The following is a 57,671-nucleotide window of genomic DNA, read 5'->3' as shown; positions in this document are numbered from 1 at the left end:
TTTTCTTGTGTCTGTTCAAGCTTACCTTGTATGACCCCATCTGATAAAAAATCAACGTCTTCTTCATCAGGAAAATCGATGGCTGCTTCAACATGCAGACGCAGATTAATTAACTGCTCAAGTAGCTGATTAATCTTTTGTGAAAACTCGCCGCTGAGTGACCGAATAGCACTGCTAGCAGCGGCGGCGCTGGTAGCATCAATCGCATCTGCAATGGCTTCTGCCTGTACCAAATCCAACTTATCATTATCAAAGGCACGATAAGAGAACTCTCCAGCGCTGGCTTGTTTCGCCCCTAACTCAAACACACGTGCCAACAACTGATTTTGCAAAATCATGCCGCCATGACCTTGCAGTTCAATCACATCTTCACCAGTAAACGAGTGCGGACCCTTAAAATACAGCACCAACCCTTCATCGATGACCGTACCATCTGCTTGATAAAATCGGCAGAAGCTCGCCATGCGCGGTTTAAATGCTGACTTACCTGTCAGTGTACAAGCAATGCTATACGCATGTGTGCCAGACAGACGAATAACCCCGACCCCACCCCGTCCAAGCGGTGTAGCAATAGCGGCAATGGTGGGTAGACTTGAAAAACCGAGATTTTTTGATGACTTAGGGGCGGCTAACGCCAACTCTTGGGAATCCACAAGCACTCTCAATAACTAAAAACTCCATTATAGACGGCTTAACGCACACTGACAAAACAATCTTTAAAGAGCGTAATATCCTCATTGTAAGTCTTTTCCAATATCATCTAGCTTGGCTGTAGCGACTATGGCGTAGTCTTAAGTAGGTATTCATACCAGATATGACATTAAGAGCATAAAAAAACCACCGCCGTAGCGATGGTTTTTTAAAACTATAAACTATTAAATGATTAATCCAGTACCTTAACCGTACGAAGCTTTTGCTCTTCTTCTACTTTTTTATTGACGATATATTGATGCGTCATACTAAATAAGTTATTAACAGTCCAATATAGTACCAGACCTGCTGGGAAGAACAGCATGAACGCGGTGAAAATAATCGGCAAGAATTTCATGACTTTCGCTTGCATCGGATCAGCTGGCTGTGGATTAAGCTGCTGCTGAATAAACATCGATGCACCCATTAATAGTGGCAAAATAAACCACGGATCCATCGCTGATAGATCTTGAATCCACAAAATCCACGGTGCATGACGTAGCTCAACACTCTCAACCAGTACCCAATACAAGGCTAAGAAAATCGGCATCTGCATTAGAATCGGCAAACAACCCGCCATTGGATTGACTTTTTCTTCTTTGTACATTGCCATCATTTCTTGCGACATTTTCATGCGATCGTCGCCATGCTCTTCTTTTAATGCAGCAAGGCGCGGTGCAATCGCACGCATCTTCGCCATTGAATAGTAGCTCTTATTTGAGAACCACATCAATGCCAGCTTCACTAAGATAGTCAATAGAATAATTGACCAGCCCCAGTTACCGATGACTTTATGAATGCCATCCAAAATACCAAACAATATCTTTGATATTGGCCATAACAGACCATAATCGACCGTCTGATTTAACCCTACTGCTACATCCTTAAGCTCAGATTGTACCTTTGGACCTGCGTATAGCGTGGCATTTAAGGTTACTTGCTTGTTTGGTGCAACATTGACAGGCTGACTATTAAAACCAATAAAATAATCATCACCGGTTTCGCGGCTAAAGAATTTACCAGTAAAGTTTTCAGGCGTCCATGCTGACACAAAGTAATGCTGTACGATGCCAACCCAACCTTTATCACTGGTCGTGGTCAATTCACCATCATTAAACTTACCAAACTTCAGCTTATTATAGGGATCATCAGGTGTACCCCAAGCGCCGCCCAAATAGGTTGCCATACTAAGCGCACCTTTATCAGACATCCCGGGATCTTTACTATCATCACGCTTTAGCTGCGCAAACATCTGACCTTGCCACGCCGCGGCAGAGGCATTTTGAATCTTATAGCTGATATCGATAGGATATTTATCGTGTGTAAAGGTAAAAGTCTTAGTGACTGTCACGCCATCTTTTTTATACGTAAGCGGCACTGATAACGTTTGCTGGCCTTTTTCCATCACGTAATTGTTAGCGGTATGGCTGTATTTGGCACGACCTTCTGCAGTATCGATACCATTTTGACCAATCAGACCAGACTGAGCCACGTAAACGCGATTACTATTGTTTTCTAGCAATACAAAAGGCTTATCGCTATCAAGGGTCGCATCATACTGCTTTAGCGCAGCATAAACGATGTCACCGCCTTCTGGATTGATTTTGATGTCATAACGATCAGTAGTGACTGTGATTAGTCCTGCATCAGTAGCAGGTGTAGCAGTCACAGCGCCATCAACTGTACCGTTGTCGACAGGTAGCGTCTGTACTGGAATATCACCTGCTGCACCGCTAGTAGAAGGAATATCGGCTCCTACTGAAGCTGCAGTTTCTGGCACCGTGTCTACAGCTGGGGCATCTGCATAATCATCACGCCATGCCAAAATCAGCAGATAAGCGGTGATTAACATCGCAATGATGATCATCACCCGAAATATCTTTTGCATAAACCTTTCCTAGATTAAAAAATTAGGGAATAAAAAAACTAGGGCATGTGTTATGACCACCACACAGCATTGGCCCAGATAGTGAACGGTAATGTCAGCAGTCAATCACATAAAATGTTCATCATTTTACTAAAAAACGATTCTAAATGATACCAACAGTGTGGATAACTTGTGGGTAACTAGGTAGATATGCTGAAACGCCTAGTAAAGCTTACGTCTTAGGTCAATTTCATCATATGATTTAGGCGAGTAACATAGCCATGATTATCTCGATAAACATAAAAACCGTGAAACTGTCCATGAGCTACTGGATTACAGGACAAGTATTGATAACGATAAGAAGCCAAAGGTAGAGGCACAAAATCAACTCCATGTCCGCCTAATGGATGACAGCGACTAATGCGTTTTAATAGCAGTAAACTCCCATTCCAAACACCATACCAAGCTAGAGCTTGCTTACCATAGTTTGAACAGGTTGGATAATATCGACACCGAGCAGGTAATATGGGACTTATTATTTTTTGATAAAAAGCTATAAAATTATATAATAAATTATATAAGTATTTATTTATTATTTTTATGAATAAATTCATATTATTTTTTTTCTATTTTTTTAAAAATATTCATTACTTCCATTTTTATTTCTTTATTACTTAAGCCTTTAACAGAATTTTTAACGATAAAAACAATGTCTTTATTTTCTAAACTAGAAGCTTTTATTCGAAACTGCTCACGTATTTGACGTTTGATTAGATTTCGCGAAACTGCCGTAGGGACTTTGCGCTTGGTGATCGCCATACCGACTCGTGGCTGCTCATGAGTGTTAGTACGCACAAACGCCATCAGATGGCTCTGATGTAGCTTACGCTCAGGCGCGTCAAAGACCTCACGAAAGGCTGCAGGTGTGAGTAAACGCTGCTCTTTAGTAAAGCGGGCATTTAGTGTCGTTGGAGGAGTATTAGACATAGTACAACCTAGTATAAGAGATGATAACGATGGTAGAAATAATAACAAAATATAGAGACAAAAAAAGCGCCGATGTGGGCGCTTTTAATATATGGCTAAGTGTCAGTTGTGATGATTGACTATCGCAATCTATAAATAATAGAAACACAACAAGCACTATGAGCCATGCTTATCGCAATCTACTGATTATACAGTAAGGCGATGACGTCCTTTAGCGCGGCGACGAGCTAAGACCTGACGGCCTTTTTTAGTTGCCATACGAGCACGGAAACCGTGAGTACGTTTACGCTTGATCACGCTTGGTTGGAATGTACGTTTCATAACTCACCTATCAAAATAATGGACTAAATTCGTAATAACGGAGGATTATATCATTGCATAGGATGTGGGTCAATAAACTATTCACTACGTTTTAAAGCAGCGTTATATTGCTCTTCGATTTTTTACTTTTTGTAGAAAGCTGATGGATTTTAAAAACTCATCTAAGAAGTTAGTCATCCTTTGCGTACTTGATGAATTTACTACTGTAAATCTTATTATCTAGTTTGAAAACAATTTGTATTATTGGCGATGATTTTTAAAGTTATCCACAATTTTGGTTGATTCTTATAATAATTAATTGATTAATATATATAGATATTGTTGTTATTGGGGTACTGTTTTTCTGTGGCTAAGTGTTGATTTTCCTTTATAATCAAAAATTTAAGCTATGGGTAACCCTGTGTATAACCTGTGGGTGAAATATGGATAACTTAATATGATTACTTATACACAAAAATATCCACAGGCTTATCCCCAGAAAACAAGGTTTTATCCACAGGTTATTTGTGGTAGATTACTCCCCTATAAGATATAAGGTGTTAGTGTACTTTGTAATAGGTTGTTTAACGTAAACCTCAACGCCTTTTTAAACCTAATTCGATCCATTCTTACAATAAAAAATGCTAATACTTTGAACTATAGGGCTACTGATATTCATGATAGATACAGCAAATATTTGGGATAAATGCCTAAACGACTTACGTTATCATGTCAAAGATAACGTGTTTACCATGTGGTTAAGACCATTGTCAGCTCATCAAGAAAACAACACTTTAATCATTCTTGCACCTAATGATTACTTTGTAACTTACATCAAAAAGAATCACTTAGAGGATATTCAGCAGCTGGTTGCTAAGCATAGTCAGGGAAGTATTGAAGAAGTTATTGTACGTGTTGATAACGCTGGTCGCGATATCGATGATAGTAGCTCGCTGCAATCGGGATCATTATTCTCAGAAGATAACCTCTCCCCTACCCCTTCAAATCATGATTTTGAAACGATTCATCATAATAATGCTAAAGCAGATATCGATGCCAATATGCGTCATGCGGAAGCTATTGACTCTGCTGATGCGAAATCCTTAAATTATTTAAATCCTGATTTTACCTTTGAAACCTTTGTCACAGGTAAGTCTAACAATCTTGCTTATAAGGCGTGCTACGAGCTTGGTAAACGTCAATCAAAAAATCGTCACAATCCTTTGTTTATATATGGACCTTCTGGTTTGGGGAAAACCCATTTAATGCATTCAGTAGCACATCGCTATTTAAAAAATAATCAAACTTTTTATTATTTCACTTCTGAAAAATTTATTAATCAATTGGTTTATTCATTAAGAAATAATAAAATAGAAGACTTTAAAAAGAAAATAAAAAAAGTAGATTTATTAATAGTAGATGATATTCATGTATTAGCTGGAAAGACTAAAAGTAGTAATGAGTTTTTAACATTGTTTGCAGATTTTACTAGTGGTGATAAACAGCTGATTTTGGCATCTGATCGGCATCCATCACAAATGACTGAATTTGACGAGCGCTTTAGATCTCGTTTTTCTTGGGGCTTAACGGTCGCAGTTGATCCGCCTGAAATTGATACGCGCGTACAAATCTTACAAAGGAAAGCCGCCTCTTATGGAATGAGCCTTCCTAAAGAATGTGCGTTATTCATCGCTCAAAATGTTGTTTCTAATGTGAGACGTTTAGAAGGTGCTTTAAACCAGGTATTTGCCAATGCTAACTTAACCGGCGCCCCTATTACTCTTGAAATGGTGCAATATGCCTTAAAAGATATTGTTGCCATGCGCGTACAAGCCGTCAATATGGATAATATTCGTAAAGTGGTCGCTGAATATTATGATGTGACGATTAAGGATATGCTCGGTCGCAAGCGTACGCGTAGTATTGCTAGACCTCGCCAAATAGCGATGGCACTATCACGAGAGTTGACCAGCGAGAGTTTTCCTGAGATTGGGCAGTCTTTTGGAGGACGCGACCACACAACAGTGATGCATGCTTGTGATAAAGTGAATGAATTACGTGCCGCCGATCCAGCGTTTGACAAGGATTACAAGACCCTAGCTTTGATGCTGCAAGCTGGTTAGAAGGCTCTACTATCACTATATTTTAGTAGATAGATATGGTTTATAATGTTGAAAACGGGCGTATACAGACCCCTAATAGATTATCGTAAGTAGACAGGGTATATTAAGTCAATATTCTTTATTTTTACAAAAAGAATCAATCAAATAAGAGTAACTAAGCATGCAATTATCGATTAATCGAGAGTCGTTACTAAAAGCCATTAACTTGATCGCCAAGGCTGCTGATAAACGCCATAATATGGTTATTTTGGGTAATATCAAGCTACAGCTATTTGAATCAGAGCTTGTTTTGACCGCTTCTGATTTAGAAGTAGAGCTGACATCGACGTTAAAATTGCCTGCTGGAGCTTGTGTTGAAGCAGGTACGACGACATTGCCTGCCACTAAATTAAGAGATATCTGTAAATCTTTGCCTGCTCAAGCACAAGTCAGTCTGATAACTCAAGAAAACCAACGCTGCTTATTGACCAGTGGCAAAAGTCGTTTTACCTTAGGTACATTGCCTAGCGAAGACTATCCAAGTTTGGGTAACCCTGAAAATATCACGCCATTGACGATTAGCCGTAGTCGTCTTATTGATTTGATTCATAAGACCCAATTTGCGATGGCGATTCAAGATGTCCGTTATTATCTAACGGGTATGCTATTTGATGTATCACAGCAGCAGTTAACGACGGTTGCAACCGATGGTCATAGACTGGCATTAGCACGTAGTGTTATTGAAGTCAGTGCTGATTTAAGTATGCAGGCTATCTTGCCACGTAAGGCTGTAATTGAGCTTGAGCGTTTGGCTACCGAGCTGGGCAAAATGCTTGGTGATAAAGACAATGCCGTCACGTTGAGTTTCGGTCGTGAATTTTTGCAAGTGAGCTTACCATTTGGTGACGTTGATAGTGCAGGGCAGGTTAGTCAGGATTTGATGGTGACTTTTACCGCGCGTCTGATTGATGGTAAATTTCCTGATTATCGCCGTGTGATGCCTAGCAATACAGACAAACTTGCTCTATTTAATCAAGAGAAAATGATGGATGTGCTGCGCCGTGTCGCGATTTTGAGTAATGAGAAGTCTCGTGGCGTAGTATTTAACTTTGCCAGTGATGGTATGGTAGAAGTACGTGCCAATAACGCTGAGCAAGATGAAGCGGTTGAGATGATTCAAGCTAAGTATCAAGGCGAGCCAATGGAGTTGTCTTTTAATGCTGCTTATTTACAAGACGTGCTAGGTGTCATCCAAGGCGACTTGCAAATGCATATGAGCCAGTCAAATGCGTCAGTATTGGTTAATCAGTTAAATGATGAGTTTCATCAGTACGTTATTATGCCAATGCGCATATAATCTATTCTTTAAATGATAGATGATTAGGGTTGAAAATTATAATTGTTATGGATTTTAACCCTAATCATATCGATAATTTTAAGCTTCCAAAGCTTAAAATCTTATATTTTAATTAAACTTTTGCCTGCTAAAATACAAGCAGGATTTATAGGCGGCTGTCGGTATTATGATTGAACGTCTACAAATCTCTCACTTGCGCAATTTAACGCACATCAATTTATCGCCTGCAGCTTGTAATGTTATTATCGGCGCTAATGGCAGTGGTAAAACCTCGTTACTTGAAGCTATATTCTTGTTATCAAGAGGCAAAAGTTTCCGTCATCATCAGCCTAAACGCTATATCCAACATTATCAAGAGTCTGCCACTATACATGCTAATCTCAATGACAGCCGTACCTTAGCTATCCAAAAGAAAGCAGATGCAACGACTATTCTGCGTTTAAATCAAACCACCGTTTACAACCAAAGCATCTTGACCGAGCAGCTACCAACATTGCTTATAGATCCATCAACGATGGACATGCTAGAGCAGGGTAGTGCCAGTCGTCGCCAGTTATTGGATTGGTTAGTGTTTCACATGAAACAAGGCTTCCATTCCCAGTGGGTTGCTTATCAACGTCTTCTAAAACAGCGCAATAGTTTGTTAAAGCAACGGCGTCATTTGACTCAGGTTCAGCTTGCTGAGCTTAAGGCTTGGGATAAAGGGCTTTCCAGTCATGCAGCGCTGATTCATCACTACCGTCAAGCTATATTTGAAGCTTGGCAGCCTTATTTTTCTAAGAGCATTGCACAGTTATTGCCTGCTTATGCTGAGCAGTTAAGCTTAAGTTACAATGCGGGCTACGATACTGGTATAGCGCTCGACATACAGCTTAATGAACGCCTAGAGCAGGATTTGCAGTTGGGTTATACCCGTATTGGTAACCATCGTGCTGATATTCACGTGCATTGGCGCTCGATAGGCTCAAGACAGATAGCTGATGAGAATCTAAACTCACCTTTATCAGCGGATTCGACTGTTAAACTGCCTATTTTAAAAGAGCAAGCAGCTAATATTTTATCTCGTGGAGAGAAAAAACTATTGATTACGGCATTGCGTTTATCACAATTACCATTGTTGCTTAATGCTAAAACTAATAGCGAGCTATATAACAGTGACGCTAAATTAAGTGCTACACCAGTGGTATTACTAGATGATATTACCGCAGAGCTAGATAATAAGGCGATAGAGATTTTATTATCAATATTAGCACAGCTACCATGTCAGGTATTTGTGACCAGTTTGACAGACAGTATTTTACCTTTAGTACATGAATATTGGGAAAAATCTCAAGTGTTTCACATGAAACAAGGAGGTATTTTACCAGCTCAGTAGCTTTTATTAGGGTATTGATATCTGCGTTATTAAGCCTTATTTTATGTCCTTAAGCGCCCGTCCTCTTGCATATTTCACCCTCATCTTATACCGCATTCTGCTACTTAGAAATCGTTCCCTAAACAGTGACTTACAGGCAAAAAAATGCTAAAATAGAGCTTTATTTTTGTCCTATTCTTAGCAAGTTATCTTACCGTTTTATATGGATTTTTATTATTGGTTGTAAGGACTTAAGTTGTTGATAACAATGAATTTGATTCAATATTTTTAAACTTCATAGTTTTAAGAATAATCGCAGTATGGATCAAATAGAGTATGCAGACCTGACATATTTTTCAATCTGGTTTTTTGCCTCTATATTATTTTCTAAAAAGCTTGGGCCAACCTTAATAAAGACAGAATATGACTACAAAACGATATTATAGATAGCATCATTAAGTATCACCACTGTGGTGAGCTGATGATAAACAGCTGATAATGGCTAGATCAAGGAATGCACATGAGTGACTCATTACCTACCAACCACCAGCAATTAACGTCAGACAGCGCAGTTGAGACTATTGCCGCCGCTGTCGCTCCTGAGGTATTACCCTCTGATTACAGCTCGAAAGACATCCGAGTACTGCGCGGACTAGAAGCGGTGCGCGTGCGTCCTGGTATGTATATTGGTGATACCGATGATGGTACTGGCTTGCATCATATGGTCTTTGAGGTGGTGGATAACTCTATCGATGAAGCGCTTGCTGGTCATTGTGATCAAATTGATATCATTATCCACGAAGATGAATCTGTCAGCGTGATGGATAATGGTCGCGGTGTCCCTGTTGACATTCATCCAGAAGAAGGTGTGTCTGCCGCACAGGTTATTATGACGGTACTGCATGCTGGTGGTAAGTTTGATGATAATAGCTATAAAGTCTCTGGCGGTCTACATGGCGTTGGCGTTTCAGTCGTTAATGCATTATCCAAAAAGCTTGAGATGAATATCTGGCGTGAAGGTTATCATTATCATCAGACTTATACTGATGGTGTGCCTGATGGCGATATTCAGCAAATGGAAGCGACAGATCAAACTGGCACACAAATCCGTTTTTACCCTAGCAATGACGTATTTACCGGTACTATTTTTGAATATGATATTTTAGCCAAGCGTTTACGTGAGCTGTCATTTTTGAACTCAGGCGTACGTATTGTTTTGACTGATGAACGTATTGATAAGCGTCATGAGTTTGAACACAAAGGTGGATTGTCAGAGTTTGTCAGCTATATTAATGCTGGTAAAGATGGCATCAATGATGTGTTCCATTTTATCAGTAATCAAGATGATGGTATCAGTGTCGAAGTGGCGTTGCAGTGGACAGATACTTATAACGAAAAGGTGTTTTGTTTTACCAATAACATTCCACAACGTGATGGCGGCACGCATTTATCTGGCTTCCGCTCAGCACTCACGCGTTGTTTGAATACCTATATGGACCGTGAAAATCTTTTCAAAAAAGAGAAAGTGGCTGCGACTGGTGATGATGCCCGTGAAGGTCTAACGGCTATCGTATCTGTTAAAGTTCCAGATCCTAAGTTTTCAAGTCAAACCAAAGATAAGTTGGTATCAAGTGAAGTAAAATCTGCCGTCGAATCAGCAATGCACGATAAGTTTAATGATTATCTGCAAGAAAATCCAAGCGCTGGTAAATTAATTGCCGGTAAAATCATTGATGCTGCTCGTGCTCGTGATGCCGCTCGTAAAGCGCGTGAGATGACTCGTCGTAAGACCACATTAGATATCGCAGGTCTGCCGGGTAAATTGGCAGATTGCCAAGAAAAAGATCCTGCATTATCAGAGCTATACATTGTAGAAGGGGACTCTGCTGGCGGTTCAGCCAAGCAAGGTCGTAGCCGTAAAACGCAAGCAATTTTGCCTTTAAAAGGTAAAATCCTAAACGTTGAGCGCGCGCGTTTTGACAAGATGTTATCGTCACAAGAAGTCGGTAATCTAATTACTGCGCTTGGTTGTGGTATTGGTCCTGATGAATATAATCCTGATAAAGTTCGCTATCATAAAATCATCATCATGACCGATGCGGACGTTGATGGTTCACATATTCGTACCCTTTTATTAACCTTTTTCTTCCGTCAAACGCCTGAATTGATTGAACGTGGTTATATTTATATTGCTCAGCCACCGCTTTATAAAGTCAAAAAAGGTCGTCAAGAGCTGTATCTAAAAGACGATGAGGCACTTAAAGCGTATTTATTATCTTCAACGATTGATAATACTAGGCTGCATATCAGTGCTGATGCTCCTGCGATTACTGGTCAAGCGTTAGAGACACTACTAAATGATTATAACCAAACACAGTTGATTAAAGCCCGTTTGCAGATTCGTTATCCAGCCGTTTTGTTAGATGCCCTAACGCATACGCCAAAACTTAGTACTGATATGACGTATGATAAAGATGCAATGCAAGCATGGAAAGACACGCTACAGACCCAGCTTGAGCACTTTGGTAGTGACTTAAGTCCTGAGATTGAGCTGGTGAATATCCATGCACCGCAGCCTAAAAATATGGATGCAGCCGCCGCTGATTTACTGGGTATGAAACCTGTCGTTGCCGTTGAAGAAAGTGATAGCTCTGAGGTCGAAGCAGTAGCTCCCAAAGCACAATGGCTGCCACGTATTACGGTCTATGTGCATCAGTTGGCCCATCATTATTTGCTCGATGCCAGCTTTATCAATTCGGGTGAGTATACTAAGCTGCTGCGTTTATCAGCTGAATGGAATACCTTGCTTGATGAAGATGCCTTTATCCGCCGTGACGCAACAGCGGGTACAACCAAAGACATTCTCATACGTGACTTCGATTACTTATGGCAGCAAATGATGCTTGACGCGCGTCGTGGTCTAGCGATCCAGCGCTATAAAGGATTGGGCGAGATGAATGCCGATCAGCTGTGGGATACTACCATGGATCCTGAAAACCGCCGTATGCTGCGCGTCAATATTGAAGATGCTATCGCAGCGGATCATATGTTCACCTGCTTGATGGGTGATCATGTAGAGCCGCGTCGTATTTTCATTGAAGAAAATGCGTTAACGGTTTCTAATTTAGATATCTAAATGGCATAATATTGTGAATCAATAAAAAACCACCGCTTTGGCAACCAATGCGGTGGTTTTTTAATATTAAGCTTGTTTCACGTGAAACTTAATTGAATAAATGCTTTAAATAATGGATATAGAAATGATCGAAGTTATTTTACTTGCTATAGCATTGGCAATGGATGCGTTTGCGGTATCAATCGGATTAGGTGCTAAGTCCCAAAAACAATCGTCCGCTTATGTTTTACGTTTAGCGGTTTATGCAGCACTGTATTTTGGTATCGCACAAGGCGTTATGCCGCTGATAGGTTATTTATTGGGCGCAGTATTGCTAGGCTGGTTAGCGACTGCTGCACCATGGATTGGCGGTGGTATCCTTATTCTGCTTGGCGCTAAGATGTTATATGAAGCTTTTAATGGTGAGATTGAAGCGGTATTAGAAGACAGTTTTGATAGAAACATGCAAGAAAAAATCAATCATCGCATGATGTTTACACTGGCTATTGCCACCAGTATTGATGCCATGGCAGCAGGATTTACTTTAAATTTACTGGCACTTAATGCGTGGTTAGCGTGCTTCATTATCGCTATTGTCACCGCTGGATTTGGCTTTTTTGGTATCTATTTAGGTAAGTCTTCTGGAACGTGGCTTGAGGATAAAGCTGAGATACTTGGTGGATTGGTATTGATAGCCATTGGTATAAAGGTTATGTTTATCCGTTAATAAGCACCATTATTTGGATTAATTCTCTACAATAAAAAGCACCCCTTTGATGATCAAAGGGGTGCTTTTTTGTTTCACGTGAAACTATTATTATAATCTTAACTAGTATTTACTCTTCATCAGTGTTAAAACGCCATGCAAGTATACGAGTACTTTTTTGACCTTGACTCATCTCGATGATACGCATTTGAGCGACACCAAGTTGTTTTAACAGCAATTGCAGAGGTTTTACGTTTTCTGACTTAGATACCAGTGTCGTAAACCAGCCAACATGCTCAGCGAAATCTTGACTCTCTTTTGCCATTTTGGTTAAAAAGGCAATCTCACCGCCCTCAGACCACAGCTCTTTATGCTGACCACCAAAGTTTAGGTTTTGCGCGGCATTGCCAGACTTTGTTGAGCTACGGCTGATTTGTTCATTTTCATTCTTACCGCGATGTCGTTGTAAATTATGCTGCTTACGACTATTGGCTTCCATCGCTTCTTCCAACGAGGCATGAAACGGCGGATTACAGACCACCACATCAAAATAATCTTGGCGACCGATGATATTTTTAAAAATAAATTTAGGTTCGGTCTGTAGTTTGACTTTAACAGCACTTTTTAGCTTTGGATTGGTTTCACAGATCAGCGCGGCGGTATTGACCGAAATAGGGTCGATATCAGAGGCGGTAAAGCGCCAGCCGTAGCTTTGACTACCAATAATGGGATAAATCGCACTGGCACCCGTGCCAATATCTAGGGCGTGGATTTCTTTGCCAGTTGGCGGTGTATTGTCTTTATTCACATGCGTGGTTTGCGCGAGCAGGTCAGCGATATAATGGATATAGTCGGCACGACCAGGGATTGGTGGGCAGAGATAGCCTTCAGGAATATCCCAAAATTTCACGCCATAATAATTTGCTAGTAGTGCCTGATTAAGGACTCGCACGGCGGCGCTGTCCGAGAAGTTAATCGTCGACTCACCTTTAGGATTGGTAATGGTGTGCTTGGCAAGCTCTGGTAAGGCACGAGTCAATGCCACAAAGTCATAGCGACCTTGGTGCGGATTGCGCGGATGCAGCTGCCCTAATTTTTTGGCAGTCTCAGGCGAGCGGTTTCTGTGATTATTGGCGGTCGGGCGACGGTTTATAGGCTTACTGGTCATAGTATCGGGCTTTGATGTTTGAATATAATGCACCATTTTAGCAGATTTCACGAGTCACTAGCGTCTTATCGACTACGTAAAATAAGATTTAATCCCAATATTATCATCGCTGTACCCAATACGCGGTCGATCCAATGTTCAAAACGCTGAAAGCGACGATGAACGGCAGGAATAGACAGTAACATCACCACGGTACTAAACCATGCCATCTGCAAGACCATCATCCATAGGCCATAAATAGCCAGTTGCCACAGCGGTATATCGGGTGAGAGTACGAGGGTGAATATCGCCACGAAATATACTGGCGCTTTTGGATTAAATACATTACAAAAAAATCCACGGCGCAGAATGGAAGCGGTCGATTCAGTATCAGTAGGCGGTTTTTTATTAGAAATAGTTTTATCAGAAAGCGCTGTGTGAGTAATAAGCGTCGTTTGCTTAGAAAGTATATCGTGCGAAACGTGAGCGCCTGAAGTTGTTGGCTCTGCTGAATTTTCTAAATCTGATGCTTTTTTCGGTTTGGCTTGAATGCCTTGCCAACCTAAATAAATAAGATAACTGCCACCTAACCATTTAATAGCAGTAAGTAATGGCTGCGAATGGGCAATTACCGTCGCCAGTCCTAGCACCGAATAAGTGATGTGTATCGCAAGACCTAAAGTAATACCAAGGCTACAAATCAAACCCGTGCGTCTACCTTTTGCCAAGGTTTGCTGCGAGACCAATACAAAATCAGGACCCGGAGAGGCGGCAGCGAGTAAATGGACGCTGGTGATAAGCAAAAAACCGTGCCAAAATTCCATAAAATGCTCTGAGTCATGTCTTGAGTTGGATAATAGTTGCACATTAGCGTAAATGAGGTCAACTGATATTGATACCAGCTATTGATGCTCATGCTAAAACGTTGCTTGCGTTGCACGTAGCGTATGTCTATATTGAAAGTAAGTTACATGATTTTTAGCAGTGTTAATTCGCCATGTGACAAACCATAAAACGATCGCTCTAATAAGGATAAAAATATGACTACGGAAAGTAATAATAGTAATTCTACTAGCAATGACACTCGCATTACTTATGAAACTCAAGATTACATCTGCTTGATCGGGCTCAATCGCGCTGATAAACGTAATGCCTTTGACAGTCATATGATTAAGCAATTATCTGAGGCACTCACTCAATACGAAAATGATGCCAATCTTCGCTGTGCGCTGATATTCGCTCACGGTGAGCACTTCACTGCAGGGCTTGATTTGATGGAGCTACAAGATAAATGGGATAAAGGCGCGTTTGAGTTTACTGCTGACGAAATCGATCCTTGGGGTATCGGTGGAAAATTGCGCAGTAAGCCCGTTGTCGTCGCAGTACAAGGCACGTGCTTTACCGCTGGGATTGAGCTGATGCTCAATAGTGATGTCGTCATCGCAAGTGATAACTGCAACTTTGCACAAATGGAAGTCCAGCGCGGCATCATGCCCTTTGGCGGCGCAACCGTACGCTTTGTCGCTGCTGCTGGTTGGCAAAAAGCTATGCCTTATTTACTCACTGGTAAAGCGTTTGATGCGCAAACGGCTGATAGACTGAATTTGGTCAGCGAAGTGGTGGCAAATGGAGAAGAATACGAGCGCGCGCTAACTATCGCCCAAGAAATTTGCAACGCTGCACCGCTTGGGGTGCAAGGGTTATTGTCATCAGCGCAAGATGCCAGTCGTAATGGGGCTGCGACTGCATTAGCCAATATCCATAGTTATCTGCCACCGCTCTTTCATTCAGAAGATGCCAAAGAGGGTGCGATGGCGATGGTTGAGAGACGTGAGGCTGAGTTTAAGGGGCGTTAGTTTTAAACATAGTTATAAAGCTTATTTTAAACTTTAAAATAAGCTTTTCCGTTATTTAGTTCTAACCATGTGTCAACTATGGAATATCCGACTTCTTTTTTCTCTATTAATATATCTGGATCTACGTTATCCCAATCAAAGTAGTGTGCGATAGTACCTACTAGCTTTTCTTGTTCCAAAAAGCTTATTACTTCTTCTGGTTTGAATAACCCGGGCAATTCGTTTGAAATTTTATTTTCTAAAATGTACCAATCACTATTTTCCCAGATAATATCTAATTTGTTCTGAAAACGTTTGGGTAAAAATGTTGGTTTACATATTTCTTCATAATCGTCAATACGTATAAATAGCCTTGAACCAGACAAGAATTTTAAAAGGAAGTTTCCATATAAGGCTCTATAGTGATTTGTACTTGAAAACTCAAAGTAGTTTCTAACCCAATCTAGCCTACCAGTTTTAGTATCGCCAGAAACTTTAACAAATGAGAAGTCAGTGTAAAAACCGTTTAAAAGCTTTTTTTCTATAGTAGGAGTATCATGAAATGGAATGATTTGATTTGAATTGAAGTTGGCTTGGATTTCACTATAGTTTGCTTATCTACTAGAGATATACCTTGTCTTGAAAACAAAAAAGCACTAATGTAGCTATCTTTATGTCTACCAATTTCCCAGTTCAACTTTCTCAAAATTAAAGTTTTCTTGATAGTATTTTCGATGCTAATAAAGTCTGTTTTACTAAAGCTTTCAAAGAAATTCTCTATGAGTTTCTTTGTTACATCTTTACTTACTTTGCTTATAAAACTTGCGTTAGAGTAAGTAAGGCTATTTCTTTGTATATCAAGCGGTACTTGCCCGTCTTGGTCATAAACTACTACAGTTGGATCTTCTGGAGTAAGTATTTGATTTCCTCTATCCCAGAGGAATTTTATGTTGCTATTGTATTTAACTGAATTGATAAATATACCATTGCACACTAATACTGAGAAATATTTGTTTGAATGATATTCACTATCTTTAGTTTCAAAACCTTCGTATGACCAAACTACATCGTCAAGTCCTTCAGTTTCAACTCTAAACCAGTTAGTACCTTGTAAATTACTTCTAGATTGTGGAACAACTATATTTTGTTCCAAGAACTTTGTATGTTTCTCATTAGAATCATTAACCTTAATTAAACTTCTCTTTACTTTAGGCACTGATAAACAGTACCAATCCCAAGATTTTGGATTTTTGCTTAAATTACAAACAATATTTTTACTTGTCTTAATAGATACCTTAGTACCTACGTGACAATCAGTATGAGATATAGTGACAGACTTACTTCCTCGACTGCATCGAAACTTCAAACCTTTATTTTCTGGACAGCTTATGTGTCTGGTTTCAACCTCTAATTCATCACCCAATAGGTAGGCTGCTAACAATCCGATACCAAATCTTCCTGTACGGTGAATATCAGAGCTACCTTCAGTTTCATGAGTTTTTTTCCATCTATCACTATTTCTAAAGGAAGCACCGATATTTAAGAAATAGTTTTCGATAATATCAAGTGTCATGCCTACACCGTAATCCTCTACAATTACTTCACCATAATCTCCATGCTCAATTACTGAAACGCATACATCAAAGTCTTCAGGTTTTTCGATGACAATTTTTTGCTGTTTTTTGCTTATATCTTCAAGCTCTAAACAGGCATCTACTGAATTTTGTACTAATTCTCTAATACCAATTTCTGGTTTGTTCCCATATAAAGGTGCAATAAGTAGTTCCATCATTTCAGAATCAGCAGTTCGAAATTTGAGAACCTTAGGGATAAATTCAGGTTTTTTATTTCTAGTATATTCATTGATATCATCTAATGAAGAGCGTAGGCGACGAATATTGATACCTAGATTAGCCATCTTATCGTACCTTCCATAAACCTCGCCCAGCACAGCCCAAACCTCATCCAGCTCTCTTTGGATGTCAGTGAAAAGCCATCTCAAGTCTTCGAAAAGAATCGCATCTTGAGGTTCAGCATCTATAAATAAAGCTTCTGGATCTTCATCGGCATGATTGATTTCGAGAATAGCATCATGCTTTTTCCACTCACCTTTTGATATAGGGCTAATCAACGATTTAACATTTAATAGTTGAGAAGGCGCTCTAGTTGCTTGTACCTGAATATAGTCCGAGATACGTAATACGGACATCAAGAATGGAACGTGGCAACCAAGATGCTCTCTTTTCTTCTTTGTATTAAGAGCATCTACGGCTTGCCTTAGAGATATATTATGACTTTTAGCAATGAACCCACACAAATCTAAAAAATGTCGTCTTGGTTCTTCCGCTAGCTTGAGAGTTTTTCCATCAGTTCCTGGTACACCATTAAACACGATCTCGTGTGCTATTCGAGCATGATGCCTTCTAATAAACTCACCAATCAATAGTTTATCTCTAGTCGTAAGATCTATTTTATTATCTGGAATATCACTGACAGGTTTAGAGTCATTGAAAATAGACTTGAGCTTATCAGAGTTAAAACGTTTAGCTTCTGCGATATAGTCAGACCACATCTCACTCCATTTAGGATCGGTACTAAAATATTGAGATTTAATTGAAGGATAAGTATCTGTTATCAGAGAATAGAACCCATCTTCTGTAATATGCATTGCGCAATCATGAAGTAAGACGGAAATTATCATTGCTGATACGTCTTCGGGTGTTATGGTATCCCAGCTTTCATCTGTAATAATACTTTCAGCTGTCGCTAAGACTTCATTCAAATGTATGAAACTATGATCAGTGTACTCAGGAAAAAACACTGTTGTATTTGCATCTAGCCAAGGTTTAAGATTGTTTACGCTTGTTAAAGTAAAAGAGTTGATACCAGAATCTTGTTCTAGTCTTTCTTTCATTCTATTCGGGATATTTAATGACACTAAGATTCCTTAATTTTTACTGATTTTAATTATAAAGTCATAAATTTATGTTCTGTTGAGCTGTTATAAGTTTGCAGCTGATTTATTATTCAATCTATTGTAGCAAAGAGAACCAAAGTTGACTTGAATATTAGCTACTAAGGGTTTCAAAAAAACGCGATAGTTAGTCTCAATTTTAGAGCTTGCCACGAAGGCGCGTTTTAGCCCTGATATGAGAGCCGTAAAAAAATTGCACTGCAATTTTAGGCTTGCAAGTGAAACTCTCTTAAATGAGAGTTTCTTAAGGCTATCCTGCTTGAATAGGCGTGTTGCGAAGGCTAGGTTTTGGGGCAGTCTCGTGACCAAACCTAGCCACAGAAAATCATAGATTTTCTCTTGCGTCAGGGCGAAGCAGTACTTCGCTTGATCCATCCTCACACCTAGATAAGCAGATAATAGCGAATGGCAGGATTGGCTCCCCTTATTACTGCAACGGTTTTACCTTCTAATCCGCAAATTCTAAACTATTCCCAAACCATCTAAAGCCCCAAGCCAAACCCCTAAACCTAGTACCGTAATCTCAAATAGCAAAAACCTCGCAATCGCGAGGTCTTATTATCTTATTGAGTATAGCTGGTGATAATTGCACCAGCGTTAGCAGCTTGGCTCTGATTGATTACTATTATTTAGCTGATTTTTTATAGTAATCAACCATCATAGTACCTAAAGTACCATTGTCATCGATAGTGACGATTCTGACCGTACCTGACTGAGACGCAGTACTGGACTGCACTTGTCCAGCATTACCTAAGACGACTTGATTGTTTTTCGTCGCCATTGCTCCGTTACCGATAGCGATGCTATTCATGCCGCCAGCCATAGATTTATTGCCTAACGCTACCGAGTTTGCACCTTGTGCGGCAGCCGCTTCACCAACTGCGGTAGAGCGTACGCCACTAGCATTGGCTATATGACCGAATGCTTGCGCCCGTTCAGCAGTGGCTTTTGACTGCCAACCGATAGAGGTTGAGCCTAAACCTACGGCATTGGCTTCGCCGCCGACAGCGGTTGCGGAGTTTAGACCTGCATTGGCTTTATTACCGACGGCAACGGTATCATTGCTGCCACCAGCCATAGCGGCTTCACCGACTGCGGTAGAGCGAACACCGCCAGCATTGGCGAGATGACCAAAGGCTTGCGCGCGTTCGGCAGTGGCTTTTGATTGCCAACCGATAGAGGTTGAGCCTAGACCTGCGGCATTGGCTTGACCGCCGACAGCCGTAGCAGAATTAAGTCCTGCATTGGCCATATTACCGATTGCAACGGTATCATTGCTGCCGCCAGCAGTGGCTGTATTGCCAAGAGCGAGGGCAGTAGTGTTTGCGGTGGTTTGTGCATTTGACGTTTGATAGTCAGCGCCTGTTGCCATAGTCGTGCATGAAGCGGTGGCAGCGATGGCTAAAGTAAGGGCACACGTTTTGAGTGCTAAGTTTGGTAAAAAGTCCATTCTCATCATGCTAAATCCTTTTAGACAAGCCATCTTGGCTTAGTAGGGGGTTTGGGTAAAAGCTGATAGATCACAATCCTTGCAATATCAGCGTACTTTGGCATAAATAACTTGATCATATGTAGAGTCCGCAACATTAATGTAACACTAATTTTTAGCCATTATTCAAATAATGATGATGTTATTTTTTTAAATATCATTTAAGCCGACGGATGAACAGTTATAATATAAAGCAATCGTAAAGGGGAATGCTGGTGCTGTACAACTTTGATCAAATAATAGACAGACGTGATACGGGGTCGTTTAAATGGCATTATACCGATGACACGATTCCGCTATGGGTCGCGGATATGGACTTTAAGACCGTCCAGCCTATTTTAAAGGCGATTGAACAAGTAACGCAGCATGGCATATTGGGTTACACCGTGCCGACCGAGCCATTGTATCAAGCGATTATCGACTGGCATGGCAGTCGTTATGACTTGTGGCTGGATAAGCAGGATATCCTGTTTTCTCCGGGTGTCGTGCCAAGTTTGGTGCTGATGATACAAGTATTTACTGAGGCAGGGGATGCGGTACTCATCAATAACCCTATCTATACGCCTTTTATGACCAAGGTTTTAGACAATGATCGTAAGCTGGTGACTTCTGCATTACAGGAGGTTGAGGGACGATATCATCTGGATTTAGTCGATATCGAAGCCAAAATTGTCGAGCATAAAGTTAAGCTGTATTTGTTCTGCAATCCGCATAATCCGGGCGGGCGGGTATGGACAGCGGATGAGCTTGAAGCGCTGCTTTTCATCTGCAAAAAGCACGATGTGGCGATTGTGAGTGATGAGATTCATCAAGATTTAACTTTGAGTGGGCATACATTCACGCCTTTTTTAACCCTAGCAACAGGCTACGAGCACAAAGTAGTCAGCCTAACTTCGATGACCAAAACCTTTAATATTGCCGGTATCAAAGGCTCGATGATATTTGCTAAAGACAGCGCATTACTGAGTAAAATTAACCAGCAGCAGCGTTTAAGTGACGAGCATGAGCTAAACTTATTTGCTTATACAGCGATGCGTAGTGCTTATGAGCAAGGTGACGAGTGGTTGGCGCAGGCGCTGACTTATATCGAAGCCAATATTGACTTAACCCTGCAATTTTTAGAAGAGCATTTACCTAAGATTAAGGTGATGCGTCCAGAAGCTTCGTATTTGATTTGGCTAGATTGTTCGGCATATGCGCAAGACGATCAAATGCTTTATGACAAATTGAGAGCTGCTAAGGTTGAGCTGAGTGCAGGGATTAAATATGGTGGTGAAGGCCATCTTAAAATGCGCCTTAATGTGGCGTGTCCTAAAGCGCTGCTGATAGAAGGGCTAAGCCGTATGCAAACAGCATTAAATAGCGATGTTTTTAATATAGTCGATTCAATTTAAAAAGAATACGGTGCTGCTGGGATAAATTTTGCGAAGCCTCTGGAGTGCGAAGTGCACAGCAAGCGAGGAAAGTTTATCCCAGCATAACGCTATTTTTAACATGCCTCTTTTATATTGAACTGACTGTATTACTTAGCTGGATAACCTGTAATATCTTGAATGCTTTGATATAAAGGTTTTAAGCGCTCATACATTTTGAGATAAACCTCATTATAAAGGCGTTTGTAGAGCTGGACATTGGCTTCGATAGGTAAGAATCCATCACCCAAATGGGTCATGGCCTGAGTTGCGGTTAAATGGTCGGGATAAACGCCAAGTCCCACCGCACAATTGATAGCAGCGCCTAAGCCTGAGGCTTCATAAGTATGCGGTCGATAAGCGGGCATACCGAAGATATCTGCCGTCAGTTGCATCGCTGAGTCACTTTGGGAACCACCGCCAGACACACGCAGATGTTTAATGGCTTTGCCTGTACGCTTCTCAATGGTATCAAAACCAAGCTTTAGCTCATAAGCCAGCCCTTCTAAAATAGCGCGGTAGACATGCGCTCGCGTATGTACATCACCAAAACCAATAAGCGCACCTTTGCCTTCAAGACCCGGATGACGAACACCGGGCGACCAGTACGGCTGCATCATCAAACCCATACAGCCTGCTGGAATGTCTTTGACTGCCTTGTCGAGTAGTTTTTCAGTATCAACACCCTGCGTTTTTGCCAGTTGCTCTTCATACTGGGCAAATTGCTCTTTAAACCAGCTAACCATCCAAAAGCCGCGATAAATCATATACTCATGATTGTAGTAATTTGGCGCGGCGGCAGTATAAGCGGGCATGTGCTTGAGTATCTCAATATAACGGCTCGACGTGGTATTGATAGTCGCAGTAGTGCCAAAGCTTAAGCAGGCGGTATCGGCGGCAAGTCCGGCGGAACCCAACGCTTCGCAAGCTTTATCACTGGCGGCAGCAATCATTGGCGTGCCTTCAAGAATACCAGTAGCGGCGGCAGCGTGAGCGGTAATATGACCAAGTAGCTGCCCCGGTGCAATGAGTCTAGGCATTTGCTCTAGTCGACAACTGAACAGTCGCCATTTGATGTTGTTTGGCTTAAACCATGCTTGCGCTTTGTAATCGTAAGGCAGGTAGCCTAAGGCATGACCAGTAGAGTCGGCAATCTCGCCTGTGAGCTGATAGGTGAGGTACGCTGATAAATTGACATAATAGGCTGTTTTCTCCCATATTTCCGACTCATGATGCGCAAGCCAATTACAGCGTGCTTTTTGCTGTGCCTCTTGTACCAGATCGCCCATACCGATGACTTTGGTGAGTGGACCTAGAAAGCCTATGTCATTGTTCTCGCCGCGACGCAAATCCATCCATACAATGGCTGGACGTAGCGGTTGTTTATCCTTGTCCAAACATATCATGGTATAGCGCTGGGTGGCGAGACTGACGCCGGCAATTTGCGCTGGCGTGATATCGCAATTTTGCCACAACTGCTGACAGGCCTCGCTTAATTTTTGCCAATAATAGTCGGCATGCTGCTCGGCAAAATTAGGCTGCTTAGAGAAGTACGGCTCGATAGGAACGCGTGCTTTGGCTATCTCGGTGCCGAATTGATCAAAGATAAGCGCTCTTACACTTTGGGTGCCATTATCGATGGCTAAGAAATAAATAGGCGCATCAAAGTTGTCGGTCATAGTCATCCTTAACTATGTGGGAATATAGGTTGAAGCTAACTTAGAGTATCAAGCGGAACGGGTATTAATTTTTCTAGCTTGCTGTGCCTACGCCGACAGAGGCTGAAAAAATTCATCCCAGTTCCGCCATATCTTTTCAACAATGTGTTTAGTATAGATAAATTAGGATATAAAAAAGCGCTAAGCCGCAGGCAGATAATAGTAGCGTTGCCATAAGGCTTGATAACGGTCAGCCTCTTGCTGCCATTTTTGCTCATCCCAGCCTAGCTCCTGCTGACATATTTGCTTGACTCGCTGACTGATTAGCGGGGTCATCGCACCATTGGGCAATATAAGACCCAAGCGCGTGCGTCGTAGTAATAAATCATCTAAATGAATAACCTGCTCATAGCGAGCAGCAAAGCGAATCTCCGCCCAAATAGTGTTGCTATCGGTCACATAAGCCAAGTCATCATCATGAGCCAGCTCTAACAAAGTATCGAGCTGTAGGCCATAAAAACCTTTTAAGCGCTGTTGTAATGGTAGCGGCAGGGCAGTAAATTTAGGATTGATTGAGGTTTGCTTGCTAAAAACTTGGCTACTATATAACACATTATCTTGAGTAGCTGATTCATCGAGTTCGAGTACCTTTTGACAGACTTTTAGCACATCAAGGGCGATTAGGCGAAAGGTGGTTAATTTGCCACCGCTTACAGTGACCAGATTATTATCCAACCAGACGCTATGATCGCGTTTTTCCTTACTAGGACTGACGCGCTTACCATCATTGCCATCAGAAATCAGTGGACGCACGCCTGCCCATGAGCTGATGACATCCTTGCGGCTAATATCTACATCATCAAAAAGATCGTTGGTCGCGGTCAACAGATAGTCCACCTCAGCATTGGTAATGCCGACTTCTGTATCATCTAAGGGTGGATGGTCCAAATCTGTAGTACCAAGAACGGTTCGGTTCTCCCACGGAAAGACAAAGATTGCTCTTTTATCGACAGGATGCAAAAAGGTATACGCTTGATTGAGCGGTAGGCGCTCTTGACTAACCACCAAATGACTGCCACGCGATGGACGAATTTGCTTATGAAAGGTTTGTTCCGTTTGCTGACTGGCTTGCATCCGTAACGTATCTGCCCAAGCACCCGTGGCACTGACCACGACTTTGGCCTGAACGTCGTAAGTATGGGTGCTATGTTGAGGCGAGGTGTCTTTTAGAGTAGCCCCCACCACTAAGCCTTGTTCAGTGGTTATGAGTGATTCTGCTTTAAGATAGTTAATCGCGTGCGCACCATCATGAATAGCTTCGTCCAATACCCGCATCACGAGCCGTGAGTCATCGGTCACAGCATCACTAAATTGACTGGCACCCAAAAACTTATCTTGTTTAATATGAGGGTTAAGGCTAAGAAAGGCGTCTTTTTCAAAGTACTTAAAGTAGTGCTTACCCGCGAGCTTATCATATACCCTAAGCAGATTATTAAATATCCATGGCGGTGGAAACTTGCCTTTGTAATGAGGCATGACATAGTGCATCTCATTAACGAGACCACTCGCTTCATTCAGCATGCGTTCACGCTCGCGTACGCTGTGCAGTGTCGTCTTGAAATCGCCCGAGGCAATGTAACGTAGCCCGCCATGTACCATTTTGCTTGAGCGGCTGGAGGTGCCCCAAGCGAAGTCTTTTTGCTCAATTAATAGGACTGCTAAGCCGCGCCTTGCTGCTTCGCGAGCAATACCAGCACCAGTGATCCCGCCACCGATGATGAGCATATCCCATGGTTCAGAACGAGACAGTGGTGCTAATGCTTGCTGGCGTTGTTGATGTTGATTAGCTCGGTTCATAGACGACTCATTTTAATTGTTATTTAATTTCAACTATGTATGTTATCCAAATAATCTAATTCATAGTCGTTACTAAATAAAATAAATACACTATATTATAATGCGCGACTGGTATTAATTTTCCTTGCGTGCTGTGCCTACGCCGACAGAGGCTGCGAAAAATCAATGCCAGCCGCGCTGTAACGCTCTTAAACCAAACTAACTATAAACAAGGTTTTTGAGTAAAGTTATTATTCAATCAAAACACCCGGATTCATACGCTGCTCAGGGTCCAGACTTTTAAGCATATCACGGGTAACCTGAATACCTAGCTTACCCTTTTCAGCAGTGAGGTAAGGGGCATGGTCACGGCCGACACCATGCTGGTGCGATATTGTCGCTTTGCCATTTGCCAGACTTGAGCTGGCAGCATGCTTGATTTTTTGCCAGCGACTTAAGGTACTGGTGTGATCTCTAGCCGCTCTAAAGAAGTAGGTGGTATAAAGGCTAGCACCTTGCTTATAAACGTGTGAGATATGCGTAAATGCCATCACGGCTTCGCCTTCGTCTGCCAGTGCAGTTTGCACCGCTGCTTGCATCTGCTGCATTTGCTCGTCGATATTATGCCAATTGGTCGCGGTCTCAAAGGTATCCACCATGATGCCTTTCTCCCACAAAGTACCGCGCAAATATGGAAATTTAAAACGCCCATGTGACCATATCTTACCCATCAGATTGGCAAGCTTGCCACTGATACCCCCATGCTGCTTTAATAGATTTTTGAACTGCGTCAGTGCCAGCGCATTCTGTGCTTTATCACCTGATACGCCATAAGTCAGCATGACTTTTTGTGAACCTAATCCGCGAGCTTTTAGATAGGTATTAATGGCTAAAAATTGACTTGGTGACGTGCCCAAATGTAGGTGAGCATCAGTCTCGACCGCATTGCTCAGACGCAGCATGGATAAGCGAATATTACTCTGCACGGCTTGTCTAAGCACTTCTTTACCCGCTTCCCAATTGGGTAAAAACACCACCTTAAAGAGCTCTTCTTCCGGTTGCGACTGCACGCGCATTTTAACTTCGGTAAAAATACCGGCGCGGCCTTCAGTACCCAACATCATTTCACGCAGATCAGGCCCTGCTGCTGACGCTGGAATATCAGCGATATTGAGTACCCCCTGCGGCGTGACCAAAGTACCACCAGCAAACATCTGCTCGATACGTCCGTAACCTAAAGACTGCTGACCGCTAGAGCGTGCTGCAATCCAGCCGCCAAGCGTCGATAATTCCCACGACTGCGGATAATGTCCCAAACGGTAACCGTGAGCATTTAATTGCGCCTCGACTGCTGGACCTTGTGTCCCTGCGCCAAAAGTAGCAATTTGGCTCTCTATATCCAAGTCAATCAGCTGATCCATCCTACTCATAGCGATAGTCAATACAGGGCGTGAACCCTTTTGCGGATTGATATGACCAGCGACTGAGGTACCACCGCCAAAAGGAATGACGATCAGGTCGTACTCGCTGGCTAGTTTTAATAAGGTTTCGACATCAGCGGTTGATTGCGGATGCGCCACGCCATCAGGAAAAACCTCAAAGTCGCCGCCGTGCATGGCTATCCAATCCGGAAAGCTTTGACCACGGGCGTGTCTTAGTCTTACTTCGTTATCGACAGATACAGTATCAAGCTCAATCATAGCAGCAGGTAAGCGTGATTTTGGAACGGTTTTGAGCACCTTTTGTAAGCTGACAGAAGACAGTTTTTTAGTTTTACCGATATGGGATTTGATCAGTTTTGCGCCATGTGGCGAGACTTTTTTATTGATACTGACATTGCCCCAACCATTCCAGCGCGTTTGTTCTATAGGTGTGTTGGCAGGTGTAGTGACGGACGTATCTATTTTGGAGAGCGTATCTAAACTAGTATTATCAATAGGAGAGGTCGTTGAGATAGAGGCAGTTTTAGACGTTTTACGCATAAAGGATTTAATTTTGCTCATAGTAAATTTAACCTATCTATTTATAATCACGGTTTGAGTGTCGCTACTGTGGCTATCTCATTGTCCATAATCAGGCAATGAGGATATTATTCTTTATCGAATTAGCATATCACAAATGATCTGCTTATTTGATATATGCTAAACATTAGTAGAATAATTCAAAAATAGACAATAATAAACGCATATCTAACCGCCACTACATTCGTGAAACTTGTTAAAATAGCGCACCAATTTATTTATTGATGGACACTACGTTATGACAACTGCTGCCAACGTTCCTACTATTAAAGAAGATCGCATCTTAATTCTCGATTTTGGCTCACAGTACAGCCAGCTTATCGCCCGCCGTGTCCGTGATTCAGGCGTATTCTGTGAGATGTTTCCTTATGATATCGACACTCAGCGCATTATCGATTTTGGCGCAAAAGGCGTTATCTTATCTGGCGGTCCTGAGAGCGTCCACGCAGATGACAGCCCACGCATCAATGATGCCGTATTTGATCTAGGCGTACCAGTATTGGGTATCTGCTATGGTATGCAAGCGATGGCAGATCGCTTCGGTGGTAAAGTTCATGCTAGTGATATCCATGAATTTGGCGCAGCAACCATCAATATCGATGGCAAATCAACGCTGACTGATGGTATCGAAGACGCAGCAGCGAAGCTAAATGTGTGGATGAGTCATGGCGATAAAGTGGTGGATGCCCCACAAGGTTTCGATATCGTTGCCAGCACGCCAAGCTGCCCGATTGCGATCATGGCAGATGATTCGCGCCACTATTATGGGCTACAGTTCCATCCTGAAGTGACGCATACTGCACAAGGTCAGGCATTGCTAGGACGTTTTGTCCATCAAATCTGTGACTGCGCGGGTAGCTGGACGCCTGATAACATCATCGATATGCGTATCGAGCAACTGAAAAAGCAAATCGGTGATAAGCAAGTATTGCTCGGTCTTTCAGGTGGTGTAGACAGCTCAGTTGTCGCAGCATTGTTGCATAAAGCGATTGGCGACCAATTAACTTGTGTGTTTGTCGATACTGGTCTCTTGCGTTTGCACGAAGGCGACCAAGTGATGCAAATCTTCGCAGAAAATATGGGCGTAAAAGTCATTCGTGTTGATGCGGAAGAGCTATTCTTAACCGCATTGGCTGGCGAGTCTGATCCTGAAGCCAAGCGCAAAATCATCGGTAAAACCTTTATTGATGTATTCGCTAATAGTGCCCGTGAAGTGAGCGAGCAGAGCGATGGTAAAGTCATCGAATTCTTAGCGCAAGGTACGATTTATCCAGACGTGATTGAATCAGCTAAATCGCATCAAGGTAAAGCGCACGTCATTAAGAGTCATCATAACGTTGGTGGTTTGCCAGATGATTTGGCGTTTGAATTGGTTGAGCCGTTGCGTGATTTGTTTAAAGATGAAGTGCGTAAATTGGGTATTACCCTTGGTTTACCTGCGAAGATGATCAACCGTCATCCGTTCCCAGGACCGGGTTTGGGCGTGCGTATCTTGGGCGAAGTCACCAAAGAGTTTGCCGATATCCTGCGCTCAGCCGATGCTATCTTTATGGAAGAGCTTGAGCGTTCAGGCTGGTATGAGAAGACTGCGCAAGCGTTTGCGGTATTCCAACCGATTAAATCAGTCGGCGTGGTCGGTGATGGTCGCCGCTATGCGTGGGTGATTGCGCTACGTGCGGTTGAGACTGTGGATTTTATGACTGCGCGCTTTGCGCATCTGCCATATGATTTGATTGAGAAGGTATCGAATCGCATTATGAATGAAATCGCTGAAGTTTCACGCGTGACTTATGATGTATCGAGCAAGCCACCTGCGACGATTGAGTGGGAATAATTCTCCGCTTGATATTCAGATGAAATAAAAAAAGCACTCAACTTGGTTGGGTGCTTTTTTATTACTTACCTTCGGTACAGTCCTTTAATTATTTGTACTGACTTTTCAAAGTCACTATTATAAAAATAAGCATTCTTTTTGTTATTATTAATTTTCCATTGATTAAACTCAGCTCTATCATTATCGAAACCGAAGTATGTTACTTTAGCTTTTGAGTTGCCAAGTATGCTCCAAATATGCTTGTCTATTTCATGAACGCGTACACCTACTACAAAAATGTTAGACGATTTATTAACTTGTTCTTTCCACATCTCATATTGGTTTTGAACGTAATCAGGACTAATCCTTACAGCTTTTCCTTCAGCAAACATTGCAATGGCAGGAGCTACACTATCTTCTTGCTTGCACTTATTAATAGTATCGATTTGATTTAATGGCTTAATAGGGGCTTGTATATCAGCTATACCACTATTGTAAAAATTACAGTTTTTTAGCATTCCTTTAGGAATATCTGGCCAAAAGTTACTTGAACCATGAATCTTTAGAAGTCTAACTCCTCCCTGATGGTATTCAGATGAATAAGTCGTAAACAAACCTAGTTTGGCTGCTGATAATTCGAAAAGAAGATCGTAGTTTAAACTGCTATAAACAACTCTCTGGCAACCTAACTCTCTTATAAGTCTCAAATATACGTTAGATTCTGTTGGTTTAAAGTGAGCTAAATAGTAGGCTAACTCTCTTTGAAATGACATTATGTTCTTATTGGAATATTTGAAATACTCTGCCATTCCATCTTCAAAGTTATTCTCAAAAAGATGCTTTATATATTCTGGTAAAGTCGCCGCCACTCCACCCCTTTTTACTAAATCATTAAATAAGCCATTACCGAGAGGTGGTGCATAAGGTTCAACACCAACACTACCAAAACTAGCACCTGCCCCTAATAATACAACTACAGCCATTAAAGCCTCCTTAGAAGATAATCTTTTTTATCAATTTAGGAAATCATTATAGTTGATGTTAAAAAGGCCATGTTATTTTACTGATAAGCCTTGATATAACTTCTTTCAAATGAAAAAACAGCAGCACCCTAAAATATAGAATGCTGCCATTGCTTATAATTCTGAATCTAATAATTAATAAAGCCTTCAAAAGCACCTTACCTTTCTTCTCGACCTGCTTTTTTTCATCAACCGCTTTTAGGTATCTGGTAAATAAAAATTCTTTTAAAGCAACTTGATTAAAGGTTAACCCCGCACATTCACCACATAACGCCCAATCGTCTTACTCGCCATAAAGCGATCTAAGTATTCCGGCGTTTGCTCAAGCGTAATCTCTTCACCATAACTTTCTAAATTAGGCAGTTTCATATCAGTCGCGACGCGCTGCCAAATCGCCTTTTTATCTGCTAGTGGAATATAGACCGAATCGATACCCAATAATGACACCGCACGGGTGATAAAAGGTATCACTGACATCGAAAAATCAGCGCCGCTCGCCAAACCACAACTGGTCACCGCGCCGCCAGCTTTGGTTTGCTTTAGCAGATTGGGTAAGTAGTCGCCACCGATGGTATCAATAGCATTTGCCCATAGCTCACGACCGGCAGGTTTATCTCCGACCTCGTTAATGGTATCGCGATGACGGACTTCACTTGCACCAAGCTCTTTTAGATAGTTACTTTGCTCAGGTTTGCCAGAGAAGGCGATGATGTCATAGCCTAGCTGACTTAAAATTGCGATGCTGATACTACCGACGCCGCCCGTTGCGCCAGTGACGGCGACTGGACCATCTTCAGGTTTTGCACCCATTTTCTCTAGCTTTTGGATACTCAATGCAGCCGTTAAGCCGCCAGTACCATATATCATCGCTTCTTTTATCGTCAATGAAGACGGGCATTCGACCGCCCAATCGGCAGGTATAGAGATCATTTGACTGAGACCACCATCGGTATCCATACCCAAATCATAACCAAAGACGACGACTTCTTGCCCTTCTGCAAAGGTGCCAGACTTATCACTAACCACCACGCCTGCCGCATCAATACCAGGGGTGTGTGGATAGTTTTTGGTGATTCTTTTATTACCTGATGCCGACATCGCATCTTTAAAGTTCAACGATGAATAATGCACTTCGATTAATAAATCGTTTTCAGGTAAATCACTGACGCTGCGCTGTTGAATACTTTTATTAAAAGTGCCATCAGCATGTTCTTCGACGACCAAAGCTTTAAACGTTGTTTGTTTAGACATAAGGCTATTCCTAATTGGATTTTTTATATAGATATCCATTTGTGAGTAGAGAAAAATGCTCGAAACCTTAAGATATAAAATGAATCTTAAGGTTTTAACAGTACCTTACCGTTTTTTTCTGACTGCATTTTCCCGTCAACTGCTTTTAAGATATCAGCCAAATCAAAGGTCGCTTCAACGGGCAGTTTTAAATTGCCATTGTTAGCACGCTCGATCAGCTCATCAACCAAGCGTTGCTTATTCTCAACGCTCATTTCTTGACTGATTTTGCTGCCCCAAAAGCCTTTAATCGTCGCCTGTTTAAAAATAATGTGGGTTGGATTTAGCACCATTGGTTTGCCTGACATGATGCCAAACGATGCCAATGTGCCACCATGACCCAGTAACGCCAGCAGATCATTACTAGACTCACCACCGATAGAATCAACCGCAGCACTGATTTTTTCATCACCAAGGATGGCTTTTACTTGATCTTTCCAGTCGTCATCTGAGGTGTTGATATTATGCTTGATGCCCAGTGCTTTTAATTCCTCGATAGCATCGCCACTTCTCACGACATTAATGGTGTTAATACCACGTGCGGCAGCTAGCATGGCGAGTGATTTGCCGACCGCGCCATTGGCAGCATTATGGATAACCCACTGACCGCTTTTTAGTTCTAAAAACTCAATCAGCATCAGCGCGCTCAGTGGCATTGCAATCAATTGTGCTGCCATTTCGTCATCTAAGCTGTCGGGCATCGGGAATACCATATCTTCCACAGCGACGAAATACTCTGCCCACGTCGCTTGTACACTGGCGGCTGCGACACGCTGACCGACTTTCAGATTCTTAACATCGCTGCCTACTGCATCGATGATACCGACCGCTTCACTACCGCCGATGGCAGGCATTTCAGGTTTAAAGCCATATTGACCGCGAATGGTTAGTAGGTCATGGTTGTGGATAGAGGCGAGTATCGTTTTGACTCGAACTTCATTGGCTTTAGGCTCTGGAGTAGGGCGGTCGCTGATGCTGAGTACTTCAGTGGGTTTGCCAAAATGATCATAAGTTGCGCTACGCATGATAAATCCTTTTTTTAGTTTTTAGATATTTGTCTAAAGAAGTAAGTTGATGAGTTGATTTGCAACCATCAACAGTAACAACTCTGCTTACCAGTTATCAGTACTTGTTTGGTTAAGGAACGTTGTTATGTACTTATCGTCGTATGACTCAATAAAACTCAATCCGACTAAGCACGTGCTCTTGTACCAGATACGCACAGATATAGGCGCTCGGCCACGCAAAGACAAAGGCCAGTACCCACGAGTGCATTAATTCCATAAAGAAGCCATCGACGAACCCTACTTTAACCAGTAATAGAGCGGATGAGATAATAAGTGACATCATCAGCGCCATCAGACCAGTAAAGATAAGACGGTAGTACTTACGCCGTGCGCGTATTCTGATCATAGGGAAGTTTGCCATAATGTTGAATTTTCCTACATGATAATAGTGAGGCTCAATGAACGATGATGAATAGCATTATGAGGCGTCGTTATTGACTATCATAGCGTATGCTGGTGAGTGGATAAAATCGTTGTTATTAATAGTGATGTTCGTTACATTTTAATGATCGTTATTTTTTTTCTAATAATGAGAATATTCTAAATGTTGGCAAATTGAAGCTGAACTTTTGCTACGATGAGTAAGATTGAAATACATATAAAGAGTAATAGTATGACCGTTCAAAAGCAGCGAACCTTAGGTATCATCGGCGGAATGAGTTGGGAAAGTACCCAAAGCTATTATCGGCTGATTAATGAAGGTATTAAGGCTAAGCTTGGCAACTTACATTCAGCAGACTTATTGATTCATAGTGTCGACTTTGCGCCAATTGGCGAGTTACAAGCCCAAGGCCAGTGGGAAGAGCTGGGTGATGTCATGGTAAACAGTGGTAAGCGCTTACAAGCGGCTGGTGCCCAAGGCTTATTAATTGCGACCAATACCATGCATAAAGTAGCAGAGCAGGTACAAGCGGCGACGAATTTGCCATTGATACATATTGCAGATACGACCGCAGATGCGATTAAGCAGCAAGGTTTAACCAAGATTGCCTTACTCGGTACACAATTCACCATGACTGAGGACTTCTATAAACAGCGTCTGATTGATGCGGGCTTGCAGGTGCTGATACCAGATACCGATGCGCGTGCTGAAGTCCATCGCATCATCTATGATGAGCTGTGCCAAGGACAATTGCTTGCCAGCTCACGGCAATATTATACGCAAGTGATTAATGAGTTAGCGGCACAAGGCGCTGAGGGCGCGATATTAGGCTGTACCGAGATTGGACTGTTAATTAGCCAAGCAGACAGTCCAATCCCCGTGTTTGATACCACCGCTATTCATGCAGCCGCAGCGGTACAGTTTTTGTTAGGTAATGAAGATTTTAGTTAAAGGTAAAACCAGTTTCGGTATTTGCAGTAGTAGGTAAGTATGGTGAATAATGTACTTGCCCATGCTAATGAGCAAAAGCCGCCCGACTAGGCGTTATACGTGTATATATAAACCACGCCATTATCGTTTATTCTTTTTTATCACACGGAGTCTATGAAGATGAAGTCTTCTATGAAGTCGTCGATGCAACCTTGTGATACGGCGCAAAGGTGACAGCTTCCATACAGTCGTCGGTACAAGATCTCGAAACGACGCACTGGTGCCTGTATGCGCGCGAAACTCCTCAGACCTTTGCGCAGCTTCTTCTGCGGGCAAGTGTTTGCCTTTGCGCCATCCGCCGTACAAATATAGTCCTGCTCCCATCACGGCGGTTGCCACCATGCCTGCTGGAAAGGATAGCCAAAGGGCATCGGTTCCAAGTAGAGGATAAAGCCCGAAAGCAAATCCAAGACGCACTGGATACATCGAAATGACCATGACAATCAGCGGCCAAATCACATAGCCGTTTGCACGCATGGTGCCAAACAAAACCTGTGCTATCCCAAAAAAGATAAAACCCCATGTCGCCATTAGCTGAATATGACGCCCAATCGGCACCGCTTCACTGTCACTGCCAAGGAACAAGCCCAGAATGGTCTCATCAAAAATGGTCAGTAGTATGATAATAAAACCGGTCAATGCCAGATTAAAAATCAGTCCCCAGCGTGTGATCCCTGCGATTCGGTGCCATTGATTGGCACCGATGTTCTGTGCAACCATCGCACTGGCCGCAGCACTTAGCGCCATTGCTGGCATCTGCACGTAGGTCCAAAGCTGCTGGGTTGCGCTGTAAGCGGCTGTAGTCTGTACACCTTCGCGATTAATCAGCGATAACATTGTCAATGCTGCTGAAGAGATGACGATCATCTGTAGACCCATCGGTAACCCCTTAGAAAACATCGACTTCAAGATGTCTCGGTCTGCGCGCAAAAAGCGAAGCTCCGGCAACTTAAGCGTCAGCACAGAGCCACGCAGATACATAGTGGCTAACATGCCAATAAGTGCTAGCGTATTTGCGACGGCTGTTGCGAAAGCCGAGCCAAATATGCCCCACTCGGGAAATGGTCCTAGACCCAAAATCAGTGTCGGCGTCAAAATAAGGTCAATCACGACCGATATAATGATAAACCAAAGCGGCGTCGTCGAATCGCCCGTCCCGCGCAGTGCCATCATTATCAGCGTAAACATGAGTGTGACAGGCATCGCAATAAAAATCATGCGCAGATAGGTTAGGGCAAGCTCTACAGCACTTGCCGGCGTACCAAGCAGCTCAAGCAGCATCGGCGCAAATATCCACCCTACTGCCGACACTATTACGCTTATCGGAATAATGCTGCCCAGCGCCGTGCCCATGGTTTTCTTAACCATAGCGTTATCACGGCTGCCCATTGCCTGACCAATCAAAATAGTAGACGCCATACCGAAACCAAACACGAAGGAGATCAGTATAAACATCAAGATATTGCCGTTGGCTGTGGCTGCTAACGCTTCCTCACCCAAAAATCGACCTACCCAGACAGCATTGATCGAGCCGTTTAATGACTGTAATGCAGATGACCCAAGGGTTGGTAATGCAAATAAGAGCATGGTTTTAGGGATCGAACCTTGGGTGAGGTCACGCCGTTTACCAATGGAGGTATCTGTTTTACTCAATGTTTATCCTTTTGCAATATGCAGGGCCAACTAAACAAAAGCGCTTATCATAAACCAGAAAGCGTCTACGGTCTTTATTAGAGCTGTAACCCCTTGGCAAACGCTGTGATTATTTGCCTGTCATTTTTTTAGGCGATTGTCGAGCAATTTATAGGGGGTGGGTGGTTATTATAAGTTCTTAAACTTAAAATATTCTTGTGCTAGGATGATTATTTTTACTTCTTACTTCTTACTTCTTACTTCTTACTTCATTTTTCTAGTTTTCAAAAAGGATATTTCGATGCTATTAAAACGCCTAGGCCTTGCCACTTTGTTAAGCTTTTCAGTCGTTGGTTGTACCACAGCGCCTAATACCTTGGCGATAAATACTACCCAAAAGATTATTCAGTATGAACGCTCAAAATCAGACCTTACGACTCAGTCATTTACGTTAAGCTCTGGCGATAAAATAGTCTATGCAGAAAACGGTAATGTCGCGGGCGAGCCTTTATTATTGATTCATGGCTTTGGCGGTAATAAAGACAACTTTACTCGTATCGCTCGGCAGTTAGAGAACTATAATCTGATCATTCCTGACTTGCTAGGCTTTGGTGACTCTAGTAAACCGATGGCGGCTGACTATCGCTCGGAGGCGCAAGCGACGCGCTTACACGAGCTACTGCAAGCTAAAGGCTTGGCATCTAACATTCATGTCGGTGGCAACTCAATGGGCGGCGCTATCAGTGTTGCTTATGCTGCGAAGTATCCTAAAGAGGTCAAAAGTCTGTGGCTGATAGATAGTGCAGGCTTTTGGTCAGTGGGTGTGCCGAAATCCTTAGAAAGTGCAACTCTTGAGAACAATCCGCTATTGGTCGATAAGAAGGAAGACTTTTATGCTATGTATGACTTTGTTATGTCTAAGCCGCCTTATATTCCTAAGTCTGTAAAAGCCGTATTCGCGCAAGAGCGTATCGCTAATAAAGCAGTAGAATCCAAAATACTCGCGCAAATAGTTGAAGACAATGTTGAGCAGCGTGCCAAGGTTATCGCTGAATATAATATTCCAACACTAGTCGTTTGGGGTGAGGAAGATAAGGTCATCAAGCCTGAAACAGTGACGCTAATAAAAGAAATCATCCCACAATCACAAGTGATTACGATGCCAAAAATCGGTCATGTACCGATGATAGAAGCGGTGAAAGATACGGCGAATGATTATAAAGCGTTTCGTGAAGGGTTAAAGAACTAGTCATTTACATATGATATTTTAAGGCGTAAATGATCCAACGTTTGATTAGATATGAGCTGTAGTCAGTCCTAAATAAAAGAAATACAAAAATTATAAAGTGCTACTGGTATCAAATTTTGTTGCTTACTGTGCTTACGCAGACAGAGGCTGCGAATAATTAATCCCAGTAGCACTGTATTCTTTTAAAACTGTATCTACTCTATTGTAGGCTGAGTTAAAAATCAGCCTACGTTGATCAAACTAACTCTCTCTTACCAGTCGCTCTAGCAGTTCAACCGTGCGCTCTTGTCTGACCAAAGCGACGCCTTGTCCTGCCCATAAAGACTGATGTTCGGCATCGCGGTTTTTGGTTGCATGGGCACGCAAAAATTTGGTCATCGCATTTAATTGTGGGTAAGGCGGTAGCTCATGTGCGCTCTCAAATTGAGCAAAATCATGCAAATAATCATTTAATAAACCACGAGCCTGTTTCCCTGAGAATAATCTGGTTAAGCGCGTCTCAGAGCTGCGTCCACCTTGACTGGCATCGAGTAGCGCTTGCTTATAAATGTCATTGATTCCGCATTTATCTGTGGTCAAAAATGCCGTTCCGATTTGCGCAAGCTCAGCACCAGCTGTTTGAACTGCTTTGATGTCCTGTCCGTTCATAATGCCACCAGCCGCAATTAAAGGAATATCGGTGCAGGCACGCGTTTGACTTATTAGCGTCAATAATCCCAATGGATCGTTTTCACTTTGCGGCAACCAACCACCGCGATGCCCACCCGCTTCGACCCCTTGCACGCATACCGCATCTGCGCCAATATCTGCCCATGCTTTTGCTTCCAATGGATGATTGGCAGTACCGACGACCCGTGTGCCTAGACTCTGCAAACGCTGCACCTGCTCAGCGCTGATAATGCCAAAGGTAAAACTGGCGACAGGAACGGGATTGTCATAGAGCACTTGTAGCTGCTCTGCAAAGCTTAGCGCTGGGTGCTTCGGTAGAGTAAATTCGATATTTTTCTCTTGATAGTACTTGCTTAGCCAAGTAGGTACTTCGCTATCCAAAGCACTAGATTCATGCTCTGATAACACCATCAGATTAATCATAAAAGGGCGATTAGTTAAAGCCTTAAGAGTATTAATCTGTTCGTTTAAAACCTCTGGTGGCGTCATGCCCGATCCTAATGAACCCAATCCACCAAACTTACTCACCGTCGCCGCCAGCTCATGCGTGGTTGCTCCTGCCATCGGCGCTTGCACGATAGGGTAGGTCAAATCAAGGGTATTCAGTAAGGTCATGACAGGCTTCCATTTTATTTTATGAGGAGGTTTGCATGACTTACTTTAGCAAAGCTAGATGGCGTGCGTGTTAGATAATGTGTATTTAGTTGCTGAATAGGAAGGTTGGATTTTGACTACAAAGTTGTAGTTAAAATATTTGACTATAAAACTGTAGTTAAGAGCTATTAACTCATATACTTGATATCGTTAAAGTATCTAACCAAAGAAAGTTGAAATAAATAATGAATAGAATCTCTCAAATTACTCGACGTGATATATTTGATATATTAAGTATAGAAGATATATGGTGGGCAGGAAAGCTAGATGAAACGGAATTTTTATCTAGGCTTTACGATTTGGAAAGTATGCCTTCAAAAGACCCTAGGTTTTCGAACGCAGCAGGTGATATCTGGCAACACAGATTTAATAACAATGATTGGGAGGACAACTGGGTCTTTAATGATGAAAGGTTTAATTTGTTAAAATGTGAAGATGCTTCTTTTCTAAACTTTTTATGTGAAATGATACATCCCGTAGTAAGGGGACACTTACATGAAGTGGAGAAAATTCACAATATATTCAATGAGAGCCTAAGTAATGATGGGTTCGAAATTGTCGAGAGAACACGTATCTCTAATAAACCAGTTTTTAGTGGGAGAATAAAGTATACAGGCAAAGCATCAATCGAGAAAAAAGGTAACGAAATCAAAATTATTTTTAATGCTGATTATGTTTCCCAGCAGATTAATCTAATGGAATCATCAATTGAAACTTCTCCTTATCAGGCTATAGGAATAGCGAAAGAGTTGATTGAAACTGCCTGTAAATCCATATTCAAAAGTAGGCAAGAAGAATGCAATAAAAACTGGGACTTATCTAAATTGATGAGAAAGACTACAAAGCTACTTAAACTTACTCCTGATGATATATCTAACGAAGCAAAAGCAGCAAGTGCAATAAGACAAATTTTAGGTAGCTTATCCTCCGTAGTTCAAGGAATTGCAGAAGTTAGAAATGAATATGGCAGTGGTCATGGCAAAGATAGCGAGTTTAAAGGTTTACAACCTAGGCACGCTAAGTTAGCAGTCGGAGCAGCCTCTACTTTAGCTATATATTTATTGGAAACACACGAAATTAGAAAAGATAATTAAAATTTAGTTTCTAAAGTAATTATGCTTATTCAAAAGACAAAAAAATGGTCAGCCTCCAAACCATCAAAATGATGACTAAAAAACCAACCCATTTATCTAAAATTATTGCTTAGCTTAAACGCTTAATTCAACTGCAAAGAACCTTTTGCATTCATCAGCAGCTCAACCACATCATCACCACTGATGACCGTAAAGCGCTTATCAATGGCTGATTCTTCTACGCCACCATGTTTCATACACGCGCCACAAACCAATACTTGACCGCCTTTTTCGATAAAGGCTTCTAGTAATTCGCCAGCAGGTTCAAAGGGATCGCCAATATCGACATTATCTAAAGCGTTTGGCAATGCCAAATGCACCGCGTCCACCATCAATATGACTGATGCAGAGTGACCTTTTTTAAGTGCCACACCCGCCATAGTAAAAGCTAAGGTGATCTTGCTTGGGTTTGACTCACTATTATCAAACAGCGTACCGACATAATCCGTATTATTAACCATATTATTTTCCTTTATTAGACTGTTTCTAATTAGATAGTATTCAGTTGAGTATAAAACTCACTACTATCCTAACATTGATTATATTTATTTATATAATGTATTGTTAGGAAATAGTAGTTATAAGGTTAACTGATTGTGAATAGCTGTTTATGAAGAAATTGCTCATGACAAGCGGATTTTGACGAAGCGCTGCGATGCATATGGTTAAATAATCAGTCCTTATTTTGAGGTAAACCTAGCAAAAACCTAAGATTGTGGCGGCCATGGACGGTCGGCATCACTGACAATCCATTCTGCCACATAGCCGCTCGGCGGTAGCTGCCAATCCGATTGGTCTAAAGCTGCCAGTACTCGTGCCGTCTCGATGACCTTACCGCCTTTGGTGACGCCTGTACGTAGTAGTGCCGACGAGCAAGGCTTGCCCTTTACCCACATCGATTGCTCAATATATATCCAGCGCTCATCGAAGCCGACGATTTTGGTCTTCATGGTGACTTTTTCAAAAGCACGGATGCGTTTGCGATATTGGATGGTACTACCAGCGACGACCAAGCCCCAACGCTGCTTAAGCAGTTGAGTGCCAAGCCCGCTCCTTACTGCAAAGTCGGTACGCCCCATATCATAAAGGGTCAGCACGCGACCATTATTCATCTCTAGGAAATTATCAATATCTGTCAGACGGCAGCGAAAGGTAATTTCACTGGTTTCTTTGAACGTCAAAGTATTGCCTTTTTTCACTTGCAGCGCGGCATGGGCGATGGTGCTGGCGTAACGGATAAATGGATACATAAAGCAGTCTCAAAATATTTAAAGATAAAAATGATGTTTTTTATTTTATAATTTATCTAATTTTATTAGATGGCACGTCAATATGATTAAAGTAGGCACTCACGGTTTCAGGTATCCAGTTGATGTCAAATTTTGATTTTTTACTTGGAGTTTTTACATTGCTATTGCTTGTACGATAACGCAAATAGCCGATATGACCCCCGTGTACCGTATCCAAAATAGTGACACTGTCTGAGACATCATTGGGCGTGGCAGTAAAGCCAATAAAAGGATCGTCTTTGGCGCTAATAAGCAACAGCGGGCGTGTGACATTCCTTAAGTGAGGTAGGGCAGAGGATGAGTGGTAGTAATCATTATTAGAGCGGTAACCATGCCTAGGCGCAGTGAAGATATTATCAAAATCACTAATGCGTTTTACTGCTTTGATAGAAGCAATCTCGTCTGCAGTAATTTCATTTGCCAAGGCTTTTTTGATAATAGGGTTGAGCAAATAAGGAGTATAGATACGATGACTCAAAAAGCTATGCATTGTAATAGCAGCCGACGACATATCAACTGGCGCAGATATTACCGCTGCGCCGTCGCATAGCGCCTCATCACCATATTCACCCATATACTTTGCCAAGGCATTACCGCCAAGTGACACGCCAACCCCATAAATATGGGCGTAATTCTCGCGTAAGTTCTCTAACATATGATGCACTTCGCCCGTGTCACCAGCGTTATAGAACACTTTGCCATTAGCGGGAATACCACCACAACTGCGAAAGTGCGCGACGACAAAATGCCAGCCTTGCGCGTGCATTTGATACGCTAACGCACGCGCGTAATGACTGTCACTGCTGCCTTCCATTCCATGAAATAGCACGATTAATGGTGTTTGTTCAAGTTTGCCATTTTCTGAATCTTGGACAGGATGAGCATCATAAAAGTCATAAGCGATATCAGTTTCGCAAAGTGAATCTTGTTTAATCACGCGTCGGTAATTTGGTGTTTTTGGCGCAAAAAACTTTGGCAAAATACTTTGCAAATGCGGATTGGTGAGCCAAAACGGCGGTTTAAAAGGGGCAGGTGCGAATGGTTTTGTCGACTTTGAGGTTGGCATATTTCAGTCTTATTTTATGTTTGTTAAAAAATCGTCTTTGAAAATCAGTGCCTTATCATATCCAAGGTCGTCATCAAAACCAATGGTTTTCAGTGAACGCATGATTACTCATTTAATTTTTAAGACTTATCTAATACGCGTCCATCCATCGCAAGGCGTTCTTTCAAGTACTCAATATTTGCCTCAGCGAGCGTCACAGTCAAGGTAACCTGCTTACTATAGGCGACATTTTCGATGCTGCCGTTTAAGCTCTCAACGACGTAGCGGCACTGGGCTTCGGTGGCGAATTCTGCCAGTATTTCTACCGTGATCATAGGAATATAAGGGCTTAGTATCATCTCATCCACTGCCGCTTGCGCTGATCCTGCATAAGCACGGGTCAAACCGCCAGCACCGAGCTTGATACCACCAAAATAACGGACAACGATAATAATGACATTGCCAATAGATTTATGTTGCAAGACGTTTAATATCGGTCGTCCTGCGGTGCCATTGGGCTCGCCATCATCGTCAAAGCCTGCACTGGTAGTGTTATTGGGGTCGCCAATAATATACGCCCAACAGTGATGACGGGCATCAGCATATTGCTCACGTAGTTGTTCCACGTGAAACATTGCCTGCTCACGCGAGGTCACTGGATAAGCATAGGTAATAAAGGCAGATTTTTTGATTTCTAAGCGTGCAGTGACGGCACGTTTTAGCGTTTGATAGCTCATATTTCATCAGGCTTAGGTTGGATATGGTAAACTTGTCTAACTTTCACTGTTGTCCGTATTTGGCGCAGTGTAAATTTCATTTTTCATTATAGTACCACTTCTGACCATTGAAGATAGCCAACAACAGACGTGCACATGTATGCATCGTTGGTCTTTGATTGAGAGTGAGTATCCCAAAACGGATGGTAGGCAAATCATATGCGTCTAGATAAATTTCTGAGTAAAGCCACTGAGCTGTCGCGTAAAGAATCCAAAAAAATTCTGCACGCTGGTGAAGTCACAGTAAACGAGCAAGTCATTAAAGATCCCGGTGTACATGTCGATATCGTTAATGACGATGTACAGTGGGCAGGCGAGCCATTGTCGGTCGCCACTGGCAATCGCTATATCTTGCTTCATAAACCAGAAGGCTTTGAATGTACCCTAAAGGCTAAAGAATACCCAATCGTCACTGACCTTATTGCGGTGCCAGAGCTTGGCAGTTTACGTATTGCTGGGCGTCTTGATGTTGATACGACTGGCGCATTGCTCATCAGTGATGATGGCGGCTGGCTACATCGCGTAACTAGCCCAAAGCATGAACATGCCAAAGTCTACGAGTTGACGTTAGCAGATGCTATGGATAGTGACGCTCAAGCCAATGCTATTAAAGAAGTTGCTGAAGGCATCCTTTTAGAAGGTGATCACGAAGAAACCAAACCTGCGACCCTCGATTTCATCGATGAAACTCATGCGCGTTTAACCTTAGAGCAAGGTAAATACCATCAAGTAAAACGTATGATGGGCTATTTCGGCAATAGAGTGGTTGAGCTACATCGTGCTAGTGTCGGTCATATTACTTTAGACGGGTTAGAAAAAGGCGACAGTCGCTTCTTAACACCAGAAGAAGTAGCAAAATTTTAGAGTTATAGCCTATTAGGTTATACAACCATGCTTTAGAAAAATTACTCCAAAATCAGCAGCCACTCAATAGTGTGCTGCTTTTTGCGTTCTGCTACTCAGTTATTTCTGTCAATTAGTATTAGTGGCTGCCTGTGTTGCCTATCTCTTAAAGCTCAGTAGCATTTTTGCAAAATTAAGTCTTTAATACTTTGAAAAACCCCTCCTTGTGCTACAGTCAGCCTATCTTTTTTAATCTATATTTTTACATAATGTTATTTACTGCTCTTTTATTAAATAGGCATGAGTGAATAACGATCATTATTAAAAACCAGATAGGACGGTCTCTGTGAAACTCCCTGTATTAAACTCCGCAAGTTTGATTGGTGTTATGTTGTTAGCAACCACTGCTTGCGCGCAGCCGAACACTGCCGATATGACCAATAAAACAGTCAGCCAAAAGGTTAACCACAGTGCCCAAGCTGGTCAGAATACGAAAGCTATTGGTACAGTCAGTAAATCTGTTGATAGCCGTTTGCGCCAATTGCTGACTCAAGCAGGTATCAAAACGCAGATAACCTCGATTGTACCCTCTAAATTACCCAATATGTATCAAGTCAATTTGGCTGAGCAATTGCCACTGCATATTACTGAAGATGGTAAATATGTCATTCAAGGCGAGCTGCAAAAGAATCCAAGCAAGCGAGTAGTAACCAAAACGCCAGCGCGTAGCACCAGCGCGCAAATAGGTAAGCCTGTCAGTGCCAGTATCAAATCTGACATATTGGCAAATATGGGCGCGCTTAAGAACATGAGTAACAAAACACCGTTCTTTTACACTGCAGTACCTGGTGTGATTTGGGGTGCGACTTTAGAGGGCGTACCGTTCTTGTTATCAGATGACGCCCAGTACATCACCGATGGTGAGATATCAGTCATCGAAAATGGTCAGTTTACTGGGCTTGATAACCGCTTTGAAAAGCTTAAAAATCAATCTGTCCTAACCACATTGGATACTAAGCAGCTGATTACCTATCCTGCCACTAGTGCTGAAAAAGCGGTGATTTACGTAGCAACGGATGTCAATTGCCCTTATTGCCGCAGATTACATAAGCAGATGCCGATGCTTAATGCCAAAGGCGTGACGATAAAAACCATTGGTTATCCGATTTATGAAGCATCGCCTGAGCAAATGCGCGGTATCTGGTGCCAAGGTAATAAGGAAAGTCGTCGTAAAGCGCTTGATCAGGCGATGCTTTATGGCAAGATGACACCAGCGCCCGCATCTTGCAAAACTAATGATGTGGCAGGCAATCGTGAAAAAGCGGCAGGTTTAGCCGTTATGGCAACTCCTGCTATTTATCGTGAAGATGGCGTATTGTTTCAAGCGAGCTTTGAGAGTCCTGAGTTTTTGGAATTTTTAGGAGTAAAATAAGTTGTTAATATTTCTATAGTGTGATATTTCTATAATAGTTATGATGGATATCATATTGAATAATGAATAAAACCCCGCCCTATGAACATAGCTCATAGGGCGGGGTTTTATTCATATAACAGTTGATGGTAGCAAGTCTATTGCGGCAAGACGATATCGACGATTTTCCAGTTAATTAAACCCTTACGATGCATCTCTATAGTCAAAGGATAGCCTTTTACTTGTCCACTGATGGTGAAGCAGTTGATACCGCAGTAACTTAATTGGGGTTTGTCACTATCTGTCCCTTGGGCTGCCTGCTGTTCAAGCTCATCAGCCTGCTTTTCCATGATTTGCTGCATCTGTTTTTTGACCACAGCATTAACATCACCGCGATGAATAATCAGATTTTGAATGAGATTTTTTAAATCTACTTGATTGCTAGCGATTGCCCACGCTGCCGCCAGCTCTTTAGTGGCAGTGTTGGCTTGACCTTGGGTATTAATAACTTTTTCAATGTTTTGCGGCGTGATGGCACCAGCGACTGCTTGCATAATAAAACCGTTAGCTGCCTCTTTTAATGGCTCGCCGCCAAGCTCAGCGACCAATGGGTATTTTGTCATGGTCACGGCAAATTGCTCAGTGAGCTGGTCTTGCATACTTGGGCGTACTTGCTCATAGTCGATAGCTGCCGCGATAGTCGCACCATCTTTGGCATCATAAGCCTTTTTAAGCTGATAAGCGCTGTAATAAGGCGAGCCTGCATAGATAGTAACGGCAATGACAATCAATAAAATAATCAGCTTTTTCATAAAATCGATACCTTGATACAAGCGTAATGGCGATGAGTATAAATAGGACTTTAAAGAGTAATGTTCGAGTACAGTTGGCTTAAAATAAAAGAGCATCACCTTTAGTGGTATTCATGCTTTAAACGGACTCGACTACCGCTATCTATATGGCGATAAATACTAGCATGGCTGAGCATTATGGAGGTATAAAAAACTTTGTTCATTCCTTAATGAATTCTTTTTAATATTAACTAAAGAGTCTAATTAACACTTTGTACTTCTGCCAACTTGATAAATGCTGCTGCCATCTCCATAAATAGCGCAAACTTTTAATAATTGATTTGACTAAGCAGCACCCCACTGTATTCGCTGGTAAGATTTATACGATTGTCATCACTGTTCTCTGTCTTCCGCTATGTTTCATGTGAAACATTTTTGCGATGATGAGCAGTATTGAACGATAAAGCAACCAAGCGGTGGACTGTGAAGACGATAGGAGAGCCCATGAGTAAGCGCGATTTTTATGAAATACTAGGTGTCAGTAAGACCGCTGATAACAAAGAGATCAAGCGAGCCTACCGCAAGCTTGCCATGAAATACCATCCAGACCGTAACTCTGAAGATCCAGATGCTGAAGAAAAATTTAAAGAAGCATCGATGGCTTATGAAGTATTAAGTAGCGAAGAAAAACGCTCAGCCTATGACCGTATGGGTCATGCTGCTTTTGAAAACGGCATGGGCGGTGGTGGTTTCGGCGGTGGCGGTGGTGGGAACTTCCAAGATATCTTTGGTGATATCTTTGGCAACTTTGGTGATATCTTTGGTCAGTCACGTGGCGGCGGCGGTGGGCGTTCGCGTCGCGGCTCAGACTTACGTTATGTGATTGAGCTGACTTTAGAAGAAGCGGTACGTGGCTGCAAAAAAGAAATCAGCTTTACAGCTCCTGCGCCTTGCGATACTTGTGATGGTAAAGGCGCAAAAAATGCCTCTGATATCGTGACTTGCCAAACTTGTCATGGTCAAGGTCAAGTTCGTATGCAACAAGGCTTTTTTGCCGTTCAACAGGCCTGCCCACATTGTGGCGGTACTGGTAAACAAATTAAAAACCCTTGTTCTGACTGTCATGGTAATGGCGTCAAAGACAAGTCACGCACGCTAGAAGTTTCTATTCCAGCAGGCGTTGATGATGGTGATCGCGTCCGTTTAGCAGGCGAAGGCGAAGCGGGCGGCGCTGGCGTACAAAACGGCGACTTATACGTCGAAGTACGTGTCAAACAGCACAACGTCTTTACCCGTCAAGGTGCCGATTTGTATATGGATGTGCCAGTTAGTATCACTGATGCAGCACTCGGTAAAGAAGTTGAAATCCCAACCTTAGATGGCAAAGTGAAAATCAAGGTTGCAGAAGGCACACAAAGTGGTAAATTATTACGTGTCCGTGGTAGAGGTGTGACACCAGTACGTACGACCATGAAAGGTGATTTGATCTGCCGTGTGGTCATCGAAACACCAGTGAATCTGACTCGTGAGCAAAAAGATTTGCTACGTCAATTCCAAGATACACTGGATGGTGATAGTAAGCATCAGCAGTCACCACATAAAAAATCTTTCTTTAAAAAGATTGGCGATTTGTTCGACTAACAGTATTTGGTATTTGAATGGATAACTGATAAAAGCTCGATAGTTTCACGTGAAACTATCGAGCTTTTTATTGGTGCTATAAAAAACCATTCACAAGCTGATATTTGCTAAACTTAGCCTAATAAATTTAGAAACCAGCGTATTAAAAATAAAGTACTTAGGATAATTATATGAGTCAGCCAGAGAATAAAAAAATGATTAATGTCGGTGTCATCGGTGCAGGTGGACGTATGGGACGTATGCTTATCGAAGCGATACAAGACAATCCACAAACGACATTAATTGCAGCGATTGAGCGTCAAGGTTCAAGTTTGGTTGGAGCTGATGCGGGTGAAGTTGCTGCGGTCGGTCGATTGGATGTGCAAATAGTTGATGATTTACAGTCAGTGATTAATAAGATTGATGTATTGATTGACTTTAGCTTGCCTGCTGCTACTGAACAAAATATGCAAGTCTGTGCTGAGCACAACGTCGCCATGGTTATCGGCACGACAGGATTTAATGAGCAGCAAGAGCAAGTATTGGCAAAAGCGAGTGAGCAAGTTGCTATCGTTTATGCGGGTAACTATTCAACAGGCGTTAATCTGTCATTAAAGTTACTAGGTATGGCTGCCAAAGCTTTTGGCACTGATGCTGATGTGGAGGTCATTGAGGCGCATCATAAGCATAAAATCGATGCGCCATCAGGTACGGCTTACATGATGGCAGAAGCTGTGGCAGAAGCACGTGGACAGAGCCTAAAAGACGTCGCTGTCTATGGTCGTGAAGGACAAACTGGCGAGCGCGAAGCAGGTACGATTGGTATTCATGCGATACGTGGCGGTGAAATCATCGGCGATCATACTGTGATGTTTATTGCGGATGGCGAAGTTGTTGAAATTACCCATCGCGCGCGCGCAAGAATGACTTTTGCTGCTGGCGCTGTGCGTGCCGCTACGTGGATTGTTCAGCAGTCGGCTGGACAATATAATATGCAGGATGTCTTAGGTTTAAATGACTAGGCTTTAACGAGTAAGGTTTGAATTATTAAGGTTTTTTTCTCATGGTTTGGTAGCTACTGAGTATGGCTTTTGATAGCGTTTAACTATTGCTAGAGGTCAATTATGAATAAGTTTAGTGAAAATCTAATAGCGATTTTTGGTCGAAAGCTGGCTATTGAAAAAACTGTCAAAACCATAAATTATGGACGCCAGATATCCTTTATCCTAAGTTTAACTGTAGTGCCAATAGTTGTACAAGCAGCTGCTTATCAAACCTATGTCATTCATACGTATGGCGGTGATGCATTGCTACCTTCCGTTCGTCAGCAGTTAAATGCTAGTCGCGACGGCGGCACGGTGTCGACTTATCAAGATAAGCTAGTGCTTCGTACCACTGCCAGCAACTATCAGGCAATACAAAAGCTATTGGCACAGATTGACCGTCAGCCACAGGCATTGACGGTCGCTGTGCGTGTTGGCAATAATAGCAGTGCTCAGGATAATATTCAGCAAGGTCGAGTCACTATCAGCAATAGCGATATTCAAGGCGTGGGGATTATCAACCAGAGTAATAGCCAACAACAAACAAATAATTTATATCAAGTACAAACCTTATCGGGTAGCGCGGCAAGCATCAGCACTGATACACTCTACGCACTAAATCAAACCTATACTGCCAATAGTTATCCAACCTATCCATCTTACAACCGTCCAGTAGGAAGGATTATTATCCAGCAGCAGGTCTTATTGCCAACGAGCCAAGGTATTGCGGTCACGCCAAGACTGTTACCGAATGGACAAGTCGAAGTACAATTGACCCAAGTTGAAGAAAAGCTCGTGCGCGCCAATCCTTCTTATAATGGCTATGGTTACAATAGTAGCGTGCAAGGGCAAAGATTGCATAGCACCATTATTGTGCCACGTGGACAGTGGGTAACTATCGGGAAAATCTCTCAAAACAGCCAAAATCAGACTGCAGGTTATGGTGGCAACCAAAATAACAGCCGTAGCAATGATGTGCCAATATCGCTACTAGTACAGTAGCTAATGATAAATACTATAGCGAAATAAACATAAAAAAGCGCGGCACTGTTATTCACAATGCCGCGCTTTCTATAGTAACGATTATTTATCACAAATTAGTCAACATAGACCACTTCTAACGGTGGAAAACCATTGAACTCAATAGATGAGTACGAGTTGGTATAAGCACCCGTAGTTAACCAAAATATCTTGTCACCAATCTCTAGCTCTTCTGGTAGCTGATAACCTGCCTCTTCATACATAATATCAGTTGAGTCACAAGTAGGACCTGCTAATACTACCGTACCCGCGCTGGTTGAGGTTTCCATTTTAGGTGTATAAACAGGGTACTTGATGGCTTCACCTAAGGTTTCAATTAACCCTTGAAATAAACCCACATCGGTATAGACCCAACGTGTCAGATCAGTATGCGATTTACGAGAAATCAATACCACGTCACTAACCAGTACGCCTGAACCGCCAACCAATGAGCGACCGGGCTCTAAAATAATCTCTGGCATATCTTCAGCACTATAGTCATCACTTAAGTAGCTTTGAATCTCTTCAGCATAGACTTTGATAGGATTGACTTCGCTCAGATAGTTTGCCGGAAAGCCGCCACCCAAATTAATCATTTGAAGCTTAATGCCTTCTTCGTTCTTCATCCAATCAAACATATATTTAACTTTGGCTAAAGCATCATCCCAAGCGGCAACGTCTTTTTGCTGACTGCCCACATGGAATGAGATGCCATAAGGTACTAAGCCCAATTCTTGCGCTTGAATCAATAGTTCAATCGCCATATTGGGGTGACAACCAAATTTGCGTGATAATGGCCATTCAGCGGTATCCGACCCTTGTACCAAGATACGTGCAAATATTTTTGAGCCAGGTGCATGTTTTGCGATATTTTTTAAATCTGCTTCTGAGTCGGTCGCATACAAATCAACCCCTTTTTCAAAGGCGTATTTGACATGTTCAGGCTTTTTGATGGTATTACCATAAGAGATACGTGAGGGCTCAACGCCGCAGTCAAGCACGCGATCAAGCTCATAAATCGATGCACAGTCAAAGTTTGAACCAAGCTCAGCAAGCAGATTGATGACTTCAACAGCAGGGCTTGCTTTCATCGCATAATGGATTTTAGCATGAGGAAAAAAACCAACCATTTCATGATATTTTATTTTAATGCGATTAAGATCAACCACCAAAAATGGTGTTTCACGACCTTCAGCCGCTTTAGTAAATTTCTGCCAGCCGGCAGGGTCAAAATATTGGTCGATTTTAATCATAGTAAGACCTTTAATAAAAACAGTATTTAATGAGAACAAGGAATGAAGCTAACAAGGAGTGATGCTAACCAGAACTAATAATAAAAGCCAAACTGTTTACGCTAAAATCTAAGCGTTTAATCATCGCCTTATTGCTGCGCTATGTGCAGTATCTAAAACAGACAGCGTCTAAAACGTAGCAAGCCATAACAAAACTACTTGACGATAAACGTATGTGACAATCAGCTTATCAAAGAAATAGATTAAGAATTTGCTGGCTGCGGCTCTTTTTCCGCCAATTGCTCACCTTGTTTTTCACGTATTTTAAGGACTTTACGCACCTTATCACGCGCACGTGTCTGTTTCAAACGCGACAAATAATCGACGAAAATCACCCCATTCAGATGATCCATTTCGTGTTGGATGCAAACGGCAAGTAAGCCTTCTACTTCTTCATCAATCTTATCGCCATTCTCATCTAGTGCTTCGATACGCACTTTGTTTGGACGCTCAACCTTGTCATAGACGTCTGGCACGGACAGACAACCTTCTTCATACGGCTGCTTTTCTTCAACCAATGGCGTCACTGTTGGATTGATAAACACTCTTGGGCTGTCTTTATCTTCTGATAAATCTATCACGATAAGCTGGATATGGTGATCCACTTGGCTTGCAGCCAGACCGATACCTTGCGCATCGTACATGGTCTCAATCATATCGGTGATTAAGGTTTTGATTTCAGCAGTGACTTCCTTGACAGGCGTTGCAATCGTACGCAGACGCGGGTCGGGATAGCTTAAAATAGGGAGTAACGCCATAAGGCTCACCTCAATGATAAAGATAAAAAATAGGTTTGATATTATAAGATAAATGGGGACAAAAGTAATGCTTATCAATAGCTAAAGAGAGATATCCTGACTGATAAATATAAGAAAAATATAGTAATAATGTATTGATAGAGGAATTTGAAACAATAAAAAAGGCCTTGATTGCACAAGACCTTTATTTTATGTATTCGTTATTGAAATGTATTAGCTATTTAGCTGTGTCCAATTATACGCGACGTTTACTCATAATCATCTCATAGATGAACAGTAAGATAATCGCACCAATTACTGAGAAGATTAGACCAGTGAAACCGCCATCAGCATTGATACCAATTAGGCCAGCAACAAAACCACCAAGCATCGCACCAACGATACCCAATACAATCGTCATAATCCAACCCATAGGATCGCTACCTGGCTTAATCGCACGTGCCAATAAACCTGCAACCAGACCAACAATAATCATCCAAATAAAGCTCATATCAATTCTCCTAAAGTGTCTATCATTTATAATGGTTTACTTATTTTGTTGAATCTATTGTAAACATTATCGACATCGAGAAATAAGCAAAAAATGTTACCTATGTATGGGCTCTGTGAGGAAAAAGCGATATTTGCTATTTAGCATGGGAAATAGGTAAACGGGGTGTTACAAAGGTAGTAAAGTCGCTAATGAAATGACTATCTCTCTCTATAAAAGTAAAAATATTTTTTTATAAGTATAAAAAGAAATAAAGAGGCGTAGCTCATTATTAATGAGCTACGCCTGTTATTCTACAGGGTTATAGAGCCAGACTAACTATTAGCTAAAGCGATTAATAAACGCTGATGAATACCTTCAAAGCCGCCATTAGACATAATCACAATCGCATCACCAGCCTTGGCATATGTGCAAATATGAGTAATGATATCTTCTACGCTAGAGAGTACCTGTTGGCTGCCAATATCTGGATTTGCGATAGTGGCATTATTAATGACTTCTTTTAGACCCCACTCAAGTCCGGTAGGCTCATACCATAAGGTATGATCGGCGAGAGCAGCGGACTCAGCCAAGCTGTCTTGATGGATACCCATTTTCATGGTATTGCTACGTGGCTCAATAATTGCCCAAAGTCGTCTATCAGCTAGCTTTTTCTTAGCACCATCCAAAGTGGTGGTAATGGCCGTTGGGTGATGAGCAAAATCATCAAAGACTAAGATGTCATTTACATTACCTATAAGCTCCATCCGACGTTTAATACCCGCAAATGCTGATAACGCCGCACAAGCAGTTTTGACACTGACGCCGATGTTATAAGCCGCTGCGACAGCAACCAAGGCGTTATTCACATTGTGAATGCCACTCATCGACCAATCGACGACTCCCTTGGCTTCTTTATCAGCAATATCAGCCGCAAAACTAACCGCAAATTGACCACCATCTTCGCTAATAAGTTCAGCTTGCCAATCGCTACTATCTTTTGCGTGGGTATTATTTTTTGCATAGGTATTATCTGTTGAATAGGTATTATGTGTCGCTGAGTCCAATACTGCTGTCCGCCAAACGGGTGTCCAAACACCTTTCGCTAACGTTTCCTCTAAGCTGGCAGTCGCTGTGGGCATAATGATTTTGCCAGTGCTTGGAATCATACGTACCATATGATGGAATTGGGTCTGAATAGCATCAAGATCCGCAAAAATATCCGCATGATCAAATTCAAGGTTATTTAAAATAGCCGTACACGGACGGTAATGTACGAACTTTGAACGCTTATCAAAAAATGCAGAATCGTATTCATCTGCTTCGATAACGAAATAGCCAGTATTTGCCGAATCGTCATTATCAATTTTGTCAGCACCCAAATAACTGCTGTGAGCGAAGACGTGCTGTAAATGCTCATCAGTGGTATCAACCAGTGGCACACCACCGATTAAAAACCCAGTATCGATACCCGCATAGTGCAATATCCAAGCGAGCATGGTCGTCGTCGTGGTTTTACCGTGAGTACCGGCAACGGCTATCACATGACGCGATTGCAATACCTGCTCAGATAAAAACTGTGGTCCAGAGGTATAGCGTAGACCTGTGTCCAGCATATATTCGATGACATCCATACCGCGCTTCATGGCATTACCAACTACGACCAAATCTGGTGCTGGTTGTAAATGCTCTACCAGATAGCCTTGCTCAATGGTCACGCCCGCGTTTTCAAGTTGGGTGGACATCGGCGGATAAACGTTGGCATCTGAGCCCGTGACCGTATGTCCAAGCTCGCGCGCCAATAAGGCCAGCGAGCCCATAAAAGTACCACAAATACCAAGAATATGAATATGCATAGACGTTCCGTACGAGCTTGAATAAGAGGAATGAAAATCTAACGTAAGCCAATAAAAGAGATTGCTGTATTTTGGCTGAGCTAATATTTATCTTAGCAAATTACTATTTAAGCCAGTACTCTTTTATGTTGAGCCAACGACCGTAGCACAGCAGGCAAGCGCTCATTGTAAAGTAATCATGGTTCGTTGACCAATAAAAAACGCCTAGTAAATAGGCGTTATCAAAATTATAAAGTAGTCGGATTTAGTGTTATCTCAAAGATGCTATATGGCGTTACTATTCAGGCATTTATTGACGTGCTAAAGCATAGTTTTCATCAGGATTTTTATACTCATCCATCATGATCAAGTGATTGTCTTGAATTTGATAGGTTTCGATATTTTTTTTCTCATAAACGATAGTAATTACATCATTGTCTTGACGATAGACACCGGATTCTACCAAAGGCGGTTGCGGCGTTTTGGCCTGATTAAAAACACTGGTTTTTAATACTGAACCGTCAGCGAATAAGTTTAGCGTGAGGTCGATACTGCCACAAGATGGGCAGGGGACAACGCCACCATAATCGCCCATCAAGGTCGCTTGCAACATACTGTCGCTATTGGCTGCTGAAATCATTGGTGAACGTGCTGAGTTATCATTCGAGTTTGCTGCTGCAATAAGTGCCTGTCCTTCTTGATCACTGTCTTCATTAGCTAATGCTTTAGCACTATTGTCTTCTAAGGCAGGCTCATCATTATTCAAAACGTTACTTTGGTCGCTGTTAATCGGCGTACCTTGGGTATTTTTATTTGTAGAAGAAGAAGCACTGTCACAACTCACCAAGGCGATACAGACCGGTACGGCTAATAATAGGCGTAGACAGCGGTTGTTAAGCGAGGAAGCAGAAAATACAGGCGAAAAATTTATCATAGTATTACCACAGAGCAGATTTTTAAACAATATTGCTAATTACAACTGATGTCATTTTGACTCTAAAATCAGCGTAAAAACCACATAGAACGAAAACGACTAGAGTAACGACAATAAGCCCGCGTTGCGAGCTTGATTTCGTTAAATTATGTGATAAAAATGGAGAAACTATGAATAGCGCGCCGTTCGTTATTTATCGAGCGAGAGGCTTAGGAGTAGCAGGACGTACGATACGCCACAAGATAAGCAAATGGGTCAGTATGAGAATACTAAATAAAATCAAGGATTGTTCAGGGATGCTTAAGCCCAGAAACGTCCAGTCAATAGAGGCGCATTCACCAGAGCCCGCAAACACTTCTTTTAATACCTGCTGCATAGGCAAGGTGTCAAGCCAATAATCCAAGCCCGGACCACATGACGGGACTTGATCTGCTGGTAAATGCTGTAGCCAAACATGACGTCCTGCAACTATCGCCGCCCAGCCGATACCCGCTAAGCTACCAAGCCAAAGTAGTAGTCTGATAACCATCGATTTTGGCTGAAACAAAGCGGCGATTAAAGCAAACCCGCCCATGATCATTAGACCAATCCGCTGAAAAATACAAAGCGGGCAAGGTGAGAACCCCATATAACGCTGTAAGAAAAATAGTGCAAAGCTCATGCCTATCGCGGTCATTATGACTAAAAACACTTGCAGATTGCGGTAAGTGGTTAGCTGTAGCATGGGGCAGATACTCTTATAAAGTGCTTGTTAATAAAGGACAGAAAGATATGAAAGATTAACGATATTGCTGCAAGAAATCCATGAAATCTTCTGTTTCAGCTGCTTCTATCTCCGCTTGTTGTAAGATAGATTTTTCGGCGAGCACTTCATATTTTGCTTGGGTATTTGGACTGAGCGTCTGCTGTAGTAGTGAGTCGCGATGCTGCTGCGCTAAGGTAAAGCCCAACTGCCATAAACTGCCCAAGCGCTTGCTATCAGAGTTCACTTGCGCTGAAATAGTTGACTCAGAGTGACCAGCTTTGCCTTGCATCAAGGCAACAGCCGCCCGATAATCATTGCCGCCATAGTGTGCATCTAATAGTGCAGCTAACGGCTGCATACGGTTCAAATGCATTAGCATCCAGCTCTCTAATGATTGCTCGGCACCATTATTAAGGATTTGTAGATTTTCACGGCGACCTTCATTAACGACGCGCTCAAGATTGATAGCGAGCGCATCTTCTTCCTCAGGCATTAATTCAGGGGAATCACTAAGCAAGCAATAAAGCGCCATCACTTCTAAAAAGCAGGCACTAGATAAGCGGATACCGATATCGCTATAAGGGTCCAAATCAATCGCACGAAACTCAACATAAGCGATACCACGACGCTCAAGTGCTTCAGTTGGGCTTTCGCCACTCATGGCTATTTGCTTAGGACGAATAGGGCTGTAGTATTCATTTTCTATTTGTAAAATATGATTGTTGATTTGAATAGGATTGCCATTCTCGTCATCTAAGCCGAGTTTCTCAAAGCTTTCGTGCGGGGTTTGAATCGCACGGCGCAGACCTTTGACATATTCAGGCAAATTGTTGTAGCGGATATCAAGGTGCTCTTGCACGCTATTGGTATAGCCAAGTTTGCCCATACGCAGGCTGGTAGCAGTTGGTTTATAATAGGTTGAATTATTGAACATCTCAAGGTCGTGCTCAATCCCTGAAACAAAACAAGGGCAAACACTGGGACTTGCGCCCAATAAATACAGCACCAAACTGGTCAGGCGCTTAAAGTTACGAATCAGACCCAGATATTTATCGTTTTTAAACTCTGTTAATGTCAGAGATTGTGCAGTAGGCGTTTGTGTTTGCCATGCAGTGAATAAATCGTCACCAAATGATAAATTATAATGTAAACCTGCAATGGTCTGCATCCGGCGACCATAACGAACACCAAGTCCACTACGGTACAAAGTTTTCAATTTACCCGTGTTAGAGCTACCATAGTCCGCCAGCGGAATATCTTCATCATTTGATGACAGCATACAAGGCATAGACAGCGGCCACATCAGCTCATCTTCAGGCATACCTTTATAGACCAATAGATGCAGCTGACGCAGCATATTTAGCGTCTCTTTTGGTGATGACTTGGGGTCGGTAATCAGCTCAAGTAAGCTTTCAGAGTAATCCGTCGTAATAAAAGGATGAGTCAGCTTGGAGCCGAGTTTGGCAGGATGCGGCGTTTGGGCTAAATAACCATCAGGCGTCACGCGCAATCCTTCTTTTTCGATACCACGTAACATGCCTGCTAAATGCTCGCTGGCAAACCAGTTTGGAATATCAAAATCGACAAAGCTACTCGCAAAATTACTCATAAGGATCATCTGTTATTATTGGTTATTATTGATTAAAAAACCATCAATGGCTAATCGGAAAATAGAGAATAGTGACTTCAGTTTAGCCCAAAGACAGGCTAAAAACCACGCACGATTACAAATACGGTCAGTTTTACTGAAGGTGAATTCCACACTGTTTGGCAGAAAATCTAGCCATAAAGTAGCAGTAAAGCCCTAAGAAAGTTGTGACTTTAATTGATCGTTTGTGCTTATTTTCTTGAAAGCTTTTATGGAGGGCAACTCTATTTTTATCAATAGCCAATGCACCCAAATTTTTACAGGAAAAATATCTGAAATAAAAAGCACCTACCAATCGGGTAAGTGCCATAGCAGAATAATTCTTTATATAGTCATTGGATATTGAGATATACCGAAGCGAGTATTTAGATCGAGAATGACGAGCCGCAGCCACAAGTGGTCGTCGCATTAGGATTGGTCACGATAAAGCGTGCGCCTTCCAAGCCTTCGGTATAATCAACGGTAGAGCCTTGCAGGTATTGATAGCTTAATGAGTCAACGACCAAGGTCACATCGTTATTATCGAAGTTGGCATCATCTTCATTGAGCTCATTGGCGAAGTTAAAGCCATAAGAAAAGCCCGAGCAGCCGCCGCCAGTGACATAGACGCGTAGCATCAAGTTGCTATCACCTTCTTCTTCACGCAGGCGACGGACTTTTTGCGCCGCACTGTCAGTCAGGTTCAATACAGTTGGATCGACAGGTTGGCTTGAGCTTGGATTAAATTGGTTGGCTGGTTGGTTCATATCTACCTCAATTGCTAAAATCAGATGTTATTATTTTTACGTATGCGAGGTCGTCTATTGATACAGGCTAAGATGACTTGCCAGTAGCTTTTCATAGCTGCTATTCATGACCTACCGGCAACTGCACTATTCTTTATGCAAGGTATCGCTATTTTTGGACAACCACTGCGATATAGACAGCATAGTAACTAAGCTTTAACGGAGAATATCAGCACTTAACTGCCTGATGTCAATAGTGTTTTGCTAGTATAACATAGTTGGGCTAATGATTGATTTGTCAAGGGTAACAGTAGCGTTTGCTATTATAACGTACTTATATATGCCCTTTGTTGTTTGTTAATACAAGGGAATTAGTAGCAGTATAAAGGTTTGAATTTAAAATACTTATTTAATTGTTTGCCTATCGGTTAGGCGTTTGAAATAATAGCCGCCAGTAAACACGCCAGATAAGTGTTTTTCCTATTGCCTTATGTTTTATATTACCGCTGAGATGAAGAAATTATATGATCGAATTTAAAGACGTTGGTGTTCGCCGTGATGGTCGTGAGTTGTTTGCAGGGGCAAGCTTCCAGCTACATCCGGGCCACAAAGTTGGCTTAACGGGCAATAACGGGACCGGAAAATCGACCTTATTTGCCTTGTTATTGACACGAAT

Annotated in this window: 49 protein-coding genes (2 of these 49 only partly in view); 17 read left to right on the top strand and 32 right to left on the bottom strand. The window is 42.1% G+C overall.

The genetic code is table 11. The features are described from left to right. The 5 genes from mnmE to rpmH all read right to left on the bottom strand — a co-directional run. Positions 1-638, bottom strand: the start of a protein-coding gene (mnmE, locus tag OEG80_RS12720; protein WP_263242525.1) for a tRNA uridine-5-carboxymethylaminomethyl(34) synthesis GTPase MnmE. It extends 799 nt beyond the left edge of the window; the window shows 638 of its 1,437 coding nt (coding positions 1-638); the start codon lies at positions 636-638; the stop codon falls past the left edge of the window. Between the two features lie 245 nt (positions 639-883). Further along, the gene (gene yidC, locus OEG80_RS12715) at positions 884-2,578 is read right to left on the bottom strand and encodes a membrane protein insertase YidC (protein ID WP_263241141.1); all 1,695 of its coding nucleotides are present in this window, start codon (positions 2,576-2,578) and stop codon (positions 884-886) included. A 218-nt stretch (positions 2,579-2,796) separates the two neighbouring features. Continuing rightward, positions 2,797-3,171 (bottom strand): membrane protein insertion efficiency factor YidD, encoded by a 375-nt coding sequence (gene yidD / locus OEG80_RS12710; RefSeq protein WP_263241140.1) that lies wholly within the window; start codon positions 3,169-3,171, stop codon positions 2,797-2,799. 1 nt (position 3,172) lies between these two features. After that, entirely contained in the window at positions 3,173-3,544 is a 372-nt protein-coding gene (rnpA, locus tag OEG80_RS12705) for a ribonuclease P protein component (RefSeq protein ID WP_263241139.1), read from the bottom strand. A 186-nt stretch (positions 3,545-3,730) separates the two neighbouring features. After that, the gene (rpmH, locus tag OEG80_RS12700) at positions 3,731-3,865 is read right to left on the bottom strand and encodes a 50S ribosomal protein L34 (protein ID WP_007394757.1); all 135 of its coding nucleotides are present in this window, start codon (positions 3,863-3,865) and stop codon (positions 3,731-3,733) included. A 656-nt stretch (positions 3,866-4,521) separates the two neighbouring features. Here rpmH and dnaA point away from each other — a divergent pair. From dnaA to OEG80_RS12675, 5 genes are all read left to right on the top strand, one after another. Beyond that, positions 4,522-5,967, top strand: coding sequence for a chromosomal replication initiator protein DnaA (dnaA, locus tag OEG80_RS12695; protein ID WP_133104022.1), 1,446 nt, complete (start codon positions 4,522-4,524; stop codon positions 5,965-5,967). Positions 5,968-6,127: 160 nt separating this feature from the next. Further along, complete coding sequence (gene dnaN, locus OEG80_RS12690; RefSeq protein WP_011512380.1) at positions 6,128-7,303, top strand: DNA polymerase III subunit beta; 1,176 nt, start codon at positions 6,128-6,130, stop codon at positions 7,301-7,303. Positions 7,304-7,469: 166 nt separating this feature from the next. Continuing rightward, the gene (recF, locus tag OEG80_RS12685) at positions 7,470-8,678 is read left to right on the top strand and encodes a DNA replication/repair protein RecF (RefSeq protein ID WP_263241134.1); all 1,209 of its coding nucleotides are present in this window, start codon (positions 7,470-7,472) and stop codon (positions 8,676-8,678) included. Between the two features lie 499 nt (positions 8,679-9,177). Further along, a complete protein-coding gene (gene gyrB / locus OEG80_RS12680) occupies positions 9,178-11,793 on the top strand; it encodes a DNA topoisomerase (ATP-hydrolyzing) subunit B (RefSeq protein WP_263241132.1) in 2,616 nt (871 codons plus the stop codon). 124 nt (positions 11,794-11,917) lie between these two features. Beyond that, entirely contained in the window at positions 11,918-12,499 is a 582-nt protein-coding gene (locus OEG80_RS12675; RefSeq protein WP_263241131.1) for a manganese efflux pump MntP, read from the top strand. Between the two features lie 109 nt (positions 12,500-12,608). Here OEG80_RS12675 and rlmF read toward each other — a convergent pair whose 3' ends face one another. Continuing rightward, positions 12,609-13,646 carry a 23S rRNA (adenine(1618)-N(6))-methyltransferase RlmF gene (gene rlmF / locus OEG80_RS12670; RefSeq protein ID WP_263241130.1) on the bottom strand — a complete coding sequence of 346 codons (1,038 nt, stop codon included), beginning with the start codon at positions 13,644-13,646 and terminating at the stop codon, positions 12,609-12,611. 65 nt (positions 13,647-13,711) lie between these two features. Then, the gene (locus OEG80_RS12665) at positions 13,712-14,449 is read right to left on the bottom strand and encodes a LysE family translocator (RefSeq protein WP_263241129.1); all 738 of its coding nucleotides are present in this window, start codon (positions 14,447-14,449) and stop codon (positions 13,712-13,714) included. Positions 14,450-14,665: 216 nt separating this feature from the next. On the opposite strand from OEG80_RS12665, the gene OEG80_RS12660 reads away from it, so the two are divergent. After that, positions 14,666-15,481 (top strand): crotonase/enoyl-CoA hydratase family protein, encoded by an 816-nt coding sequence (locus OEG80_RS12660; RefSeq protein WP_020442409.1) that lies wholly within the window; start codon positions 14,666-14,668, stop codon positions 15,479-15,481. Positions 15,482-15,507: 26 nt separating this feature from the next. On the opposite strand, the gene OEG80_RS12655 is transcribed toward OEG80_RS12660, so the two are convergent. From OEG80_RS12655 to OEG80_RS12645, 3 genes are all read right to left on the bottom strand, one after another. Continuing rightward, entirely contained in the window at positions 15,508-15,846 is a 339-nt protein-coding gene (locus tag OEG80_RS12655; RefSeq protein WP_263241127.1) for a hypothetical protein, read from the bottom strand. A gap of 155 nt (positions 15,847-16,001) precedes the next feature. After that, entirely contained in the window at positions 16,002-18,398 is a 2,397-nt protein-coding gene (locus tag OEG80_RS12650) for an HD domain-containing protein (RefSeq protein WP_263241125.1), read from the bottom strand. Positions 18,399-19,059: 661 nt separating this feature from the next. Then, a complete protein-coding gene (locus OEG80_RS12645; protein ID WP_263241124.1) occupies positions 19,060-19,893 on the bottom strand; it encodes a hypothetical protein in 834 nt (277 codons plus the stop codon). Between the two features lie 239 nt (positions 19,894-20,132). On the opposite strand from OEG80_RS12645, the gene OEG80_RS12640 reads away from it, so the two are divergent. Then, positions 20,133-21,317 (top strand): MalY/PatB family protein, encoded by a 1,185-nt coding sequence (locus OEG80_RS12640; RefSeq protein ID WP_263241122.1) that lies wholly within the window; start codon positions 20,133-20,135, stop codon positions 21,315-21,317. A gap of 128 nt (positions 21,318-21,445) precedes the next feature. Here OEG80_RS12640 and OEG80_RS12635 read toward each other — a convergent pair whose 3' ends face one another. The 3 genes from OEG80_RS12635 to OEG80_RS12625 form a co-directional block, all read right to left on the bottom strand. Then, positions 21,446-23,014 carry an FGGY-family carbohydrate kinase gene (locus OEG80_RS12635; protein WP_263241121.1) on the bottom strand — a complete coding sequence of 523 codons (1,569 nt, stop codon included), beginning with the start codon at positions 23,012-23,014 and terminating at the stop codon, positions 21,446-21,448. A gap of 180 nt (positions 23,015-23,194) precedes the next feature. Further along, positions 23,195-24,850: a glycerol-3-phosphate dehydrogenase/oxidase gene (locus OEG80_RS12630; protein ID WP_263241119.1), complete on the bottom strand. Its 1,656-nt coding sequence runs from the start codon at positions 24,848-24,850 to the stop codon at positions 23,195-23,197. A 230-nt stretch (positions 24,851-25,080) separates the two neighbouring features. Further along, positions 25,081-26,832 carry an FAD-binding oxidoreductase gene (locus OEG80_RS12625; RefSeq protein WP_263241118.1) on the bottom strand — a complete coding sequence of 584 codons (1,752 nt, stop codon included), beginning with the start codon at positions 26,830-26,832 and terminating at the stop codon, positions 25,081-25,083. 256 nt (positions 26,833-27,088) lie between these two features. Between OEG80_RS12625 and guaA the strand changes: the two genes are divergently transcribed. Continuing rightward, positions 27,089-28,684: a glutamine-hydrolyzing GMP synthase gene (gene guaA / locus OEG80_RS12620; protein ID WP_263241117.1), complete on the top strand. Its 1,596-nt coding sequence runs from the start codon at positions 27,089-27,091 to the stop codon at positions 28,682-28,684. Between the two features lie 65 nt (positions 28,685-28,749). Here the strand turns inward: guaA and OEG80_RS12615 are convergent, their stop codons facing one another. From OEG80_RS12615 to OEG80_RS12600, 4 genes are all read right to left on the bottom strand, one after another. Further along, positions 28,750-29,646, bottom strand: a complete 897-nt coding sequence (locus OEG80_RS12615; protein WP_263241115.1) for a hypothetical protein — start codon at positions 29,644-29,646, stop codon at positions 28,750-28,752. Between the two features lie 285 nt (positions 29,647-29,931). Then, positions 29,932-30,936, bottom strand: a complete 1,005-nt coding sequence (locus OEG80_RS12610) for a YhdH/YhfP family quinone oxidoreductase (protein WP_263241113.1) — start codon at positions 30,934-30,936, stop codon at positions 29,932-29,934. 86 nt (positions 30,937-31,022) lie between these two features. Further along, positions 31,023-32,000, bottom strand: coding sequence for a zinc-binding dehydrogenase (locus OEG80_RS12605; RefSeq protein WP_263241112.1), 978 nt, complete (start codon positions 31,998-32,000; stop codon positions 31,023-31,025). A 148-nt stretch (positions 32,001-32,148) separates the two neighbouring features. After that, entirely contained in the window at positions 32,149-32,403 is a 255-nt protein-coding gene (locus OEG80_RS12600; RefSeq protein ID WP_149409088.1) for a DUF2798 domain-containing protein, read from the bottom strand. A 252-nt stretch (positions 32,404-32,655) separates the two neighbouring features. Between OEG80_RS12600 and OEG80_RS12595 the strand changes: the two genes are divergently transcribed. Then, complete coding sequence (locus OEG80_RS12595; RefSeq protein WP_263241110.1) at positions 32,656-33,375, top strand: aspartate/glutamate racemase family protein; 720 nt, start codon at positions 32,656-32,658, stop codon at positions 33,373-33,375. A gap of 120 nt (positions 33,376-33,495) precedes the next feature. On the opposite strand, the gene OEG80_RS12590 is transcribed toward OEG80_RS12595, so the two are convergent. Next, positions 33,496-35,067, bottom strand: coding sequence for an MATE family efflux transporter (locus OEG80_RS12590; protein WP_263241108.1), 1,572 nt, complete (start codon positions 35,065-35,067; stop codon positions 33,496-33,498). A gap of 280 nt (positions 35,068-35,347) precedes the next feature. Here OEG80_RS12590 and OEG80_RS12585 point away from each other — a divergent pair, with 280 nt between their 5' ends. Further along, positions 35,348-36,295 carry an alpha/beta fold hydrolase gene (locus tag OEG80_RS12585; RefSeq protein ID WP_263241107.1) on the top strand — a complete coding sequence of 316 codons (948 nt, stop codon included), beginning with the start codon at positions 35,348-35,350 and terminating at the stop codon, positions 36,293-36,295. A 240-nt stretch (positions 36,296-36,535) separates the two neighbouring features. Here OEG80_RS12585 and OEG80_RS12580 read toward each other — a convergent pair whose 3' ends face one another. Then, positions 36,536-37,579: an NAD(P)H-dependent flavin oxidoreductase gene (locus tag OEG80_RS12580; protein ID WP_263241106.1), complete on the bottom strand. Its 1,044-nt coding sequence runs from the start codon at positions 37,577-37,579 to the stop codon at positions 36,536-36,538. Positions 37,580-37,803: 224 nt separating this feature from the next. On the opposite strand from OEG80_RS12580, the gene OEG80_RS12575 reads away from it, so the two are divergent. Further along, the gene (locus OEG80_RS12575) at positions 37,804-38,712 is read left to right on the top strand and encodes an abortive infection family protein (RefSeq protein ID WP_263241105.1); all 909 of its coding nucleotides are present in this window, start codon (positions 37,804-37,806) and stop codon (positions 38,710-38,712) included. 122 nt (positions 38,713-38,834) lie between these two features. Here the strand turns inward: OEG80_RS12575 and OEG80_RS12570 are convergent, their stop codons facing one another. From OEG80_RS12570 to OEG80_RS12555, 4 genes are all read right to left on the bottom strand, one after another. Beyond that, positions 38,835-39,212, bottom strand: coding sequence for a DsrE family protein (locus OEG80_RS12570; protein WP_011512403.1), 378 nt, complete (start codon positions 39,210-39,212; stop codon positions 38,835-38,837). A 246-nt stretch (positions 39,213-39,458) separates the two neighbouring features. Next, on the bottom strand, positions 39,459-40,001 hold the full coding sequence (locus OEG80_RS12565; protein ID WP_020442427.1) for an acyl-CoA thioesterase: 543 nt from the start codon (positions 39,999-40,001) through the stop codon (positions 39,459-39,461). A 52-nt stretch (positions 40,002-40,053) separates the two neighbouring features. Continuing rightward, on the bottom strand, positions 40,054-41,106 hold the full coding sequence (locus tag OEG80_RS12560; protein WP_263241104.1) for a YheT family hydrolase: 1,053 nt from the start codon (positions 41,104-41,106) through the stop codon (positions 40,054-40,056). Between the two features lie 119 nt (positions 41,107-41,225). Continuing rightward, on the bottom strand, positions 41,226-41,822 hold the full coding sequence (locus OEG80_RS12555) for a YigZ family protein (RefSeq protein WP_263241103.1): 597 nt from the start codon (positions 41,820-41,822) through the stop codon (positions 41,226-41,228). A gap of 198 nt (positions 41,823-42,020) precedes the next feature. Here OEG80_RS12555 and OEG80_RS12550 point away from each other — a divergent pair, with 198 nt between their 5' ends. Beyond that, positions 42,021-42,725 (top strand): pseudouridine synthase, encoded by a 705-nt coding sequence (locus OEG80_RS12550; RefSeq protein ID WP_263241102.1) that lies wholly within the window; start codon positions 42,021-42,023, stop codon positions 42,723-42,725. Positions 42,726-43,050: 325 nt separating this feature from the next. Further along, a complete protein-coding gene (locus OEG80_RS12545) occupies positions 43,051-44,136 on the top strand; it encodes a disulfide isomerase DsbC N-terminal domain-containing protein (RefSeq protein WP_263241101.1) in 1,086 nt (361 codons plus the stop codon). A 137-nt stretch (positions 44,137-44,273) separates the two neighbouring features. Here OEG80_RS12545 and OEG80_RS12540 read toward each other — a convergent pair whose 3' ends face one another. Continuing rightward, the gene (locus OEG80_RS12540) at positions 44,274-44,927 is read right to left on the bottom strand and encodes a DUF2939 domain-containing protein (protein ID WP_263241100.1); all 654 of its coding nucleotides are present in this window, start codon (positions 44,925-44,927) and stop codon (positions 44,274-44,276) included. Positions 44,928-45,410: 483 nt separating this feature from the next. On the opposite strand from OEG80_RS12540, the gene dnaJ reads away from it, so the two are divergent. The 3 genes from dnaJ to OEG80_RS12525 all read left to right on the top strand — a co-directional run bounded on the left by dnaJ (position 45,411) and on the right by OEG80_RS12525 (position 48,571). Then, positions 45,411-46,547, top strand: coding sequence for a molecular chaperone DnaJ (dnaJ, locus tag OEG80_RS12535; RefSeq protein ID WP_011512410.1), 1,137 nt, complete (start codon positions 45,411-45,413; stop codon positions 46,545-46,547). Positions 46,548-46,717: 170 nt separating this feature from the next. After that, on the top strand, positions 46,718-47,548 hold the full coding sequence (gene dapB / locus OEG80_RS12530) for a 4-hydroxy-tetrahydrodipicolinate reductase (RefSeq protein WP_263241099.1): 831 nt from the start codon (positions 46,718-46,720) through the stop codon (positions 47,546-47,548). Between the two features lie 102 nt (positions 47,549-47,650). After that, entirely contained in the window at positions 47,651-48,571 is a 921-nt protein-coding gene (locus tag OEG80_RS12525) for a type II and III secretion system protein (protein ID WP_263241098.1), read from the top strand. A 95-nt stretch (positions 48,572-48,666) separates the two neighbouring features. On the opposite strand, the gene OEG80_RS12520 is transcribed toward OEG80_RS12525, so the two are convergent. The 8 genes from OEG80_RS12520 to erpA form a co-directional block, all read right to left on the bottom strand. Then, a complete protein-coding gene (locus OEG80_RS12520; protein WP_263241097.1) occupies positions 48,667-49,842 on the bottom strand; it encodes a type III PLP-dependent enzyme in 1,176 nt (391 codons plus the stop codon). A gap of 242 nt (positions 49,843-50,084) precedes the next feature. Next, entirely contained in the window at positions 50,085-50,639 is a 555-nt protein-coding gene (gene def / locus OEG80_RS12515; protein WP_263241096.1) for a peptide deformylase, read from the bottom strand. Positions 50,640-50,874: 235 nt separating this feature from the next. Beyond that, positions 50,875-51,129, bottom strand: a complete 255-nt coding sequence (locus tag OEG80_RS12510; protein ID WP_011512415.1) for a GlsB/YeaQ/YmgE family stress response membrane protein — start codon at positions 51,127-51,129, stop codon at positions 50,875-50,877. A 314-nt stretch (positions 51,130-51,443) separates the two neighbouring features. After that, the gene (locus tag OEG80_RS12505) at positions 51,444-52,964 is read right to left on the bottom strand and encodes a Mur ligase domain-containing protein (RefSeq protein ID WP_263241095.1); all 1,521 of its coding nucleotides are present in this window, start codon (positions 52,962-52,964) and stop codon (positions 51,444-51,446) included. A gap of 289 nt (positions 52,965-53,253) precedes the next feature. Then, positions 53,254-53,877, bottom strand: a complete 624-nt coding sequence (locus OEG80_RS12500) for a copper resistance protein NlpE (protein WP_263241094.1) — start codon at positions 53,875-53,877, stop codon at positions 53,254-53,256. 193 nt (positions 53,878-54,070) lie between these two features. Then, a complete protein-coding gene (locus OEG80_RS12495; protein WP_263241093.1) occupies positions 54,071-54,601 on the bottom strand; it encodes a disulfide bond formation protein B in 531 nt (176 codons plus the stop codon). Between the two features lie 55 nt (positions 54,602-54,656). Continuing rightward, complete coding sequence (gshA, locus tag OEG80_RS12490) at positions 54,657-56,240, bottom strand: glutamate--cysteine ligase (RefSeq protein WP_410477354.1); 1,584 nt, start codon at positions 56,238-56,240, stop codon at positions 54,657-54,659. Positions 56,241-56,635: 395 nt separating this feature from the next. After that, entirely contained in the window at positions 56,636-57,016 is a 381-nt protein-coding gene (gene erpA, locus OEG80_RS12485; protein ID WP_011279349.1) for an iron-sulfur cluster insertion protein ErpA, read from the bottom strand. A 503-nt stretch (positions 57,017-57,519) separates the two neighbouring features. Here erpA and OEG80_RS12480 point away from each other — a divergent pair. After that, positions 57,520-57,671: the start of an ATP-binding cassette domain-containing protein gene (locus OEG80_RS12480; RefSeq protein ID WP_263241091.1), read on the top strand. It continues 1,840 nt past the right edge of the window; the window shows 152 of its 1,992 coding nt (coding positions 1-152); the start codon lies at positions 57,520-57,522; the stop codon falls past the right edge of the window.

Source organism: Psychrobacter sp. SC65A.3 (assembly GCF_025642195.1).
In the GTDB taxonomy this organism is placed as follows: Bacteria; Pseudomonadota; Gammaproteobacteria; order Pseudomonadales; family Moraxellaceae; genus Psychrobacter; species Psychrobacter cryohalolentis.
Note: the sequence above shows the minus strand (reverse complement) of the source record. Positions and strands in the feature narration are given on the sequence as shown.

What these genes read in the sequence shown, in the direction of transcription:
- yidC (WP_263241141.1), bottom strand. Translation starts at nt 2,578, where the DNA reads ATGCAAAAGATATTTCGGGTGATGATCATCATTGCGATGTTAATCACC.
- yidD (WP_263241140.1), bottom strand. Translation starts at nt 3,171, where the DNA reads ATGAATTTATTCATAAAAATAATAAATAAATACTTATATAATTTATTA.
- rnpA (WP_263241139.1), bottom strand. Translation starts at nt 3,544, where the DNA reads ATGTCTAATACTCCTCCAACGACACTAAATGCCCGCTTTACTAAAGAG.
- rpmH (WP_007394757.1), bottom strand. Translation starts at nt 3,865, where the DNA reads ATGAAACGTACATTCCAACCAAGCGTGATCAAGCGTAAACGTACTCAC.
- dnaA (WP_133104022.1), top strand. Translation starts at nt 4,522, where the DNA reads ATGATAGATACAGCAAATATTTGGGATAAATGCCTAAACGACTTACGT.
- dnaN (WP_011512380.1), top strand. Translation starts at nt 6,128, where the DNA reads ATGCAATTATCGATTAATCGAGAGTCGTTACTAAAAGCCATTAACTTG.
- recF (WP_263241134.1), top strand. Translation starts at nt 7,470, where the DNA reads ATGATTGAACGTCTACAAATCTCTCACTTGCGCAATTTAACGCACATC.
- gyrB (WP_263241132.1), top strand. Translation starts at nt 9,178, where the DNA reads ATGAGTGACTCATTACCTACCAACCACCAGCAATTAACGTCAGACAGC.
- OEG80_RS12675 (WP_263241131.1), top strand. Translation starts at nt 11,918, where the DNA reads ATGATCGAAGTTATTTTACTTGCTATAGCATTGGCAATGGATGCGTTT.
- rlmF (WP_263241130.1), bottom strand. Translation starts at nt 13,646, where the DNA reads ATGACCAGTAAGCCTATAAACCGTCGCCCGACCGCCAATAATCACAGA.
- OEG80_RS12665 (WP_263241129.1), bottom strand. Translation starts at nt 14,449, where the DNA reads ATGGAATTTTGGCACGGTTTTTTGCTTATCACCAGCGTCCATTTACTC.
- OEG80_RS12660 (WP_020442409.1), top strand. Translation starts at nt 14,666, where the DNA reads ATGACTACGGAAAGTAATAATAGTAATTCTACTAGCAATGACACTCGC.
- OEG80_RS12645 (WP_263241124.1), bottom strand. Translation starts at nt 19,893, where the DNA reads ATGATGAGAATGGACTTTTTACCAAACTTAGCACTCAAAACGTGTGCC.
- OEG80_RS12640 (WP_263241122.1), top strand. Translation starts at nt 20,133, where the DNA reads ATGCTGGTGCTGTACAACTTTGATCAAATAATAGACAGACGTGATACG.
- OEG80_RS12635 (WP_263241121.1), bottom strand. Translation starts at nt 23,014, where the DNA reads ATGACCGACAACTTTGATGCGCCTATTTATTTCTTAGCCATCGATAAT.
- OEG80_RS12630 (WP_263241119.1), bottom strand. Translation starts at nt 24,850, where the DNA reads ATGAACCGAGCTAATCAACATCAACAACGCCAGCAAGCATTAGCACCA.
- OEG80_RS12625 (WP_263241118.1), bottom strand. Translation starts at nt 26,832, where the DNA reads ATGAGCAAAATTAAATCCTTTATGCGTAAAACGTCTAAAACTGCCTCT.
- guaA (WP_263241117.1), top strand. Translation starts at nt 27,089, where the DNA reads ATGACAACTGCTGCCAACGTTCCTACTATTAAAGAAGATCGCATCTTA.
- OEG80_RS12615 (WP_263241115.1), bottom strand. Translation starts at nt 29,646, where the DNA reads ATGGCTGTAGTTGTATTATTAGGGGCAGGTGCTAGTTTTGGTAGTGTT.
- OEG80_RS12610 (WP_263241113.1), bottom strand. Translation starts at nt 30,936, where the DNA reads ATGTCTAAACAAACAACGTTTAAAGCTTTGGTCGTCGAAGAACATGCT.
- OEG80_RS12605 (WP_263241112.1), bottom strand. Translation starts at nt 32,000, where the DNA reads ATGCGTAGCGCAACTTATGATCATTTTGGCAAACCCACTGAAGTACTC.
- OEG80_RS12600 (WP_149409088.1), bottom strand. Translation starts at nt 32,403, where the DNA reads ATGGCAAACTTCCCTATGATCAGAATACGCGCACGGCGTAAGTACTAC.
- OEG80_RS12595 (WP_263241110.1), top strand. Translation starts at nt 32,656, where the DNA reads ATGACCGTTCAAAAGCAGCGAACCTTAGGTATCATCGGCGGAATGAGT.
- OEG80_RS12585 (WP_263241107.1), top strand. Translation starts at nt 35,348, where the DNA reads ATGCTATTAAAACGCCTAGGCCTTGCCACTTTGTTAAGCTTTTCAGTC.
- OEG80_RS12580 (WP_263241106.1), bottom strand. Translation starts at nt 37,579, where the DNA reads ATGACCTTACTGAATACCCTTGATTTGACCTACCCTATCGTGCAAGCG.
- OEG80_RS12575 (WP_263241105.1), top strand. Translation starts at nt 37,804, where the DNA reads ATGAATAGAATCTCTCAAATTACTCGACGTGATATATTTGATATATTA.
- OEG80_RS12570 (WP_011512403.1), bottom strand. Translation starts at nt 39,212, where the DNA reads ATGGTTAATAATACGGATTATGTCGGTACGCTGTTTGATAATAGTGAG.
- OEG80_RS12565 (WP_020442427.1), bottom strand. Translation starts at nt 40,001, where the DNA reads ATGTATCCATTTATCCGTTACGCCAGCACCATCGCCCATGCCGCGCTG.
- OEG80_RS12560 (WP_263241104.1), bottom strand. Translation starts at nt 41,106, where the DNA reads ATGCCAACCTCAAAGTCGACAAAACCATTCGCACCTGCCCCTTTTAAA.
- OEG80_RS12555 (WP_263241103.1), bottom strand. Translation starts at nt 41,822, where the DNA reads ATGAGCTATCAAACGCTAAAACGTGCCGTCACTGCACGCTTAGAAATC.
- OEG80_RS12550 (WP_263241102.1), top strand. Translation starts at nt 42,021, where the DNA reads ATGCGTCTAGATAAATTTCTGAGTAAAGCCACTGAGCTGTCGCGTAAA.
- OEG80_RS12540 (WP_263241100.1), bottom strand. Translation starts at nt 44,927, where the DNA reads ATGAAAAAGCTGATTATTTTATTGATTGTCATTGCCGTTACTATCTAT.
- dnaJ (WP_011512410.1), top strand. Translation starts at nt 45,411, where the DNA reads ATGAGTAAGCGCGATTTTTATGAAATACTAGGTGTCAGTAAGACCGCT.
- dapB (WP_263241099.1), top strand. Translation starts at nt 46,718, where the DNA reads ATGAGTCAGCCAGAGAATAAAAAAATGATTAATGTCGGTGTCATCGGT.
- OEG80_RS12525 (WP_263241098.1), top strand. Translation starts at nt 47,651, where the DNA reads ATGAATAAGTTTAGTGAAAATCTAATAGCGATTTTTGGTCGAAAGCTG.
- OEG80_RS12520 (WP_263241097.1), bottom strand. Translation starts at nt 49,842, where the DNA reads ATGATTAAAATCGACCAATATTTTGACCCTGCCGGCTGGCAGAAATTT.
- def (WP_263241096.1), bottom strand. Translation starts at nt 50,639, where the DNA reads ATGGCGTTACTCCCTATTTTAAGCTATCCCGACCCGCGTCTGCGTACG.
- OEG80_RS12510 (WP_011512415.1), bottom strand. Translation starts at nt 51,129, where the DNA reads ATGAGCTTTATTTGGATGATTATTGTTGGTCTGGTTGCAGGTTTATTG.
- OEG80_RS12505 (WP_263241095.1), bottom strand. Translation starts at nt 52,964, where the DNA reads ATGCATATTCATATTCTTGGTATTTGTGGTACTTTTATGGGCTCGCTG.
- OEG80_RS12500 (WP_263241094.1), bottom strand. Translation starts at nt 53,877, where the DNA reads ATGATAAATTTTTCGCCTGTATTTTCTGCTTCCTCGCTTAACAACCGC.
- OEG80_RS12495 (WP_263241093.1), bottom strand. Translation starts at nt 54,601, where the DNA reads ATGCTACAGCTAACCACTTACCGCAATCTGCAAGTGTTTTTAGTCATA.
- gshA (WP_410477354.1), bottom strand. Translation starts at nt 56,240, where the DNA reads ATGATCCTTATGAGTAATTTTGCGAGTAGCTTTGTCGATTTTGATATT.
- erpA (WP_011279349.1), bottom strand. Translation starts at nt 57,016, where the DNA reads ATGAACCAACCAGCCAACCAATTTAATCCAAGCTCAAGCCAACCTGTC.